Source organism: Ottowia sp. (assembly GCF_046348305.1).
In the GTDB taxonomy this organism is placed as follows: Bacteria; Pseudomonadota; Gammaproteobacteria; order Burkholderiales; family Burkholderiaceae_C; genus Ottowia.
Map to the genome: position 1 here is coordinate 171,336 of NZ_JAXMEM010000008.1, position 55,963 is coordinate 227,298.

The 55,963-nt window shown below is 67.6% G+C and carries 53 protein-coding genes (1 of these 53 running past the window's edge); 31 read left to right on the plus strand and 22 right to left on the minus strand.

Going from position 1 to position 55,963, the window contains the following annotated elements; genetic code table 11:
• Window positions 1-55: 55 nt before the first annotated feature.
• The 4 genes from rbfA (at window position 56) to U1F38_RS11340 (ending at window position 4,277) form a co-directional block, all read left to right on the plus strand.
• Complete coding sequence (gene rbfA, locus U1F38_RS11325; RefSeq protein WP_409987166.1) at window positions 56-430, plus strand: 30S ribosome-binding factor RbfA; 375 nt, start codon at window positions 56-58, stop codon at window positions 428-430.
• Between the two features lie 111 nt (window positions 431-541).
• Window positions 542-1,480: a tRNA pseudouridine(55) synthase TruB gene (truB, locus tag U1F38_RS11330; RefSeq protein ID WP_409987246.1), complete on the plus strand. Its 939-nt coding sequence runs from the start codon at window positions 542-544 to the stop codon at window positions 1,478-1,480.
• A gap of 19 nt (window positions 1,481-1,499) precedes the next feature.
• Complete coding sequence (typA, locus tag U1F38_RS11335) at window positions 1,500-3,332, plus strand: translational GTPase TypA (RefSeq protein WP_409987167.1); 1,833 nt, start codon at window positions 1,500-1,502, stop codon at window positions 3,330-3,332.
• A 60-nt stretch (window positions 3,333-3,392) separates the two neighbouring features.
• Complete coding sequence (locus U1F38_RS11340) at window positions 3,393-4,277, plus strand: DMT family transporter (protein ID WP_409987247.1); 885 nt, start codon at window positions 3,393-3,395, stop codon at window positions 4,275-4,277.
• Between the two features lie 42 nt (window positions 4,278-4,319).
• Here U1F38_RS11340 and U1F38_RS11345 read toward each other — a convergent pair whose 3' ends face one another.
• Both U1F38_RS11345 and smpB read right to left on the minus strand, forming a co-directional pair.
• Window positions 4,320-4,736, minus strand: coding sequence for an ATP-binding protein (locus tag U1F38_RS11345; RefSeq protein WP_409987168.1), 417 nt, complete (start codon window positions 4,734-4,736; stop codon window positions 4,320-4,322).
• A 91-nt stretch (window positions 4,737-4,827) separates the two neighbouring features.
• Window positions 4,828-5,307: an SsrA-binding protein SmpB gene (gene smpB, locus U1F38_RS11350; protein ID WP_409987169.1), complete on the minus strand. Its 480-nt coding sequence runs from the start codon at window positions 5,305-5,307 to the stop codon at window positions 4,828-4,830.
• An 86-nt stretch (window positions 5,308-5,393) separates the two neighbouring features.
• Between smpB and U1F38_RS11355 the strand changes: the two genes are divergently transcribed.
• Window positions 5,394-5,846, plus strand: a complete 453-nt coding sequence (locus U1F38_RS11355; RefSeq protein ID WP_409987170.1) for a type II toxin-antitoxin system RatA family toxin — start codon at window positions 5,394-5,396, stop codon at window positions 5,844-5,846.
• Window positions 5,843-6,169: an RnfH family protein gene (locus tag U1F38_RS11360; RefSeq protein WP_409987171.1), complete on the plus strand. Its 327-nt coding sequence runs from the start codon at window positions 5,843-5,845 to the stop codon at window positions 6,167-6,169. The genes U1F38_RS11355 and U1F38_RS11360 overlap by 4 nt, the downstream gene beginning before the upstream one ends.
• A 33-nt stretch (window positions 6,170-6,202) precedes the next feature.
• On the opposite strand, the gene U1F38_RS11365 is transcribed toward U1F38_RS11360, so the two are convergent.
• The gene (locus U1F38_RS11365; RefSeq protein ID WP_409987172.1) at window positions 6,203-6,703 is read right to left on the minus strand and encodes a DUF4124 domain-containing protein; all 501 of its coding nucleotides are present in this window, start codon (window positions 6,701-6,703) and stop codon (window positions 6,203-6,205) included.
• Window positions 6,704-6,822: 119 nt separating this feature from the next.
• Between U1F38_RS11365 and guaB the strand changes: the two genes are divergently transcribed.
• On the plus strand, window positions 6,823-8,292 hold the full coding sequence (guaB, locus tag U1F38_RS11370) for an IMP dehydrogenase (protein WP_409987173.1): 1,470 nt from the start codon (window positions 6,823-6,825) through the stop codon (window positions 8,290-8,292).
• Window positions 8,292-9,044 carry a DUF1624 domain-containing protein gene (locus tag U1F38_RS11375; protein WP_409987174.1) on the plus strand — a complete coding sequence of 251 codons (753 nt, stop codon included), beginning with the start codon at window positions 8,292-8,294 and terminating at the stop codon, window positions 9,042-9,044. Before guaB ends, U1F38_RS11375 begins: the two co-directional genes overlap by 1 nt.
• A gap of 113 nt (window positions 9,045-9,157) precedes the next feature.
• On the opposite strand, the gene U1F38_RS11380 is transcribed toward U1F38_RS11375, so the two are convergent.
• From U1F38_RS11380 to U1F38_RS11400, 5 genes are all read right to left on the minus strand, one after another.
• Window positions 9,158-9,976, minus strand: a complete 819-nt coding sequence (locus U1F38_RS11380) for a peptidylprolyl isomerase (RefSeq protein ID WP_409987175.1) — start codon at window positions 9,974-9,976, stop codon at window positions 9,158-9,160.
• Window positions 9,977-10,045: 69 nt separating this feature from the next.
• A complete protein-coding gene (locus U1F38_RS11385; protein ID WP_409987176.1) occupies window positions 10,046-10,345 on the minus strand; it encodes a BolA family protein in 300 nt (99 codons plus the stop codon).
• Entirely contained in the window at window positions 10,342-10,896 is a 555-nt protein-coding gene (locus U1F38_RS11390; protein WP_409987177.1) for a septation protein A, read from the minus strand. The genes U1F38_RS11385 and U1F38_RS11390 overlap by 4 nt, the downstream gene beginning before the upstream one ends.
• A 342-nt stretch (window positions 10,897-11,238) precedes the next feature.
• On the minus strand, window positions 11,239-11,646 hold the full coding sequence (gene msrB / locus U1F38_RS11395; RefSeq protein ID WP_409987178.1) for a peptide-methionine (R)-S-oxide reductase MsrB: 408 nt from the start codon (window positions 11,644-11,646) through the stop codon (window positions 11,239-11,241).
• Window positions 11,643-13,103 (minus strand): protein adenylyltransferase SelO, encoded by a 1,461-nt coding sequence (locus U1F38_RS11400; RefSeq protein WP_409987179.1) that lies wholly within the window; start codon window positions 13,101-13,103, stop codon window positions 11,643-11,645. The genes msrB and U1F38_RS11400 overlap by 4 nt, the downstream gene beginning before the upstream one ends.
• Before the next feature lie 142 nt (window positions 13,104-13,245).
• On the opposite strand from U1F38_RS11400, the gene U1F38_RS11405 reads away from it, so the two are divergent.
• The 15 genes from U1F38_RS11405 (at window position 13,246) to U1F38_RS11475 (ending at window position 31,343) form a co-directional block, all read left to right on the plus strand.
• Window positions 13,246-14,883, plus strand: coding sequence for a 3-(methylthio)propionyl-CoA ligase (locus U1F38_RS11405; protein WP_409987180.1), 1,638 nt, complete (start codon window positions 13,246-13,248; stop codon window positions 14,881-14,883).
• Window positions 14,884-14,995: 112 nt separating this feature from the next.
• Window positions 14,996-16,237, plus strand: coding sequence for a branched-chain amino acid ABC transporter substrate-binding protein (locus tag U1F38_RS11410; protein ID WP_409987181.1), 1,242 nt, complete (start codon window positions 14,996-14,998; stop codon window positions 16,235-16,237).
• Between the two features lie 88 nt (window positions 16,238-16,325).
• Entirely contained in the window at window positions 16,326-17,273 is a 948-nt protein-coding gene (locus U1F38_RS11415) for a branched-chain amino acid ABC transporter permease (protein ID WP_409987182.1), read from the plus strand.
• A gap of 1 nt (window position 17,274) precedes the next feature.
• On the plus strand, window positions 17,275-18,567 hold the full coding sequence (locus U1F38_RS11420; protein ID WP_409987183.1) for a branched-chain amino acid ABC transporter permease: 1,293 nt from the start codon (window positions 17,275-17,277) through the stop codon (window positions 18,565-18,567).
• Window positions 18,564-19,334: an ABC transporter ATP-binding protein gene (locus tag U1F38_RS11425; RefSeq protein WP_409987184.1), complete on the plus strand. Its 771-nt coding sequence runs from the start codon at window positions 18,564-18,566 to the stop codon at window positions 19,332-19,334. The genes U1F38_RS11420 and U1F38_RS11425 overlap by 4 nt, the downstream gene beginning before the upstream one ends.
• Complete coding sequence (locus tag U1F38_RS11430; protein WP_409987185.1) at window positions 19,334-20,029, plus strand: ABC transporter ATP-binding protein; 696 nt, start codon at window positions 19,334-19,336, stop codon at window positions 20,027-20,029. The genes U1F38_RS11425 and U1F38_RS11430 overlap by 1 nt, the downstream gene beginning before the upstream one ends.
• Window positions 20,030-20,165: 136 nt before the next feature.
• The gene (locus tag U1F38_RS11435) at window positions 20,166-22,277 is read left to right on the plus strand and encodes a 3-hydroxyacyl-CoA dehydrogenase NAD-binding domain-containing protein (protein ID WP_409987186.1); all 2,112 of its coding nucleotides are present in this window, start codon (window positions 20,166-20,168) and stop codon (window positions 22,275-22,277) included.
• 139 nt (window positions 22,278-22,416) lie between these two features.
• The gene (locus tag U1F38_RS11440) at window positions 22,417-23,592 is read left to right on the plus strand and encodes an acetyl-CoA C-acyltransferase (protein ID WP_409987187.1); all 1,176 of its coding nucleotides are present in this window, start codon (window positions 22,417-22,419) and stop codon (window positions 23,590-23,592) included.
• Window positions 23,593-23,908: 316 nt separating this feature from the next.
• On the plus strand, window positions 23,909-25,741 hold the full coding sequence (locus U1F38_RS11445) for an acyl-CoA dehydrogenase (protein WP_409987188.1): 1,833 nt from the start codon (window positions 23,909-23,911) through the stop codon (window positions 25,739-25,741).
• A 1-nt stretch (window position 25,742) separates the two neighbouring features.
• Window positions 25,743-26,045, plus strand: a complete 303-nt coding sequence (locus U1F38_RS11450; RefSeq protein WP_409987189.1) for a Dabb family protein — start codon at window positions 25,743-25,745, stop codon at window positions 26,043-26,045.
• A 33-nt stretch (window positions 26,046-26,078) separates the two neighbouring features.
• Window positions 26,079-26,873: an SDR family oxidoreductase gene (locus U1F38_RS11455; protein WP_409987190.1), complete on the plus strand. Its 795-nt coding sequence runs from the start codon at window positions 26,079-26,081 to the stop codon at window positions 26,871-26,873.
• 13 nt (window positions 26,874-26,886) lie between these two features.
• Window positions 26,887-27,306: a PaaI family thioesterase gene (locus tag U1F38_RS11460; protein ID WP_409987191.1), complete on the plus strand. Its 420-nt coding sequence runs from the start codon at window positions 26,887-26,889 to the stop codon at window positions 27,304-27,306.
• Between the two features lie 234 nt (window positions 27,307-27,540).
• Window positions 27,541-28,557 carry an NADP-dependent oxidoreductase gene (locus U1F38_RS11465; RefSeq protein WP_409987192.1) on the plus strand — a complete coding sequence of 339 codons (1,017 nt, stop codon included), beginning with the start codon at window positions 27,541-27,543 and terminating at the stop codon, window positions 28,555-28,557.
• Window positions 28,558-28,578: 21 nt separating this feature from the next.
• Window positions 28,579-30,219 carry an isovaleryl-CoA dehydrogenase gene (locus U1F38_RS11470; RefSeq protein ID WP_409987193.1) on the plus strand — a complete coding sequence of 547 codons (1,641 nt, stop codon included), beginning with the start codon at window positions 28,579-28,581 and terminating at the stop codon, window positions 30,217-30,219.
• A gap of 209 nt (window positions 30,220-30,428) precedes the next feature.
• Entirely contained in the window at window positions 30,429-31,343 is a 915-nt protein-coding gene (locus tag U1F38_RS11475; RefSeq protein WP_409987194.1) for an SDR family oxidoreductase, read from the plus strand.
• A gap of 28 nt (window positions 31,344-31,371) precedes the next feature.
• On the opposite strand, the gene U1F38_RS11480 is transcribed toward U1F38_RS11475, so the two are convergent.
• From U1F38_RS11480 to U1F38_RS11495, 4 genes are all read right to left on the minus strand, one after another.
• Entirely contained in the window at window positions 31,372-32,580 is a 1,209-nt protein-coding gene (locus U1F38_RS11480) for a tetratricopeptide repeat protein (RefSeq protein WP_409987195.1), read from the minus strand.
• 78 nt (window positions 32,581-32,658) lie between these two features.
• Window positions 32,659-34,365: a DUF4384 domain-containing protein gene (locus U1F38_RS11485; protein ID WP_409987196.1), complete on the minus strand. Its 1,707-nt coding sequence runs from the start codon at window positions 34,363-34,365 to the stop codon at window positions 32,659-32,661.
• A 132-nt stretch (window positions 34,366-34,497) separates the two neighbouring features.
• Window positions 34,498-34,914: a hypothetical protein gene (locus U1F38_RS11490; RefSeq protein WP_409987197.1), complete on the minus strand. Its 417-nt coding sequence runs from the start codon at window positions 34,912-34,914 to the stop codon at window positions 34,498-34,500.
• Window positions 34,915-35,010: 96 nt separating this feature from the next.
• Window positions 35,011-35,808 carry a hypothetical protein gene (locus U1F38_RS11495; protein WP_409987198.1) on the minus strand — a complete coding sequence of 266 codons (798 nt, stop codon included), beginning with the start codon at window positions 35,806-35,808 and terminating at the stop codon, window positions 35,011-35,013.
• A 574-nt stretch (window positions 35,809-36,382) separates the two neighbouring features.
• Here U1F38_RS11495 and U1F38_RS11500 point away from each other — a divergent pair.
• From U1F38_RS11500 to U1F38_RS11515, 4 genes are all read left to right on the plus strand, one after another.
• Window positions 36,383-37,087, plus strand: coding sequence for a response regulator transcription factor (locus tag U1F38_RS11500; RefSeq protein WP_409987248.1), 705 nt, complete (start codon window positions 36,383-36,385; stop codon window positions 37,085-37,087).
• Window positions 37,088-37,379: 292 nt separating this feature from the next.
• Entirely contained in the window at window positions 37,380-38,630 is a 1,251-nt protein-coding gene (locus tag U1F38_RS11505; protein WP_409987199.1) for a sensor histidine kinase, read from the plus strand.
• 135 nt (window positions 38,631-38,765) lie between these two features.
• Window positions 38,766-41,207, plus strand: a complete 2,442-nt coding sequence (locus U1F38_RS11510) for a Tex family protein (RefSeq protein ID WP_409987200.1) — start codon at window positions 38,766-38,768, stop codon at window positions 41,205-41,207.
• Between the two features lie 292 nt (window positions 41,208-41,499).
• Complete coding sequence (locus tag U1F38_RS11515) at window positions 41,500-41,847, plus strand: hypothetical protein (RefSeq protein ID WP_409987201.1); 348 nt, start codon at window positions 41,500-41,502, stop codon at window positions 41,845-41,847.
• Window positions 41,848-42,114: 267 nt separating this feature from the next.
• Here U1F38_RS11515 and U1F38_RS11520 read toward each other — a convergent pair whose 3' ends face one another.
• The 8 genes from U1F38_RS11520 to U1F38_RS11555 all read right to left on the minus strand — a co-directional run bounded on the left by U1F38_RS11520 (window position 42,115) and on the right by U1F38_RS11555 (window position 48,967).
• A complete protein-coding gene (locus tag U1F38_RS11520; RefSeq protein WP_409987202.1) occupies window positions 42,115-43,089 on the minus strand; it encodes an LD-carboxypeptidase in 975 nt (324 codons plus the stop codon).
• Between the two features lie 68 nt (window positions 43,090-43,157).
• A complete protein-coding gene (gene tadA / locus U1F38_RS11525; protein ID WP_409987203.1) occupies window positions 43,158-44,576 on the minus strand; it encodes a tRNA adenosine(34) deaminase TadA in 1,419 nt (472 codons plus the stop codon).
• Entirely contained in the window at window positions 44,573-44,776 is a 204-nt protein-coding gene (locus U1F38_RS11530; RefSeq protein WP_409987204.1) for a hypothetical protein, read from the minus strand. The genes tadA and U1F38_RS11530 overlap by 4 nt, the downstream gene beginning before the upstream one ends.
• 4 nt (window positions 44,777-44,780) lie before the next feature.
• A complete protein-coding gene (locus tag U1F38_RS11535; RefSeq protein WP_409987205.1) occupies window positions 44,781-45,431 on the minus strand; it encodes an FMN-binding negative transcriptional regulator in 651 nt (216 codons plus the stop codon).
• A gap of 56 nt (window positions 45,432-45,487) precedes the next feature.
• Window positions 45,488-46,330: an isocitrate lyase/phosphoenolpyruvate mutase family protein gene (locus U1F38_RS11540; protein ID WP_409987206.1), complete on the minus strand. Its 843-nt coding sequence runs from the start codon at window positions 46,328-46,330 to the stop codon at window positions 45,488-45,490.
• Window positions 46,327-47,010 (minus strand): thiopurine S-methyltransferase, encoded by a 684-nt coding sequence (locus tag U1F38_RS11545; protein ID WP_409987207.1) that lies wholly within the window; start codon window positions 47,008-47,010, stop codon window positions 46,327-46,329. Before U1F38_RS11545 ends, U1F38_RS11540 begins: the two co-directional genes overlap by 4 nt.
• Window positions 47,011-47,092: 82 nt before the next feature.
• Entirely contained in the window at window positions 47,093-47,734 is a 642-nt protein-coding gene (locus U1F38_RS11550; RefSeq protein ID WP_409987208.1) for an ATP-binding cassette domain-containing protein, read from the minus strand.
• A gap of 279 nt (window positions 47,735-48,013) precedes the next feature.
• Window positions 48,014-48,967, minus strand: coding sequence for a histone deacetylase family protein (locus tag U1F38_RS11555; protein WP_409987209.1), 954 nt, complete (start codon window positions 48,965-48,967; stop codon window positions 48,014-48,016).
• A 53-nt stretch (window positions 48,968-49,020) separates the two neighbouring features.
• Between U1F38_RS11555 and U1F38_RS11560 the strand changes: the two genes are divergently transcribed.
• From U1F38_RS11560 to mltB, 4 genes are all read left to right on the plus strand, one after another.
• The gene (locus U1F38_RS11560) at window positions 49,021-49,941 is read left to right on the plus strand and encodes an AAA family ATPase (RefSeq protein ID WP_409987210.1); all 921 of its coding nucleotides are present in this window, start codon (window positions 49,021-49,023) and stop codon (window positions 49,939-49,941) included.
• Window positions 49,942-50,223: 282 nt separating this feature from the next.
• Window positions 50,224-51,186 carry a DUF58 domain-containing protein gene (locus U1F38_RS11565; RefSeq protein WP_409987249.1) on the plus strand — a complete coding sequence of 321 codons (963 nt, stop codon included), beginning with the start codon at window positions 50,224-50,226 and terminating at the stop codon, window positions 51,184-51,186.
• Complete coding sequence (locus U1F38_RS11570; protein ID WP_409987211.1) at window positions 51,180-53,264, plus strand: transglutaminaseTgpA domain-containing protein; 2,085 nt, start codon at window positions 51,180-51,182, stop codon at window positions 53,262-53,264. The genes U1F38_RS11565 and U1F38_RS11570 overlap by 7 nt, the downstream gene beginning before the upstream one ends.
• An 8-nt stretch (window positions 53,265-53,272) precedes the next feature.
• Window positions 53,273-54,355, plus strand: coding sequence for a lytic murein transglycosylase B (gene mltB / locus U1F38_RS11575; RefSeq protein WP_409987212.1), 1,083 nt, complete (start codon window positions 53,273-53,275; stop codon window positions 54,353-54,355).
• 189 nt (window positions 54,356-54,544) lie between these two features.
• On the opposite strand, the gene U1F38_RS11580 is transcribed toward mltB, so the two are convergent.
• Both U1F38_RS11580 and U1F38_RS11585 read right to left on the minus strand, forming a co-directional pair.
• Window positions 54,545-55,036 carry a flavodoxin family protein gene (locus U1F38_RS11580; RefSeq protein WP_409987213.1) on the minus strand — a complete coding sequence of 164 codons (492 nt, stop codon included), beginning with the start codon at window positions 55,034-55,036 and terminating at the stop codon, window positions 54,545-54,547.
• A protein-coding gene (locus tag U1F38_RS11585; protein WP_409987214.1) for a DNA internalization-related competence protein ComEC/Rec2 crosses the window boundary here: on the minus strand, window positions 55,033-55,963 show its 3' portion. It continues 1,499 nt past the right edge of the window; 931 of the gene's 2,430 nt are visible here — the last part of the coding sequence; its start codon lies off the right edge, out of view; its stop codon occupies window positions 55,033-55,035. Before U1F38_RS11585 ends, U1F38_RS11580 begins: the two co-directional genes overlap by 4 nt.

The following is a 55,963-nucleotide window of genomic DNA, read 5'->3' on the forward strand; positions in this document are numbered from 1 at the left end:
CGGATTTTTTTGCGTCCTTCGCGAATCCTTTGCGTCCTCTGCGTCCTGAATTTTTATGCCCAAGCGCAGCACCATCCCCAATCGCGGCTTCAAGGTCGCCGACCAGATCCAGCGCGATCTGTCGGAGCTGATCGCGCGCGAGCTGAAGGACCCGCGCGTGGGCATGGTCACGATCAACGCGGTCGAGGTCACGCCCGACTACGCCCATGCCAAGGTATTTTTCAGCCTGCTGACCGGCGATGTGCAGCAGACGCAGGAAGCGCTCAACCACGCCGCCGGCCATCTGCGCAACGGCCTGTTCAAGCGCCTGCACATCCACACCGTGCCCACGCTGCACTTCGTGTTTGACCGCACCACCGAGCGCGCCGCCGACATGAACGCGCTGATCGCCAAGGCCGTGGCCTCGCGCTCAAAGGACGCTGACGAGTAAGCCATGAGTACCGCTGGGCCGTCCCAAGGTGCGAAAGCCCCCTTGGGGGGCAGCGGACCACGCGCAGCGGGGGAGCGTGGGGGCGCTCGCCTTCGGGTGCAGCGGCGTCCGGTGCATGGGGTGTTGCTGCTCGACAAGCCGCTGGGCCTGTCCAGCAACCAGGCCTTGCAGAAGGCCAAGTGGCTGCTGCGCGCCGAAAAGGCCGGTCACACCGGCACGCTCGATCCGCTGGCCACGGGCGTTCTGCCGCTGTGCTTTGGCGCGGCCACCAAGTTCAGCGGCCTGCACTTGGACGCCGACAAGACCTACGCCGCCACGCTGCAACTGGGCGTGCGCACGACCACCGGCGACGCCGAGGGCGAGGTGGTCGAGCGCCGCCCCGTGCCCGCTCTGGGCGCCGAAGACCTGGAGCGGGTGCGCCAGCAATTTCTGGGCGCCATCACCCAGGTGCCGCCCATGCACAGCGCGCTCAAGAAGGACGGCCGCGCGCTGTACGACTACGCCCGCGCCGGCATCGAGGTCGAGCGCGCCTCGCGCGAGGTGAGGATCTACAAGCTGAACATGGTCTTGACGCCCGCCGATCAAGCGCCATCAGCTATCAATATCATAGTTACATGCAGCAAGGGCACGTACATCCGCACGCTGGGCGAGGACATCGGCCAGGCCTTGGGCTGCGGCGCACACCTGAGCGCGCTGCGTCGCCTGGCGACCGGTCGGTTCGACGAGAGCCAGTGCATCACGCTGGAGCGGCTGGAGGCCATGGACGAAGGCGCGCGCCTGGCCTGCCTGCTGGCGCCCGACGCCTTGCTGCAAGACCACGAGCCCATCACCCTGGACCGTGAAGAGGCCGGCCGCTTTTTGAGCGGACTGCGCCGGCGCGGTCCCTGGGGCGATGCCGAGCACGTCGCCGTCTACGGCCAGTCGCCGCGCAGCCTGCTGGGCACGGCCCATGTCAAGGCCGGCGAACTGATCCCGACGCGCCTTTTGAGTCCGATTGAAATTCAGCAAATCCTGCAAGCAACGCCGGCCCTCGCGGCCGAGCCTCATTGAAAAGCCAAGCCATCGCACCATGACCCGAGCCATTCGCAACATCGCCATCATCGCCCACGTCGACCACGGCAAGACCACCATGGTCGACCAACTGCTGCGCCAGAGCGGCACCTTTGCCGCGCACGAGAAGGTCGTGGACACGGTGATGGACAACAACGCCATCGAGCGCGAGCGCGGCATTACCATCCTGGCCAAGAACTGCGCCGTCTCCTGGCAGGGCACGCACATCAACATCGTCGATACGCCCGGCCACGCGGACTTCGGCGGCGAGGTGGAGCGCGCGCTGTCGATGGTCGACGGCGTGCTGCTGCTGATCGACGCGCAGGAAGGCCCCATGCCGCAGACGCGCTTCGTCACCAAGAAGGCGCTGGCCCTGGGCCTGAAACCCATCGTGGTGGTCAACAAGGTGGACAAGCCCGGTGCGCGGCCCGACTACGTCATCAACGCCGCGTTCGATCTGTTCGACAAGCTCGGCGCGACCGACGAGCAGCTCGATTTTCCGGTGGTGTATGCCTCGGGCATCAACGGCTGGAGCTCGATGACCGAGGGCGAGCCGGGCGAGCAGTGGGGCCCCGACATGTCGGCGCTGTTCGACACCGTCCTGAAGCACGTGCCGCCGCACGAGGGTGACCCCGACGGCCCGCTGCAATTGCAGGTTTCGGCGCTGGATTTTTCCACCTTCGTCGGGCGCATCGGCGTGGGCCGCATCAACGCCGGCACGATCAAGCCCGGGCAAGAGGTCCTGGTGATGGCCGGGCCTGACGGTGCCAGCTACAAGGCGCGCGTCAACGAAGTGCTGACCTTCGAGGGCCTGAACCGCGTCAAGGTCACGCAGGCCGGCCCCGGCGACATCGTGCTGGTCAACGGCATCGAGAACGTCGGCATTGGCGAGACGCTGACCGACCCGGCCAACCCCCAGCCGCTGCCGATGCTGCAAATCGACGAGCCGACGCTGACGATGAATTTCTGCGTCAACACCAGCCCGCTGGCCGGGCGCGAAGGCAAGTTCGTCACCAGCCGCCAGATCTGGGACCGGCTGCAGCGCGAGCTGCGCTCCAACGTGGCGCTGCGCGTGAAGGAAACCGACGAGGACGGCGTGTTCGAGGTCTCGGGCCGGGGCGAATTGCACCTGACCATCCTGCTGGAGGAGATGCGCCGCGAAGGCTACGAGCTGGCCGTCAGCAAACCGCGCGTGGTGTTCAAGGACATCGACGGCCAGAAGTGCGAGCCGATCGAGCTGGTCACCGCCGACATCGAAGAGGGTCACCAGGGCGGCGTGATGCAGGCGCTGGGCGAGCGCAAGGGCGAGCTGGTCAACATGGAGCCCGATGGCCGCGGGCGCGTGCGGCTGGAATACCGCATTCCGGCGCGCGGGCTGATCGGCTTTGGCAACGAGTTTCTGAACCTGACGCGCGGCACGGGCCTGATCAGCAACCTGTTCGACGGCTACGAATCCTACAAGGGCGAGATCGAAGGGCGCAAGAACGGCGTGCTGATCAGCATGGACGCGGGCGAGATCTTCACCTACGCCCTGGGCAAGCTGGACGACCGCGGCCGCATGTTCGTGCGCGCGGGCGACCCGGTGTACGAGGGCATGATCGTGGGCGTGCACAGCCGCGACAACGATCTGGTGGTCAACGCCACGCGCACCAAGCAGCTCACCAACTTCCGCGTCTCGGGCAAGGAAGACGCGATCAAGATCACGCCGCCGATCGAGCTGACGCTGGAGTACGGCGTGGAGTTCATCGAGGACGACGAGCTGGTCGAGATCACGCCCAAGAGCATCCGCCTGCGCAAGCGCCACTTGAACGAGCACGACCGCAAGCGCGCCAGCCGCGAGGCGGCGGCCTGAGCCGCGGCGGTCTTCGTGACGGCTCTTGCAACCTGGTCCCACACCCGCGCGGTGTGGACGATGGTGCTGGCCACCTTTTTGTGGGGCACGGCCGGCGTCGTCACGCGCCAGATCGAATACGCCCAGGGCTTCGAGACCACGTTCTGGCGCAGCGCCGCTTGCGCGCTGGCGCTGCTGGTCATCCTGCCGGCGTGGCGGGGGCGGGGCGCCTGGGCCCGCGTGGCCTGGGGCGACCGCTCGCTGTGGCTGTCGGGCCTGTGCTGGGCCGTGATGTTCACCGCCTACATGGTGGCGCTCACGCTCACCGGCGTGGCGCGCGTGCTGGTGACCATGGCCTTCGGCCCGTTCCTGACGGCGCTGCTGGCGCGCTGGGTCACCGGGCGGCCGCTGCCGGGGCGCACCTGGGCAGCCATCGCGGTGGCCGGCGTGGGCATGGCCTGGATGTTCGTCGGGCAGATCGGGCAGACCACCGACGCCAGGGCCTGGCTCGGCTCCATCGTGGCCTTGGGCGTGCCGGTGGCCGCTGCCATCAACTGGACGGTGACGCAGCGCAGCCAGGCGCGCGGTGCGGCGCTCGACCTCGTGCCCGCGGTGTTGCTGGGGGCGGTGATTTCCTGCCTGGGCGTGGCGCCGTGGGCCGTGCCGTTTGCCGCCTCGGCGGGTGATCTGGCCTGGCTGGCGGCGCTGGGCGTGGGACAACTGGCCATCCCCTGCGTGCTGGCCGTGCTGTGCGCGCGCGTGCTGCCGGCGGCCGAGGTGTCTTTGCTGGGCCTGCTGGAGATCGTGTTCGGCATCGCCCTGGTGTGGGCCATTGCGGGCGAAGTGCCCCGCCCGGAGGTGCTGCGCGGCGGCGCGCTGGTGCTTGGCGCGCTGCTGGTCAGCGAATGGCTGGGTTGGCGTGGCCGCGCCGCCAGAGCGCGCCGCGTTGGTCAATCCGTGCTCTGAGGAGCACCTGGCGCCGCGGGCCCGCGTTGCCGCCGGCCAGGCCTATCGGGCCACGCGCCAGACGCCGCCCACGCCGTCACCGCTTTTGTCGCCGGGCTTGGCATCCTTGGCGAAGTAGTACAGCGGCATGCCCTTGAAGGCCCATTGGCGCGCGCCGTCGGCGCGGTTGATGATGGTGTACTCGCCCAGCGCCACGGCATTGGGTGCCACGCCCAAGGGCGGCCAGTTGGCCGCGCAGCCGTCCACGCATGCCGACCGGCCGCTGCCCGCCACGTCGCGGGCAAACACATACAGGGTGCGGCCATTGGGGCCGATCAGCGTGCCGTCGGCGGCACGGGTGGGCGTGCTGGCGCTGCTGGCACTGGTGGTGTTGCTGCTTGCAACGCCACTGTCATGACCCATGGAGCCGCAGGCGGCCAGCAGCGCCGAGGCGGACACGGCAACGATCAGTGCTTTCATCGAGATGCTCCTGTGCTGGAATCGACGTGCACAGTTTAGACCGACAGTCTGCATCGCGCCACCGCGTCCGGCCGCGGGGGCCGGCCAGTGTTCACCGGTGATGCTGCTTGAGCGCCCGCTCCACCTCGCGCTTGCCCTCGCGCTCCTTGATGGTGTCGCGCTTGTCGTGCGTGGCCTTGCCCTTGGCCAGCGCGATTTCGCATTTGACGCGCCCGTTTTTCCAGTGCAGGTTGATGGGCACCAGGGTGTAGCCCTTTTGCTCGACCTTGCCGATCAGCCGCTGGATCTCGTCCTTCTTCATCAGCAGCTTCTTGGTGCGCGCCGAATCCGCCCGCACATGCGTGCTGGCCGTGCCCAGCGGGTTGATCTGGCAGCCGATCACGAACAACTCGCCATTGCGGATGACGACGTAGCCGTCGGTCAACTGCGCCTTGCCGGCGCGCAGGGCCTTCACCTCCCAGCCTTCCAGCACCATGCCGGCCTCGAAGCGCTCTTCGAAGAAGTAGTTGAACGCGGCCTTCTTGTTCTGGGCAATGACCGGGTTGGTGGATGCGGGTTTTTTTGTCGCCATCGGGGCAATATGAGGGGCCTGCCGTTGCTTGCAAGCCGCGTCGGCGCGCAGGGGGCGCCTTAAAATCAGGAGCAATCGCGCATTCTATGAAATCCGTGCACAAGTCCGTCCTGATCTGGTACTCGGCCGCCGAGATGTACGCGCTGGTGACCGACGTGGCCCGCTACCCCGAATTTCTGCCCTGGTGCAGCCACGCCCGCGTGCTGGCCGAGACCGAGTCCGGCATGACGGCCGAGGTCGGCATCGCCTTCAAGGGCGTCACGCAGAGCTTTACCACCCGCAACGAGCACACGCTCGACCGCGAGGTGCGCCTGCACCTGGTGGACGGCCCGTTCTCCCGGCTGGAGGGCGACTGGGTCTTCACGCCCGTGGGCGACGATGCGCAGCGCGCCTGCCGTGTGGGGCTCAAGCTGGACTATGGTTTTTCCAACAACCTGCTGGCGGCCGTGGTGGGGCCCGTGTTCGACCGCATTGCGGGCAGCCTGGTGGACGCCTTCGTCAAGCGCGCCGAGCAGGTCTATGGCGGGGAAGTGCGATGACGCCCCGGATGCTGACGGTGCTGCTGGTGCGCGCGCCCGGCCCGCGGCAGATCGAGCAGCGCGAGCTGCGGCTGCCGGCGGGCAGCACGCTGGGCCAGGCGCTGCAGGCGGCGGGCTGGTCGATCGAAGGGGTGGATGAGGTGGGCCTCTGGGGCCGCAAGGCACCGCTGGATCGAACCCTGCACGACGGTGACCGGGTGGAGCTGTATCGCCCGCTGCGGGTCGATCCCAAGCGGGCGCGGCGCGAGCGCTTTGGCCGGCAGGGTGCGCGCACCGCAGGCCTGTTTGCCCGGCGCCGGCCGGGCTCCAAGCCAGGATATTGAAACGCGCGGCGCTGGCGCGGGGCGCTCCGGCGCTTACTTGCAGTTCTCGGCGATGGCCTGGTTGGTGCGCTTCAGTTCGGCGGCGCGCTGCGTGTCGTCCAGGATTTCGCGCTCGCCCTTGTCGTTGACGCGGGCCATGCGCATGCCCGAGTCCAGCGTGGTCTTGGCGCTCTGGGCACGCTTGCAGTTGTCGGCGCGGGCGGCGGCCACGCGGGCTTCCTCGGCTTTTTTCTTGGCCGCTTCGGCGGCCTCGGCCTGCTGTTTCTTTTCTTCCAGGGCCTTGTCCGTCCCGATGGCCGGGGCGCTGGCCGCAGCGGCTTGCGGGGCGGCGGATGCCGGCGCGGCCGCGGCGGCCGCCACCGGCACGCTGGCGCCGCGCGGCTGGGCCAGGATGTTCTTGGCGGGCACCTCGGCCGGCGGCGCGCGGTCGCTGAACACGCGCCGGCCGTCCTTGTCGATCCATTGGTACTGCGCCATGGCCGGAATGCTGGCGGCCAGCAGGGCGCAGACGATGAAAAGGCGTGCAGGTTTCATGAGATACACAGTGTAACGGCCCCATGCCGCCCTTTGGCGCGCAGGTGGCAAATTGAGCGCCGGGTGTGTCGAAATTCGCACGCAAGGGCTTCGGTACAATCCGTTTTTTGGAGCAAACCATGCGCCTTTTAGGCCCCGCGCTGACCTTCGACGATGTGTTGCTGGTGCCAGCGTTCTCCCAGGTCCTGCCCAAGGACACGTCCCTCGCCACCCCGTTTACCCGCCACATCCGCCTCAACCTGCCGCTGGTTTCGGCGGCCATGGACACCGTTACCGAGGCGCGCCTGGCCATCGCGATGGCGCAGGAGGGCGGCATCGGCATCGTCCACAAGAACCTCACCGCGCAGGAGCAGGCGGCCCACGTGGCCAAGGTCAAGCGTTATGAGAGCGGGGTGTTGCGCGACCCGGTGGTGATCACGCCCGAGCACACGGTGCTGCAGGTGATGCAGCTGTCGGACGAGTTGGGAATCAGCGGCTTTCCGGTGATCGAGCATGGGCGCGTGGTGGGCATCGTCACCGGGCGCGACCTGCGCTTCGAGACGCGCTATGACGTGCCGGTGCGCCAGATCATGACGCCGCGCGAGCGCCTGATCACCGTGCCCGAAGGCACCAGCCACGCCGAGGCCAAGGCGATGCTGAACAAGCACAAGCTGGAGCGCCTGCTGATCATCGACCGGGAAGATCGCCTGAAGGGCCTGATCACCGTCAAGGACATCACCAAGCAGACCACCTTTCCCAACGCCGCGCGCGACGACCATGGCCGCCTGCGCGTGGGCGCGGCCGTGGGCGTGGGCGCCGGCACCGAGGAGCGCGTGGATGCACTGGTCAAGGCCGGCGTCGATGCGCTGGTGGTGGACACCGCGCACGGCCACAGCCAGGGCGTGATCGAGCGCGTGCGCTGGGTCAAGCAAAATTATCCGCAGGTGCAGGTCATCGGCGGCAACATCGCCACCGCGGCGGCGGCGCGCGCGCTGGTCGAGGCGGGGGCCGATGGCGTCAAGGTGGGCATCGGCCCGGGCAGCATCTGCACCACGCGCATCGTCGCCGGCGTGGGCGTGCCGCAGATCACGGCCATCCACAACGTCGCCGAGGCGCTGGAGGGCACCGGCGTGCCGCTGATCGCCGACGGCGGCGTGCGCTACTCGGGCGACATCGCCAAGGCCATTGCGGCCGGCGCGCACAGCGTGATGATGGGCGGCATGTTTGCCGGCACCGAGGAGGCGCCGGGCGAGATCGTGCTCTATCAGGGCCGCAGCTACAAAAGCTACCGCGGCATGGGCAGCATCGGCGCCATGCAGCAGGGCAGCGCCGACCGCTATTTCCAGGAGAGCGCCACTGGCAACCCCAACGCCGACAAGCTGGTGCCCGAGGGCATCGAAGGCCGCGTGCCCTACAAGGGCAGCGTGGTCAGCATCCTGTTCCAGCAGGCCGGCGGCCTGCGCGCGGCCATGGGCTACTGCGGCTGCGCCACGGTGGAGGACTTGCGCGCCAAGGCCGAGTTCGTGCAGATCACGGCGGCGGGCATCCGCGAGTCGCACGTGCATGACGTGCAGATCACCAAGGAAGCGCCGAACTACCGCGCGGATTGATGCCCAGCGGCGCGCGCCACGACCGCCTGGACGCGCTGCGCGGGCTGGCGCTGGTGTGGATGACGGTCTATCACTTCTGCTTTGACCTGAACCACTTTGGTCTGATCCGCCAGAACTTCTACGAAGACCCGCGATGGACGCTGCAGCGCACGGCCATCGTCAGCCTGTTCCTGTTCACCGCGGGCTTTGGCCAGGTGCTGGCGGTGCAGGCCGGGCAGGGCTGGCCGCGGTTTTGGCGGCGCTGGGGGCAGGTGGCGGGCTGCGCCGTGCTGGTGTCGCTGGGCTCGTGGTGGATGTTTCCGGGCAGCTGGATCAGCTTTGGCGTGCTGCATGGCCTGGCGGTGATGTTGCTGCTGGCGCGCGCCGGCCTGGTGCGGCGATGGCTGCAGGGTTGGGTGCCGTGGGTCGTGGGCCTGGCGCTGATCGCCGCGGCGCCGCTGCTGGACGCGTGGCTGGCCGCGCACGCCGCGACGCCGCTGGCCGCCGCGCTGGACAGCCGCTGGCTCAACGGCCTGGGCGTGGTCACGCACAAACCCGTCACCGAGGACTATGTGCCCCTGCTGCCCTGGCTGGGCGTGTTGCTGCTGGGTGTGGCCGCCGGGCAGACGCTGCCGCGCGCCGCAGTGGCGCGGCCGGTGGGGCGACTGGGGCATGGCCTGGCTGCGCTGGGGCGCTGGAGCCTCAGCTACTACATGCTGCACCAGCTGGTGCTGATCGGCGCACTGATGGCGTGGATGCGCTGGCTGCGTTGACGACCAAAACAAGGTCGCAGCGCGCTTTCCGCCTGCGCAGAGCGCTCACAAAAAAATAGCGACCGGGGCTCGGGGCCGTCCGGTCGCCTGCGGTGCGAACGAAGCCGCGCGGCTTATTCGACCTTGGCCTTGTCGCGCAGCTCCTGCTGGTACTTGGCCAGTTGCTGCTGCTCCATCTGCTGCTTGAGCTGGGCCTTGACGGCGTCGAAGGGCGGCGGCTCGGGAGCCTTGGCGTCGCGCGTGTCTTCGAGCTGGATCACGTGGTAGCCGAACTGGGTCTTGACCGGGGTGTCGGTGGTCTGGCCCTTCTTGAGCTTTTCCAGCGCCTGGCCGAACTCGGGCACGTAGGTGCCGGGGGCGGCCCAGCCCAGCTCGCCGCCTTGCGCGCCCGAGCCCGTGTCCTTGGACTGCTTCTTGGCGATGTCCTCGAACTTGGCGCCCTTCTTGAGCTGGGCGATGATGGACTTGGCCTCGTCTTCCTTGTCGACCAGGATGTGGCGCGCCTTGTACTCCTTGCCGCCGGCGGCCGGCGCCTGCGCGGCGATCAGCTTGTCGTACTCGGCCTTGGCCTGCTCGTCGGTGATGGGGTGGGTCTTGGCGTAGTTGGCGAACAGCTCGCCGATCAGCACGCTTTGGCGCGCCAGCTCCATCTTGGACTGGAAGTCGGGCGTGCCTTGCAGGCCTTGTTTTTCCGCTTCCTGCATGAAGACTTCGCGCGCGATGACTTCGTCGCGCAACTGCTTTTGCACCTCGGGCGGCACGGGCTGGCCGGTGCGTGCGGCCTGGGCCTTGATTTGCGTCTCCAGCGCGTCCAGGCGCGCCTTGGGCACCGGTTTGCCGTTGACGATGGCGACGTTTTGCGCCGCGGCCGGCAACGCCAGGGCGCCGGCCAGCAGGGCGGCCGAGCAGGCGGCCAGAAGCTGTTTGTTCATGGTTGGACTGAGGTTGAAAATGCCCCGGAGGGGCGAGAACGGAAGACGGTGGTGTGCAGGCGCCAGGGCTCAGGCCCGCGCTTCGATGGCCAGGGCATGCACCCCTTGCCGCGCGATGAAGTCGTGCAGGGCATCATACACAAGCCGGTGCTGAGCCACGCGCGTGAGGCCGGCAAAGGCGGGCGCCGCGATGCGCACCCGAAAATGCGTGCCAAAACCCGTGCCGTTGGCGCCGGCGTGGCCTTCGTGCTGCCAGCTTTCGTCCAGCACTTCGAGGGCGCTGGGGGCAAAGCGCTGTTGCAGGCAGGCGGCCATCTGCTCGGCCAGCGGGGTGGCGGCTTCAGGGGCCTGGGGCAGGGCGGGGCTCATTCGTGCGCTCCGGGGCTGGCCGCGGGCGGCTCGGTGATGTGGCGCGCCACGTAAAAGCCCTGGGCGACGATGAAAGCCAGCGGGAACACGTAGCCCCACAGCTTGAACTCGGCCCAGGCGTCGGTGGAGAAGTACGCCGCCACATAGCCGTTGAGGGCCGCCATGAACAGGCAGTACGCGACCCAGGCGATGGTCAGGCGGTGCCAGGCGAAGTCGGGCAGGGCAATTTGCGCGCCCAGCATGGCCTTCAAAAAGTTCTTGCCATAGCCCCACAGCGCCACGGCCAGCGCCAGCGCCATGGCGGCGTACAGCACGGTGGGCTTCCACTTGATGAAGCGTTCGTCCTGCAGCACCAGGGTGAGCGCCCCGAAGATCAGGATCAGGCTCAGCGTGGCCTTGTGCATGGTGCTGAGCTTCTTGTCGATCGCGTAGATGACGGCCATTTGCACGGCCGTGGCGCCCATCAGCACGGCCGTGCCGGCATAGATGCCCCACAGCTTGTAGGCGCCGAAGAACAGCAGAAGCGGAATGAAGTCGAGCAGCAGTTTCATGTGGGGGGGTGGATACGCGAAACAGCCGGACGCAGAGGGCGCAAAGGGTTCGCAGAAGGCGCAAAAAATACCGAACAAAAACTACTGAATTAATAGCTTTCAGCGCTTGATGGGGAAGCGCTTGGTCCTGATTTTACTGATCTCCACGCACACCCGGTTATATCCGGTGGCGCTGCTGCCTTCACCCCAACCCGCAAGCGGGAGAGGGAGCGGCGGGCATCTCAGGCCCTTGCATGACCCAATGCCCCAAACAAAATTTGGTATTTTTTTGCGTCCTTTGCGAATCCTTTGCGTCCTCTGCGTCCGGCTGTTCGGCTGTTCGGCTGTTGGGTTGTTCGGCCGTCACTCAGGCTCGAAGTCCAGCGAAGCCGAGTTCATGCAGTAGCGCAGGCCGGTCGGCTCGGGGCCGTCCTCGAACACATGGCCCAGATGGGCGCCGCAGTTGGCGCACACGGTCTCCACGCGGACCATGCCGTGGCTCAGGTCGCGCTTTTCGGTGATCGCGCCGGGGATGGCCTGCGAGAAGCTGGGCCAGCCGCAGCCGGCGTCGAACTTGGTGCCGGACTCGAACAGCTTGGTGCCGCAGCAGATGCAGTGGTAGCTGCCGTCCTCCCAGTGGCGCTCGTATTTGCCGCTGAACGGGCGCTCGGTGGCGGCGTGGCGGGTCACTTCAAACGCGCCGGGCTCGGCGCCCTTGGCGGCCAGCAGGTCGCGCCACTGGGCGTCGGTTTTCTGGACAGGATGGGTCATGAGGAGCAACTGATCTGGATGTGGGCGGCCCAGTCGGGCGCGATGCCGGCCCATTCGGGGTGGGCCGCGGGTTCATCATATGGATGCTCGAGGGCCGCTTGCAGTTCCGCCAGCGGGCCGAAGTTCTTGCGCCTGGCCTGCTCGATGGCCTGCTCGGCCAGGTGCTTGCGCAGCACGATGGCGGGGTTGGTCTTGAGCATCAAATCGGGGCTGTGCGCTTGCGGGTTGTGCGCAAGCAGCTCCTGAAAACGCAGCAACCAGGCGTCGCAGGCGGCGCGGTCGATGAACAGGTCGCGCAGTGGCTCGCCCGACCTGCCCGCGGCCTGGCGCGCCAGGCGCCGCCAGGCGACGGTGTAGTCGGTGCGCTCGCCAGCCAGCAGGGCGAGCCAGTCGTCGGCCAGGGCGCTGACCTCGGGCGTGGCGCGGGCAAAGCCCAGTTTGGTGGCCAGGCGCTCGGCCAGGGCCTGGGTGTAGGTGTCGGCAAAGCGATCCAGCGCGGCCACGGCCTGCTCGCGGTCTTCGATCAGCGGCAGCAGCGCCTGGGCCAGCGCGCACAGGTTCCAGTGGGCGATGGCGGGCTGCTGGTCGAAGGCGTAGCGCCCGCCGCTGTCGGAGTGGTTGCAGATGTGGCCAGGGTCGAACCCGTCCATGAACTGAAACGGCCCGTAGTCCAGCGTCAGCCCCAGGATGCTCATGTTGTCGGTGTTCATCACCCCGTGCATGAAGCCCACCGCCTGCCATTGCGCGACGAGGCGCGCCGTGCGCTCGGTGACGGCTTGCAGCAGTGCGGCGGCGGGCTTGGGGGCACTTTGGCAGTCGGGGTAGAAGCGCCGGATCACGAAGTCGGTCAGCGCCTGCAGGGCGTCTTGCTGCCCGCGGTAGCTGAAGTGCTCGAAGTGGCCGAAGCGGATGAAGCTGGGCGCCACGCGCGTGACCACGGCGGCGGTTTCCAGCGTCTCGCGGCGCACCGGCAGGTCGGAGCCGGTCACGCACAGCGCGCGGGTGGTGGGGATGTCCAGCGCGTGCATGGCTTCGCTCACCAGAAACTCGCGGATGGATGAGCGCAGCACCGCGCGGCCGTCGGCCATGCGCGAGTAGGGCGTGAGCCCGCTGCCCTTGAGCTGCACCTCCAGCCCGCCGGCGGTGTCGCCCAGCAGCAGCGCGCGCCCGTCACCCAGCTGGCCGGCCCACACGCCGAACTGGTGGCCGCTGTAGACGCTGGCCAGCGGCGCGCTGCCCGGCAGCAGGGTGTTGCCGCTGAAGGCCTGCAGGGCATCGTCCGAGGCGAACCAGTCGGGTTCCAGCTCCAGATCGCGTGCCAGCGCCGGGCTGCGGCCCACCCAGTAGGGGGCGGGCAGCGGCGCCGGCGCAAGCGCGCTGAAAAAATGCGGCCCCAAGCCGGCAAAGGCACTGCGCACGAGGTGCAGGGGCTTTGCTGCAACGGCGGATTCGGTCATGGGCCCATTGTCGGGCAGTTGCCATGACTGCACACCCTACCGGGTAAACCCCAGTTTTGTCGAGGACGTTTTTGCGCAGCGGACGCCTGCGCCGGCAGTAGGATTCGGACTTCTTTTTTCTTCCATGACACGAGGAGTACCCATGCTGGGCCTGATGCAGAACCAACCGCTGTTGATTTCCATGCTGCTCGATTTTGCCGAGCGCCACCACGGCGACGCCGAAATCGTCTCGCGCCGGGTGGAGGGCGACATCCATCGCTATACCTACAAGGACCTGGCTGCGCGCGCCAAGCAGGTCGCCAACGCACTGGACGCGCTGGGCCTGCAGGACGGCGACCGCGTGGCCTCGCTGGCCTGGAACGGCTATCGCCACATGGAGCTGTACTTTGGCGTGCCCGGCTCGGGCCGCGTGCTGCATACGCTCAACCCGCGCCTGCACCCCGATCAGATGGTATGGATCATCAACCATGCCGAAGACAAGGTGGTGTGCTTCGACATGACGTTCCTGCCGCTGGTGCAGGCCACGCACGCCAAGTGCCCCACCGTCAAGACCTGGGTGGCGCTGTGCGATGCCGACAAGCTGCCGGCCGACAGCGGCATCCCGGGCCTGCAGAGCTACGAGGCGTGGATCGGCGCGCAAAAAGCCGACTATGCGTGGCCGCAGTTCGACGAGAACACCGCCTCCGCCATGTGCTACACCAGCGGTACCACGGGCAACCCCAAGGGCGCGCTCTACAGCAACCGCTCGGTCGTGCTGCATGCCTACGGCGGCGCGCTGCCCGACGCCATGGGCATTTCAGCGCGTGACTCGATCCTTCCGGTGGTGCCGATGTTCCACGTCAACGCCTGGGGTCTGCCGTACGTTGCCGCGCTCACCGGCGCCAAGGTGGTCTACCCGGGCCCGGCCATGGACGGCAAGTCGATCTATGAGCTGATGGAAGCCGAGAAGGTGAGCTTTGCCGCCGGTGTGCCCACCATCTGGCAAATGCTGCTGACGCACATGCAGTCCAACGGCCTGAAATTCTCCAGCCTGAACCGCACCGTCATTGGCGGCTCGGCCTGCCCGCCGGCCATGATCGACACCTTCCGCGATGAGTTCGGGGTGGATGTGCTGCACGCCTGGGGCATGACCGAAACCAGCCCGCTGGGGACGGTCGGCACGCTGAAGAACAAGCACCTGAAATTGCCCAAAGAGCAGCAACTGGCCATTCGGCTCAAGCAAGGCCGGGCGATCTTCGGCGTGGACATGAAGATCGTGGGCGACGACGGCAAGGATCAGCCCTGGGACGGCAAGGCCTATGGCGACCTGCTGGTGCGCGGCCCCTGGATCATGGACACCTACTTCAAGGGCCAATGCCCGCTCATCAAGGACGAGCAGGGCCGCGGCTGGTTCCCCACCGGCGACGTGGCCACCATCGACGCCGACGGCTTCATGCAGATCACCGACCGCAGCAAGGACGTGATCAAGTCCGGCGGCGAATGGATCAGCTCGATCGACATCGAGAACGTTGCCATGGCGCACCCGGCCGTGGCGATGGCCGCGTGCATCGGCATGCCGCACCCCAAGTGGGACGAGCGGCCCATCGTCGCGGTGGTCAAGAAGCCCGGCGCCGAGGTGACGCGCGAAGAACTGATCAAGTTCTACGACGGCAAGATCGCCAAGTGGCAGATCCCGGACGACGTGGTCTTCGTCGAGGCCATCCCGCTGGGCGCCACCGGCAAGATGCTCAAGACCAAGCTGCGCGAAGAACTCAAGGGCTACAAGCTGCCCGGCCTGTGAGTCACGGCGCGGGCTGTCGCCTGCGCGATAAGACTAGGGCAAACCCCCTGCTGCGGCGCGTCACAAAGCCGGTACGCTGCGGCGCATCATTGAACCCAAAGGAGATCCCTGCATGCGAACGACCTTCAAACTTGTAGCTGCTTGCGCAAGCCTGGCGCTGGCTGGTGGTGCTTTTGCCCAGAAGGGCGAGACCGTCAAGATCGCCATGATCGAAGGCCTGTCCGGCCCCATGGGCAACGTGGGCACCAACCAGTTCAAGAGCTGGCAGTACGTGGCCTCGCAACTGAACGCCACCGAGAACCCGGCCGGGGTCAAGTTCGAGATCGTGCCCATGGACAGCAAGAGCTCGCCGCAGGAGGCGCTCAACCTGCTGAAGTCGGCCGTGGACCAGGGCATCCACTACGTCACGCAGGGCAATGGCTCCAACGTGGCCATCCCGCTGGCCGAGGCCGTGGGCAAGAGCAACGAGCGCAACCCCGGCAAGGAAGTCATCTACATCAACTACGCCGCGGTCGATCCGGCCTCGACCAACGAAAAGTGCAACTACTGGCACTTCCGCTTCGACGCCGACACCACCATGAAGATGGCCGCGCTGACCAGCTTCATGAAGGACCAGAAGGACATCCACAACGTCTATTTGCTCAACCAGAACTACTCGCACGGCCACCAGGTCAGCAAGTACTTCAAGGAAGGCATCCAGCGCAACCGCCCCGACGTGAAGATCGTCGGCGATGATTTCGTGGCGCTGGGTCAGGTCAAGGATTTCGCGCCCTACGTGGCCAAGATCAAGGCCGCCGGCGCCGACACTCTGGTGACCGGAAACTGGGGTCAGGATTTCACGCTGCTGGTCAAGGCCATGAACGACGCCGGCCTGCACATCCCCATCTACGCCTACTACGCGGGTGTCTCGGGCACGCCAACGGCGCTCGCCCAGGGCAAGGACCAGGAGGTCTACCAGATCGCCTACAACCACTCCAACTACACGGGGCGCATGGGCGAGTTGATGAAGGGCTTCAAGGCCAAGAACAACGACGACTTCTACACCTTCTCGGTCTACAACGCGCTGACCGCGCTGTCCGACGCCATGGCCAAGGCCAAGTCCACCGACCCGGTGAAGGTGGCGGCGGCGCTGGAAGGCCTGCGCTTCAAGGGCTTCAACGGCGAGGACGCGCAGATGCGCTCCACCGACCACCAGCTGCAGCTGGGCATGTGGATCTCCAAGTGGCAGAAGGTGGACGCCAAGAACAGCTACAGCCTGGAGAACACCGGCTACACCTTTGCCCCGGTCAAGTACCTGGAGCCCTTCGTGGCCAGCACGCCGACCACCTGCCAGATGAAGCGCCCGGGCAAGTAAGTACGGGTCAAGCCATCACGCCGGCGGACGACGCGGGTCGCCGACCGGCGTTCGTCTTGAGTGGGTCTGCAATACCGAGGAAGCCCGGATGGAGTTTTTCACCATATCACTGCTCAACGGCCTGAGCTACGGCCTGCTGCTGTTCATGCTCAGCTCGGGCCTGACGCTGATCTTCAGCATGATGGGCGTGCTCAACTTCGCGCACGCCAGCTTCTACATGCTGGGCGCATATCTGGCCTATCTCATCTCCGGCGTCGTCGGTTACTGGCCGGCGCTCATCGTCGCGCCCATCGCGGTGGGCCTGCTGGGCGCCTTGTTCGAGCAGGTCTGTCTGCGCCGGGTGCACAAGTTCGGCCACGTGCCCGAGCTGCTCGTCACCTTCGGCCTTTCCTACTTGGTGCTCGAGGTCGTGCAGCTCATCTGGGGCCGCGCCGTCGTGCCCTACGGCCTGCCCGAGCAACTGCAAGGGCCCTTGTTTTCCATCTACGGCACGCAGTTTCCCAAGTCACGCGCCTTCATCATGCTGGTGGCCGTGCTCATGCTGCTGTCCATCTGGCTGGTGCTCACGCGCACGCGCATCGGCTACATCATCCAGGCCGCGCTCACGCACCCCGACACCGTGGAGGCGCTGGGCCACAACGTGCCGCGCGTGTTCATGCTGGTGTTCGGCGGCGGCGCCGCGCTGGCCGGCCTGGCCGGCGTGGTGGCCGGCAACACCTACGTCACCGAGCCGGCCATGGCCTACGCCGTCGGGCCCATCATCTTCGTGGTGGTGGTGGTGGGCGGCATGGGCTCGCTGGCCGGCGCGTTTCTGGCCTCGCTTTTGATCGGCGTGATCCAGACCTTTGCCGTGGCCATCGACCGCTCGCTGGGCGATCTGCTGGCCGGCATGGGCATGCAAGTGACGGCCAGCGGCGGCCTGGAGCAGGTGCTGCGCCTGACGGTGGCGCAGGTGGCGCCGATCCTGCCGTACCTGTTCATGGTCTTGATCCTGATCTTCCGGCCCAAGGGCCTCCTGGGTACGCGGGAGACATGAGATGAACGCCGTTGCCAAACCCTCGATGCCCACGGCGCGCCTCGTCACCTGGGGCGGTTTTGCCGCGCTGCTGGTGGTGGCGCCGTTGCTGCTGTCCAGCAGTCTGGCGCTCAACATCCTTTCGCAGATCGGCTACCTGATCATCATCTGCCTGTCCTACAACATGAAGCTGGGGCAGGGCGGCATGCTCAGTTTCGGCCATGCCGTCTATACGGGCCTGGGCAGTTTCGCGGCGGTCATCGCCATCAACTACTTCAGCAACCACAACATCGGTCTGCCGCTGGTGGTCGTGCCGCTGGTCGGTGGCCTGGTGGGCGCGCTGGTGGCGGTGCCGCTGGGCTACGTGTCCACCAAGAAGGCGGGCACCACCTTCGCCATGATCTCGCTGGGCATCGGCGAGCTGGTGGTGGCCATCGCCATGATGCTGCCCGACGTGTTCGGCGGCGACGGCGGCATCTCCATCAACCGCACCTATGGCCAGCCGCTGCTGGGCGTCACGTTCGGCCCGCAGATTCAGGTGTACTACCTGATCGCCGTGTACTGCTTCGTGTGCACCGCGCTGATGTTCGCCTTCACCGGCACGCCGCTGGGGCGCATGCTCAACGCCGTGCGCGACAACCCCGAGCGCGTGGCCTTCATCGGCTTCAACACCCAGCTGGTGCGCTGGTATTCGTTCATCATCTCGGGCTTTTTTGCCGGCATCGGCGGGGCACTGGCAGCCATCAACTTCGAGATCTTCAATGCCGCCGATGCGCTCAGCGGCCTGAAGTCCGGCGCCTACCTGCTGTTCACCTTCCTGGGCGGGGTCACCTTCTTTTTCGGCCCCATCATCGGCGCCATTCTGATGGTGCTGGCCTCGGTGCTGTTGTCCGAGCTCACCTCGGCCTGGCTGCTGTATCTGGGCTTTGTCTTTCTGATCATGGTGATGTATGCGCCCGGCGGCGTGGCCAGCCTGATCATGGTCAACGTGCGCATGGCGCACTTCGGCAAGCTGCGGCGCCTGTGGGGGCTGTACGGCGGGCTGCTGGTGACGGGCGTGGTGATGATGCTGGGCGTGGCGGCGCTGATCGAGATGATCTACCACCGCCAGCTCAACGCCGGGGCCGGGCCGGTGGTGCAGTACCTGGGGGTGCCGCTGGATACCGGCGCCGTGACGCCCTGGCTGGGCGCTGCCGCACTGGCCGTCGTGGGCTGGGCGTTGATGGAAGGCGTGCGCCGGCGCTTTGCCCGCGCCTGGAGCACCGCCCAGGAAGAAATCGAATCCGAGATTCAGGCGCGGGGGGCCCTGCAATGACATACGCCATTGAACTGAAGGACCTGCGCAAGAGTTTCGGCAAGACCGAAATCATCCGCGGCGCCAACCTGGCGGTGCAGCCGGGCGAGCGCGTGGCGGTGATCGGCCCCAACGGCGCGGGCAAGTCCACGCTGTTCAACCTGATCAGCGGGCGCCTGACGCCCACCAGCGGCGAGGTGTGGCTGAACGGCCAGCGCATCGATGGCAAGAAGCCCTACGAGATCAACCGCCTGGGCCTGGCGCGCAGCTTTCAGATCACCAACGTGTTTCCCAAGCTGAGCGTGTTCGAGAATTTGCGCTGCGGCGCGCTGTGGAGCCTGGGCCACCGCTACACCTTTTTGCGCTTTCTCTCCAGCCTCACGGACGCCAACGAGCGCGCCGAAACCCTGCTGCGCCAGGTGGGCCTGGCGGGCAAGCGCGACGTACTGGCCATCAACCTGACCTACGCCGAGCAGCGCGCGCTGGAAATCGGCGTGACGATTGCCGGCGGCGCCAGCGTGATCCTGCTGGACGAGCCCACGGCCGGCATGAGCACCACCGAGACGACGCACTTCATCAACCTGATCCGCGAGGTGACCGAGGGCAAGACCCTGCTGACGGTGGAACACGACATGGGCGTGGTGTTCGGCCTGGCCGACAAGATTGCAGTGGTGGTGTATGGCGAGGTGATTGCGTTTGACACCCCCGAGCGCGTGCGCGCCGATGCGCGCGTGCAGGAGGCCTATCTGGGCTCGCCCGTGGCCGATGCGCAGGGAGGGATGCACTGATGCTGAAAATCCGCGACCTGCATGCCTTCTACGGCAAGAGCCACGTGCTGCACGGCGTGCACTTCGACGTGCAGCCCGGCGAGATCGTCGCGCTGCTGGGGCGCAACGGCTCGGGCCGCTCGACCACCGCCAAGGCCATCATGGGCCTGGTGGACTGGCAAGGCGGCATCGACTGGAAGGGCCAGAGCCTGGCGGGCAAGAAGACCTTCGAGATCGCCCACCTGGGCGTGGGCTACGTGCCCGAAAGCCGCGACATCTTCCCGAGCCTGACGGTGCACCAGAACCTGCTGCTGGGCCAGAAGGGCGCCGGCAAGGGCAGCCGCTGGAGCTTTGACGACATGTATGCCATGTTCCCGCGCCTGAAGGAGCGCCAGCACACACCCGCCGGCGTGATGTCGGGCGGCGAGCAGCAGATGCTGACGCTGTGCCGCACGCTGATGGGCGACCCCGACCTCATCATCATCGACGAACCCACCGAAGGCCTGGCGCCCAAGATCGTCGAGCTGGTGGGCGAATACCTGCAAAAGCTCAAGGCCCGCGGCATTTCGGTGCTGCTGATCGAGCAGAAGCTGACCATCGCCATGCACATCTCCGACCGGGCGCTGGTGATGGGCCACGGCGCCATCGTGTTCGACGGCACGCCCGACGGCCTGCGCGCCGACGCGGCCGTGCGCAAGGAATGGCTGGAAGTCTGAGCAGGCGCCTGCGTCTCACCAGCGACAGCCTGGGCCTTCCGCGCGCAGCCAAACTCACTAAACTGAGTGATTGGCGGCTGCCTGCCGTGCGCTGGCTGTCCGCGCTTGTTTTCAACTTCCCCTTCCAGGAGTGCCCATGACGGCCCAATACCAGGTCCAAGGCGACGTCGCCATCATTTCCCTGAACAACCCGCCCGTCAACGGCTTGGGCTACGACACGCGCATCGGCATCACCAACGGGCTGGAGCAGGCCAATGCCGATGCCGCCGTCAAGGCCATCGTGCTGACGGGCGCGGGCAAGGCCTTTTCGGGCGGCGCCGACATCCGCGAGTTCAACTCGCCCAAGGCCATGCAGGAGCCGACGTTGCTGTCGGTGATCCTGGCGCTGGAGAACTCGGCCAAGCCCGTCGTGGCCGCCGTGCACAGCGTGGCCATGGGCGGCGGGCTGGAACTGGCGCTGGGCTGCCACTACCGCATCGCCGCGCCGGGCGCCAAGATCGCGCTGCCCGAGGTCAAGCTGGGCCTGATCCCCGGCGCCGGCGGCACGGTGCGCCTGCCGCGCGTGCTGGGCGCCGAGATGGCGCTGAACCTGATCGTCAAGGGCGACCCGGTCAACAGCGAGGTGCTGGCCGGCCTGCCGGGCCAGAAGTTGTTCGACAAGCTCGCCGCGTCGCCCGAATCGCTGCTGCAGGAGGCGGTGGCCCTGGCCAAGGAGGTCGCGGCCAAGCACGCCGACGGCTCGGCCCTGCCGCTGGTGCGCAAGCTGCCGTGCAAGCACCCGCAGGGTGATGCCTATTTTCAGTTTGCGCGCAACATGGTGGCGGGCATGTCGCGCAATTTCCCGGCACCGGTCAAGTGCGTGGACGCGGTCGAAAACGCCACCAAATACAAGTTCGACGACGCACTGGCCAAGGAGCGCGAGATCTTCCTCGCCCTGATGCAGACGCCCGAGTGCAAGGCGCTGCGCCACGTGTTTGCCGCCGAGCGCGCGGCCAGCAAGATCCCCGACGTGGGCCCCGAGGTGCAGCCGCGCGAGATCAAGAAAGTGGCTGTCATCGGCGCCGGCACCATGGGTGGCGGCATCACGATGAACTTCCTCAATGCCGGCATTCCGGTCACCATGCTGGAGATGAAGCAGGAAGCGCTGAACCGCGGCGTCGAGGTGATGAGCAAGAACTACGAGGCGCAGGTCAAGAAGGGCAAGCTCAAGCAGGACAAGTATGAGCAGCGCATGGCCCTGCTCAAGACCACGCTGAGCTATGACGACCTGAAAGAAGCCGACCTCATCATCGAAGCCGTGTTCGAGGAGCTGGGTGTCAAGGAGCAGGTGTTCAAGAAGCTGGACGAAGTCGCCAAACCCGGCGCGATCCTGGCCAGCAACACCTCCACGCTGGACGTGGACAAGATCGCCGCCTTCACGAAGCGGCCGCAGGACGTGGTGGGCATGCACTTCTTCAGCCCTGCCAACGTGATGAAGCTGCTCGAAGTCGTGCGCGGCGCCAAGACCGCCAAGGACGTGCTGGCCACGGTGATGCAGATCGCCAGGAAGATCAAGAAAACCGCGGTGGTCTCGGGCGTGTGCGACGGCTTCATCGGCAACCGCATGATCGAGCAATACAGCCGCCAGGCGGGCTTTCTGATCGAGGAGGGCGCAACGCCCGCGCAGGTGGACAAGGCCATCGAGAAGTTCGGCTTTGCCATGGGCCCCTTCCGCATGGGCGACCTGGCGGGCAACGACATCGGCTGGGCCATCCGCAAGCGCCGCTACGTCGAAAAGCCGGACATGAAGTACAGCAAGACGGCCGATCTTCTGTGCGAGCTGGGCCGCTTCGGCCAGAAGACCGGCGCCGGCTGGTACGACTACCAACCCGGCAAGCGCGACGCCATCCCCAGCAAGCTGGTGGAGGACATGGTGGCCAAGCACCGCCAGGATCTGGGCATCACGCCGCGCACCATCAGCGACCAAGAGATCGTGCAGCGCTTGGTGTATTCGCTGGTCAACGAGGGCGCGCGCATCCTGGAGGACGGCATCGCCAGCAAGGCCAGCGACATCGACATGGTGTACCTGACGGGCTACGGCTTTCCGTTGTGGCGCGGCGGCCCCATGCAGTACGCCAGCCAGGTGGGCCTGTTCAACGTGGCTGAAAGCATGAAGCGCTTTGCCCGCAACCCGCTGGACGACGCTCAGTTCTGGCAACCGGCCGCGCTGATCACCAAGCTGGCCGCTGAAGGCAAGACCTTCGGCTGAAGATGCCCGGTATTCCTCCCTCTCCCTGCAGGGAGAGGGCAGGGGTGAGGGCCGCAGTGCCCCCTTCGCAAATTCAAATCATTTCGGCCTCTGGCGACCACCCATCCAGCGCCGGCAGCTATCAAACCAGGAGTAATCCATGACATCCGCCCTCATCGTCTCCACCGCCCGCACCCCGCTTGCCAAGAGCTGGAAAGGCGCCTTCAACATGACCCACGGCGCCACCCTGGGCGGCCACGCGGTACAGCACGCCATCCAGCGCGCGGGCATCGAGGCCGCCGCGGTGGACGACGTCATCATGGGTTGCGCCAACCCCGAAGGCGCCACCGGCATGAACATCGCGCGCCAGATCGCGCTGATGGCCGGCTGCCCCGTCACCACCTCGGGCACCACCGTCAACCGCTTTTGCTCTTCGGGCCTGCAAACCATCGCGCTGGCCTCGCAGCGCGTGATCGCCGGCGAGGCCGATGTGTTCGTCGCCGGTGGCGTCGAGAGCATCTCCTGCGTGCAGCAGGAGATGAACAAGCACATGATTTTCGACCCGGCCCTGCAGGCCAAGAAGCCCGAGATCTACTGGAGCATGCTGCAGACCGCCGAACAGGTGGCCCAGCGCTACAAGATCGGCCGCGACGCCATGGACGAATACGGCGCCGCCAGCCAGCAAAAGGCCTGCGCGGCGCAGGCGGCCGGCCTGCTGGATGCCGAGATCGCCCCCATCACCGTCACCATGGGCGTGGCCGACAAGCAGCTCGGCCTGATCACCAGGCAGGTCACCTGCGCCAAGGACGAAGGCACGCGCGAAGGCACCACCAAGGAAGGCATCAGCGGCATCAAGCCCGCGCTGCCCGGTGGCCTGATCAGCGCCGGCAACGCCAGCCAGTTCTCCGACGGCGCCGGCGCCTGCGTGGTCGTCAGCGAGCAATACGCCAGCCAGAAGAACCTGAAGCCCCTGGGGCGCTTCCTGGGCTTTGCCGTCGCCGGCTGCGAGCCCGACGAGATGGGCATCGGCCCCGTGTTTGCCGTGCCCAAGGTGCTGGCCAAGCTGGGCCTGAAGGTGTCCGACATCGACCTGTGGGAGCTGAACGAAGCCTTTGCCGTGCAGGTGCTGTACTGCCGCGACAAGCTGGGCATTCCGGCCGACAAGCTCAACGTCAACGGCGGCGCCATTGCGCTGGGCCACCCCTATGGCGTGAGCGGCCAGCGCCTGACGGGCCACGCCCTGATCGAAGGCAAGCGCCGCGGTGCCAAGAAGGTGTGCGTCACCATGTGCATCGGCGGCGGCATGGGTGCTGCTGGCGTGTTCGAGGTGCTGTAGGGCGCGCCTGCTCGACTTGGCGGGATCCTCAGTCTGACCGACCGACGAGCCCGGTGGATGGGGGCCTCGCAGGCCGGGTTGGCAAAGCGCAACCCGGCGCGTGCGCGGCGCACGGCGCTGCCCTGTCGCCATGCAGCACCCCCGACCCGGGAGCGCCGGCATCCTGCCGGCACGGGGCGCAACACCAACCCCAAGAAGCCGGCAAGATGCCGGCGCTCCCAAGCCCCGCGCACGCCGGTTCGCGGTTCGCCGTGGTCATGGAACCCGTCACCAAAACGACAAGAGCGCGCGTGCTGACCCACCCATAATCGCCCGCATGGCATCGCTTCGCAACACCCTTGACTTTCTGCTGTACGACTGGCTGGATGCCCGCGCCCTGACCGAGCGCCCGCGCTTTGCGGATCACTCGCGCGAGACCTTCGACGCGGTGCTGGACACCTGCGAGCGCATCGCGCGCGAGAAGTACGCGCCCTTCAATCGTTTGGTCGATACGGAAGAGCCGCGCACCGAAGTGGCCGCCGATGGCAGCTTGCGCGTGGTGCTGCCCCGCGCCACGCACGAGGCACGCCAGGCGTATGCCGAAAGCGGCATGCTGACGGCCGCGCAAGATGCCGAGCACGGCGGCATGCAGTTGCCTTATGTGGTGGAGGCGGCAGCCAATGCGTTTTTTGGCAAGGCATCGATCAGCATCGGGGCCAACCTGCTCACGGTGGGCAACGCCAACCTGCTGATGGCGCATGGCACGCCGCTGCAACAGCGGGTGTTCGCGGCCAACGAGTTCAACGGCCGCTGGGCCGGCACCATGTGCCTGAGTGAGCCGCAGGCGGGCTCCAGCCTGAGCGACGTGGCCACGCGCGCCGTTCTGGAGGATGCGCACGACCCGCTGGGTGCGCGCTATCGCCTGACGGGCAACAAGATGTGGATCTCCAGCGGCGAGCACGAGATGACCGAGAACATCGTGCACCTGGTGCTGGCCAAGATTCCGGGCGCCGATGGCAAGCTGGTGGCGGGGGTCAAGGGCATCTCGCTGTTCATCGTGCCCAAGAAGCTGGTGAACGTCCAGGGGCAGCTGACCGGCGTGCGCAATGACGTCGCCTTGGCCGGCCTCAACCACAAGCTGGGCTGGCGCGGCACCACCAACACGCTGCTGAATTTTGGCGAAGGCAAGTTCCCGGTCGACGGCAAGGCCGGTGCGGTGGGCTACTTGGTGGGTCAGCCGGGCGAGGGCCTGCGCTGCATGTTCCACATGATGAACGAGGCGCGCATCGCCATCGGCATGGCGGCCACCATGCTGGGGCAAGCGGGCTATGAGGCATCACTCGAATACGCCAGGACGCGCACGCAAGGCCGCCCGATCGGATCGGCTGGAAAGGACGCGTCGCAGCCGCCCGTGCGCCTGATCGAGCACGCCGACATCCGCCGCATGCTGCTGGCGCAAAAGGCCACGTGCGAAGGCGCACTGGCGCTGCTGCTGTACTGCGCGCGGCTGGTGGACGAACAGCACACGGGCGATGCGCAACAGGCCGACGAAGCACGCCTGCTGCTGGAGGTGCTGACGCCCATCGCCAAGAGCTGGCCCAGCGAGAACTGCCTGGAGGCCAACAGCCTGGCCATCCAGATTCACGGCGGCTACGGCTACACGCGCGACTTCCCGGTCGAGCAGTACTGGCGCGACAACCGCCTGAACATGATCCACGAGGGCACGCACGGCATCCAGGCCATGGACTTGCTGGGCCGCAAGGTGCGCATGGAGGGTGGGCGCGGCCTGGCGCTGCTGGCCGCGCGCGTGCAGGCCACGATCGAAAAGGCGCAGGCCCATGAGGCCCTGCACCACGACGCCGCTGCGCTGGCCAGTGCGCTGGAGCGCATCGGCCAGGTCACGCACGCGGCCTGGGCCGGTGGCGACGCCAGCGAGGCGCTGGCCAATGCCGTACCCTATATGCAGGCCTTCGGCCACGTGGTCATCGCGTGGATGTGGCTGGAGCTGGCCTTGGCGGAAAATGCTACCAAATCAGAAGCTGCCGGCGCAGGCTTGATGGGCGCCAAGAGCTATTTTTATCACTATGAATTGCCCAGGATCGACGCCTGGTTGCGCGTGGTGGAAAGCCGCGACATGACCTGCGCCCAACTGCCCGAGGAGGCTTTTTGACATGCTCAAGCACATCGTGATGTGGAAGTTTGCGGACCAGGCCGAAGGCCAGGACAAGGCCGCCAACCTGACCCAGGCGAAGGCGTTGCTGGACGGCTGCGCCAATCTGGTGCCGGGCATGGGCCAGCTCGAAGTGGCGATCGCCGCACCCGGTCTCGAATGCACCTACGACCTGGTGCTGTACAGCGAATTTGCCGACCGCGCCGCACTCGACGCCTACCAGGTGCACCCCACGCACGCTCCGGTGAAGACCTTTCTGCGCTCGGTGGTCGCCGCCCGCCAGTGCATGGACTACGAAACCTGATCGCCCCCACCACGACAACCCTCAGGACACGCCATGACCCGCACCGTTCAACAACTGTTCGACCTCAAGGGCAAGAGCGCCCTCATCACCGGCGGCTCGCGCGGACTGGGCCTGCAGATGGCGCACGCGCTGGGCGAGGCCGGCGCGCGCATCATGCTCAGCTCGCGCAAGGCTGACGACCTGGAGCAGGCCGCCGCCGAGCTGCAGGCCGCCGGCATCGACGCGCGCTGGATCGCCGCCGACTGCGCCAGGGAAGAAGACACGCGCCGCCTGGCCGACGAGACCCTGCAGCGCATGGGCGCCATCGACATCCTGGTCAACAACGCCGGCGCCAGCTGGGGCGCGCCGGCCGAAGAACACCCGGTGGCCGCCTGGGACAAGGTGATGAACCTGAACGTGCGCGGCTACTTCATCCTGAGCCAGCAGGTTGCCAACGGCTGGATGATTCCGCAAAAGCGCGGGCGCATCATCAACATTGCTTCGATCGCGGGCTTGAACGGCAACCCGATCGACATGAAGACCATCGCCTACAACACCTCCAAGACCGCGGTCATCGGCTTTACCCGCACGCTGGCGGCCGAGTGGGGGCGCTTTGGCATCACCGTCAATGCCATCTGCCCGGGCTTTTTCCGCACCAAGATGGCCTCGGGCCTGATCGACCAGCTGGGCGAGGGCAAGATGGCCGCCGCCGCGCCGCTGGGCCGCCTGGGCGACGACGAGGACTTGAAGGGCATCACCCTGCTGTACGCCAGCGACGCCGGCAAGCACGTCACCGGCCAGTGGCTGGCGGTCGATGGCGGCGTCAGCGTTGTCCTTGGAGCCGCTTGATGGAGCAGACGACATGAGCGTGGGTTTTCACGTCGCCATTCCCTTTGTCGATCTGCTGGGCTTCACGCTCGAGCGCTTCGAGGGCGGCGAATCCACGCTGCACTTCGCGCCCCGGCCCGAGCACTGCAATTCCTTCGGCGTGGCGCACGGCGGCGCGCTGATGACCTTTCTGGACGTCATCATGGCCACCGCCGCGCGCAGCGTGCAGCCCGAATCGGGCGTGGTCACCATCGAGATGAAAACCAGCTTCATGCGGCCCGCGCCGGTCGCCCCCGGCGCCGCCCTGGTCGGCCGCGGGCGCCTGCTGCACCGCACGCGCAGCATGGCCTTTGTCGAAGGTTCGGTGTTTGCCCCCAACGGCGAGCTGTGCTCCCAATCCATCGGCACCTTCAAATACGTGGCTGCGCGCGCCAACCACATATCGACGGATTGAAGGTGGTGGCCGCCGAAAACAGCCGGACGCAGAGGACGCAAAGATTGCGCAGAGGACGCAAAAGAATTCAAAGTTTCAAATAAATTTCTTGGTAGCCCATGCAGGACAAGCGCAACGTGCTATTGATTTGATAATTTGTTCGGTATTTTTTGCGTCCTTTGCGAATCCTTCGCGTCCTCTGCGTCCGGCTGTTTTGGTTTCTTCACACCCCCCCATCCAACACAGGACCCCACCATGCCCACCAACCGCCAAATTCTGCTCGACAACCGCCCCCAGGGCGAAGCCACGCTGGCCAACTTCAAACTGGTCAGCACTGAAACGCCCGCGCTGCAAGACGGCCAGGTGCTGGTGCGCCACCACTACCTGAGCCTGGACCCGTACATGCGCGGGCGCATGAACGACAGCAAGAGCTACGCCGCCTGCCAGCCGCTGGGCGAGGTGTTCCAGGGCGGCACGGTGGGCGAGGTGGTGGAAAGCCGCCATCCCAAATTCGCCGTGGGCGACAAGGTGGTGGGCTTTGGCGGCTGGCAGGAGTACAGCGTGGTCAACGCCAGCCAGAGCGGCACGCTCAAGAAGGTCGACACCACCCACGTGCCGCTCTCGCACTACCTGGGCGCCGTCGGCATGCCGGGTGTGACGGCCTGGTATGGGCTGAACAAGATCATCGCGCCCAAGGCGGGCGAGACGCTGACGATCACCGCCGCCTCGGGCGCCGTGGGCAGCGCCTTTGGCGCGCTGGCCAAGGCGCGGGGTTGCCGCGTGGTGGGCATTGCCGGCGGGCCGGACAAGTGCAGCTACGTCACGGACGAGCTGGGCTTCGATGCCTGCATCGACTACCGCCAGCACCCCGACGTCAAGAGCATGAGCGCGGCGCTGAAGGCCGCGTGCCCCAAGGGCATCGACGGCCATTTCGAGAACGTGGGTGGCTACATCCTTGACGCCGTGCTGCTGCGCACCAATGCCTTTGCCCGCATCGCCCTGTGCGGCATGATCGCCGGCTACGACGGCCAGCCGCTGCCCATGCAGAACCCCGCGCTGCTGCTCGTCAACCGCATCAAGCTGGAGGGCTTCATCGTCAGCGAGCACATGGAGGTCTGGCCCGAGGCCCTGGCCGAATTGGGCCAGTTGGTGGGCAGTGGCAAGCTGCGCCCGCGCGAAACCATCGCCCAGGGCATCGAATCGGCGCCACAAGCTTTCCTGGGTTTGCTTAAGGGCAAGAATTTCGGAAAACAATTGGTCAAAATGATCTGATCCGCCGCAAGGAGAGCAGACATGGCCCAAGCCACGCACGAAGTGTTCAACCAGCCACTGCCGCTGGCCGACGTCAACCTGTTCGACATCAACCAGCCGCTGCAGGACGCCGTCCGCTTCAACGCGCCCGAACTGGACACGGGCGCCTTGCGCCAGTTGGGTGGCGTGGCCGGCTCGGCCGAGATGCAAAACCACGCGCGCCTGGCCAATGTGCACACGCCCGAGCTGCGCACGTTCGACCCCTATGGCCACCGCATCGACGAGATGGAGTTTCATCCCAGCTACCACACGCTGATGGGCGCTGCCACGGGCGCGGGTCTGCATGGCACCCCCTGGGCTGGAGAAGGGGCCCATCCCCACGTCCTGCGCGCCGCCAGCTTCATGCTGTTCACCGAGCTCGAGCCCTCCATCCTGTGCCCGATCTCGATGACCTACGCCGTCACCCCGGCGCTGCAGGAGAACGCCGCCGTGTATGCCGACTGGGGCCCCCGGCTGACCAGCCGCGCGTACGACCCGCGGCTGGTGCTCTACAAGGACAAGCCCGGCGTGACCATGGGCATGGGCATGACCGAAAAGCAGGGCGGCTCGGACGTGCGCGCCAACACCACGCAGGCCGCGCCCGATGGGCGCGACGACTGGGGCGAACGCTACCGCATCACCGGCCACAAGTGGTTTTTTTCGGCGCCGATGTGCGATGCGTTTTTGGTGCTGGCGCAGGCGGCCGGCGGGCTCACGTGCTTCTTTCTGCCGCGCGTGTTGCCCGACGGCAGCCGCAACGGCCTGCGCATCCAGCGCCTGAAGGACAAGCTGGGCAACAAGGCTAACGCCAGCTCCGAGGTCGAATTCGACAACGCCATCGCCTGGCGCGTGGGCGACGAGGGCCGCGGCGTGCCGCAAATCCTGGAGATGGGCACCCACACACGGCTGGACTGCTCGCTGGGCACCAGCGCGCTGATGCGCCAGTCCCTTGCCATCGCGATCAACCACACGCGCCAGCGCAAGGCCTTTGGCAAGTTTCTGATCGAGCAGCCGCTGATGAAGAACGTGCTGGCCGACCTGGCACTGGAGAGCGAGGCCGCCACCGCGCTGGCGTTGCGCCTGGCGCGCGCGTTTGAGCGCCAGGGCGACGCGCACGAGCGCCTGATCGCGCGCGTGCTCACGCCCGTGGCCAAGTTCTGGATCTGCAAGCGCGGCAGCCACTTCAGCGAAGAGGCCATGGAGTGCATGGGCGGCAACGGCTATGTGGAGGAGGGCGGCTGGGGCATCCAGGCGCGCATCTACCGCGAGATGCCCGTCAACTCGATCTGGGAAGGTGCCGGCAACATCATGGCCATCGACCTGCTGCGCGCCCTGCGCAAGGGCGACGTGGCCGGCGCCCTGCAGGCCGAGCTGGCCCCCGCACGCGGCGCGCACGCCGCGCTCGACCGCATGATCGACCTACTGCCCACCCGCATCGAGGCCCTGGCCAACGAGACCGAGGCGCGCCGCCTGGCGCAGGACGTGGCGCTGGCGCTGCAGGGCGCGCTGCTGGCGCAAACCGCGCCGGCGGCGGTGACGGATGCCTTCTGCGCCTCGCGCCTGGGCGGCGACTGGGGCCAGGCCTTTGGCACTCTGTCGGCCCGTGCCGACATGGACGCCATCATTGCGCGCGCGATGCCATGAATACCGGACGCAGAGGACGCAAAGGATTCGCAAAGGACGCAAAAGGAATACAAAAATTGGATTAAATTCAGCCGTAGCCCGCACGCAGTCGGCGTGACAAGCTATATTTTTAATAGTAATTTAATTGGTATTTTTTGCGTCCTTTGCGTCTTTTTTGCGTCCTCTGCGTCCGGCTGTTCAAGCCTTCCATTCCCTAGAAAGAACACCCCATGATTCAAGACTTCCAAGGCAAGACCGCCGTCCTGACCGGCGCCGGTTCGGGTTTCGGGCTGGAGTGCGCGCGCATCGGCGCGGCGCGCGGCATGAACCTGGTGCTGGTCGACGTGCAGCAGGATGCCCTCGACAAGGCCGCGGCCGAGATGACGGCTGCCGGCGTGCAGGTGATGGCGCGCAAGGTGGATGTGTCCGACGCCGCGCAAATGGAAGCGCTGGCCGCCGCTGTCAAGCAGCGCTTTGGCGCGCCGCACTTCGTCTTCAACAACGCCGGCGTGGGTGCGGGCGGCCTGGTGTGGGAGAACTCCGTCGCCGACTGGAACTGGGTGCTGGGTGTGGACCTGTGGGGCGTGATCCACGGCGTGCGCCTGTTCGTGCCCATGATGCTGGAGGCCGCCGCGCAAGATCCGACCTGGCGCGGCCACGTCACCAACACCGCCAGCATGGCCGGGTTGCTGACGCCGCCCAACATGGGCATCTACAACGCCGCCAAGGCGGCCGTGGTCAGCCTGACCGAAACCATGTACCAGGACCTGCGCCTGGTCACCGACCAGATCGGCGCCAGCCTGCTGTGCCCATATTTCGTGCCCACCGGCATCACCCACAGCGAGCGCAACCGCCCGGCCGATGGCGCGGCCAGCCAGGCGCTGACCAAAAGCCAGCAGATCGGCCAGGCCATGACCGAGAAGGCCGTCACCAGCGGCAAGATCACTGCCGCCGAAGTCGCGCAAAAAGTCTTCAAGGCCATCAGCGCCGACCAGTTCTACGTCTTCAGCCACGAAAGCCCCAAGGCGCTGGGCAACATCACCCACCGCATGCAGAACATCGTGGCGATGAAGAACCCGGCCGATCCGTTCTTGGAGACACCCGAGATCGGGGCCCGGTTGCGCCAGCAGTTGCGCGGCGGCTGACGAGTCGGCAAGCGCGCCGCGGCGCCGTTCAACGGCCTACGGCCTGCACCCGATCCTGCCATTCATCGGGCATCAGATCGAACAGCGGGGTCGGCGCGCGATACAGCATGGTGGTATTGGCGCGCACGCCCACGGTGGGGATGATGGTGGCGGTGTTGGCATATGCCAGTTGTTGCATCCAGCCCAGGTTGACCGTGCCCTCGGGTGTCGGGCGCGAATAGATCAGCTCCAGCATCTTGCGCGCTTCGGCATTGCCCTTGTCCGCCGCCATGCGATACAGGCGGATGGCTTCCGCATAGTTGGCCGGGCGGCCATCGCCGCGGTGATAGGCCCGGGCGGCGGCCAGCAGGTCGTCGGCGCTGGCCTGCGCCGTGAGCGGCGAGTTCAGCACCGCGTTCGTGTTGCTGCGGGCTTCGAGCAACTGGGCGTTGGCTTTGGCTGCACGCGAGCGCTTGGCCAGGCTGTTGAAGGTGCGCAGCGCCTCATCGACGCGGTTGTTTGCGACGTCGTTGAGCGCCAACTCCAGTTTGGCCTGCACATCGCCTTCCGCCGCGGCGCGCTCCAGCAGGCGTTGTTGGGGCAGCGACTGTTCCAGTGGCTGCGTCATGGCTCGGGTGGTATTGCGCACCGGCGCCACCTGCAGCGGTGTCTGCCGGCTGGTCAACACCCACTCGAGGTAGTCGGCGCGCGCTGGATGCGTGGCGCGTAACCGGGCGATGGCGCGGCGCGCGGCGTCGGGGTCGGGCGCGCCGACGCAGCCGTCCATCGCGCACCAGGCCAGGCCGGCTTGGGCCCAGGGTTCGCGGCCAAAGGCGGCCGCCTGCTTGAACCAGTTCTCGGCGGTCGCGCCATTGCTGGGCACCCCGGCGCCGTGCAGGTAAATCAGGCCCAGCAGCCAGGCAGCCCGCGCCGAAGCAGGGGTGCTGCCGGGGGGGCGGCCGCGTTCGGCCTGTTGTTGCAGTGCGCGCAGGTCCTGCTGCAGCTTGCGGCCTTCGGCCGATTCGGAGTCGACCAAGCGGCCGGGGGTGAGCGGGGCGATCTTGATGTTCGGGGGAGGTTCCATCCGGGTTTCGATGCGATTGGAACCCGGCGGCCCGATTTCGATGTGCGGCGCCTCCTGCGCCCGTGCCTTGGCGGTGACCACGCCGCTGCCGAGCACCAGCGCGAACGCCAGCACCACCACGGTCCAGGTGCCGGGCCTCCCGACCCGTGCGGCGATCATTGCAATTGCTGGCATGCTTGCTCCTCGGCAGTCAAGGTTGCGGCGCGTCCACCATCGTAATGGCCCTGTCGCGCCTGGCCAGGCGCCTGCTCCCTATTTGCGCGCGGTGCCGCCGTTGCTGTTGCCGTTGCCGTTGCTTGCCGGCACGACTTTCCACTGGATGGTCTGCGCGACAAACTCGCTGGTGCCGAGCGCGTTGCCGAAGGCCCGCTGCAAGTCGTCGGCACTGCGGACGTTCGCAATCGTGGTCAGGGCCGGGCCCTGCACGAGCTGCGGCAGGCGCGTGCTGGCGTCGTCACGGGTGGCCAGGCAAGTCACCCCTTCCGTGCCCGGCTTGCCCGCGTCAAGGATGAACGCGGGGTTGGGCGCCATCCAGTCCGGCATGCGCACCGCCTGGTCGGCGCTGACCTGCGCGTCCGGGCTCATGGCGTTGGGCAGCAGGCGCATGGTGCCGCCGTCCGAGCCGGTGAAATAGCAGTACAGGTACGAATTGCGCGACACGACCGCCGACAGGAACACCTGCTCACCCTGTTTGAACGGCGCCCGTTCGTTGGCCGGTTGCGGGTTCTCGATCTGCAGGTTGATGGCCCAGGGCGCCGGCAGCCCCCAATCGGCGGGCTTGGCCGACCCATCGCCCGCGCTGGCCACGACGGCGCCCGACGACGTCCAGCCGATGCGGGTGAGCGCCCCGTTTTCATCCAGGGCCACGAAGTTGCGCAGGGCGCGCTCGTACGTTGCGAAGTCGGGCCGGCCCGTCACCACCAGGCCCTTGTCGGCCTGGAACTGCGCCAGGGCGCGGCGCAGCAGCGGGTGATTGAGGGGCAAGCTGGTGCCGGCGGGCGGCAGATAGCCTTGGTGCACCAGCGAGTTCTGGATCAGGCCGGATTGGCCGTTGGGACCGCTGGCGTCGAACCACTCGCGCATTTGGCGCTGAAACGCCGGGTTGGTCTGCTCCAGCATCAGGCATTGCCAGTAGGGCACGCGGGCCCACTTGCCCACCAGCTCGATCATGGCCAGGTCCACCAGCGTGCGCATGGCGCCCCCCGCGCCTTGCGCATAGTTGCGCCCGACGTTGAAGCGCACGCCATACGAGCCGATTCGGCCGGCCAGGTCAAGCCCTTCGCCCGCGCCACCGATCACCACCTCGTTGGCCGAGTCCAGTCCGGGGATGAAGGTGCGGGTGCGAAAGTCGCCCAGGTGCGCTTCCAGCGCCACCACGGTGGACGATTTGCTGCGGCTGTAGCCGGTGTCGAGCCGGTTGGCCGAGGTGCCGGCCGAGACCTGGTTGCCCAGCACGTTCTGGTCGACGTAGGTGATCGCGCCGTTGACGTACAGGGCCGGGCGCTGCAACTGCATCTGGTTGTTGTTGAGCAGGATGGTGGTCAGGTTCTGCACCGTGTCCTGGCGGGCAATGTCCACCTCGAAGTCCACGTAGCGGAAGGCGTTGCTGACGTGCGACATCTGCGACAGGGCGGTCACCACCATGGACTTGACGGCCACCGGGACCTTGCCCGAATAGTCCGGAAACTGCGCGCTGGTGATCAGCGTGGTGGGCACCTCGGCCGCGCGCAGCAGGTGGTCCATGCAGACCAGCGATTCGGAAAAACTGGAGATGGAGCGCACCGGGCGCACCACCGGGCGGTCGGTGGTGGGCGCCTCGGCGTGATAGTCGGCATCACGCATCGGGTCCAGCGTGCCGCAGCCGGCAAGCACTGCCAGCGACAGGGCCAGCAGACCGAACTGGGTCTTTTTCACCAGGCGCACACGGGGGCGCGAATCGCGGTCAAGGAACTGGCTCATGGCATCCTCCCGTTGTTTGCACGTGCCCGACGCTCTGGCACGGTGGCGGCGTGGGCTGATTGCGCCAGGGCCACCGCTCGAAAAAAAAGTGCCGACATGCGCACAAGGTGCAAGCGGCACTGAAAAGCGTAGCTAGTTGCAGATGTTGACCAAGTCGCCGCGCAGAACCACGATCTGATCCTGACTGTTCATCGTCAGGCCGTTGGCGCCGGCCGGCGCGGTCACGCTGCCGACCGACTGCGTGCAAGTGGTCTGCAGGCCGTTGGTCTTGACTGACTGCACCACGTCGCGATCGGTCTTGACGTTGGTGTCATAGCTTGAATAGGCCTTGGCCGTGTAGCGTGCCACCTTGGCGGAGAGGTTGTCCGGCAAAGTCTGGTCGTAGTGAATGTCGCCCGAAGGGGCTACCCGCGCGGTCGGCACCTGCAGGTAGGTCACCGGCTTGGAAATGGTCACCGTGTCCATGCCCGGCGCCGTTTGCGCGATCGAACCCGCAGCCAGCAGCGCCAGCGCGGCTCCGGCGGTCAGATGAAGCAGTGGTTTCGACATGGCCAAGTCTCCAAACAAGGATGAAAACAGTGCCAGGCCCGTGATCACGCAACCTGGCACCCGAGCGGGCGTTGCCGCCCGCTCACGCACACGAAATCATGGGTTGCCAGCCACCCTGTACTGGCCGCAGGCCACGCCCACGCACACGGTGGGAGGCGGATCGCACGAATCGTTGGAAGCAATGTTCTGCACCGCATGCGCCGCCCGGCCCTTGGCCAGGTTGGCGATGACCGCGCCGTTGGTGACCCAGGTGGTCTGGGTTGACGCTCCAGCGATCGAGACATTGCCGTAGTTGGACGACAGGTTCTGCACCGCCTGGGTTTGCGGGCCGTCGGCCTTGTTCTTCACCATGGAGCCGCCGCTCACGCCCACGGTCTGCTTGCTGGTGCCATCGATGTCGATGTTGCCCATGTTGCTGGCCAGGTTCTGGTAGGCCAAGGCGGCGTCGTTGCAGTTGTTGCCGTTGCAGCCCTGGCTGCCGTTGGCCTCGTTCTTGACCGTCGAGCCGCTCACGTTGGCGGTCTGCTCGGAAGTGCCCGCGATCCACTTGGGCGGAAAGAGCTGAATCTTTCCATCGACGCTCACGCTACCTACGTTGGATGCCAGGTTCTGCATGGCCACGTCACCGGCGTGCTTGGCCTTGTTGGTGACGTCTGAGTTTTCCAAGTTCGAGATCTGGGTGGATGAACCGTGGATGGTGACGTTGCCCTTGTTCGAGCCAATGTTCTGGTTGGCGAACGAGTAGGACGTGGCGTCGTTGGTGACGTTGCCGCCACTGACCGAAACCGTCTGGTTGGAGGTTCCGGTGATGCTGATGCCACTGGACGGCGCCGGTGTGGCCGCCATGGCGGCGGTGGAAATTGCGCTGAGCGCAAAAAGTGCAAGCGATTTCATGGTGAAGTCCTCCAAAGGTACTGCCTGGCACGGGGTCCACTCACCCGGCTGATGGCAGCCAGTCGAGCGGGACTTTGACTTGGCCGTTGCGGTTGTGCTGTGGATGCCGCCCCGCTGGTGACCTTGTCGGGCTCCAGTCTCGTTGCCGCGCCGGGCCCTGCCAATCGCCTCGAATGGATACACCGCAGGGCGTAGCCCGAACGCGCGGCACACAAGTCCTGGCGCGCTTCACGCCGCCCGGCGGCAAGGCTCGGTTGCTTCAAAAGTCAGAGCAATACCCACAAAAATTTTGGGTAGTTACGAAATGTATGTATTGCAATTGCAAGAAAATAATTTGAGAATAATCATGCTTTTCGTTGCACACTGGCCACGCATTCGTAAACAAGTGCGCGGACATGTAAGTCAAGTCTGACGAGTACCGTGCCTCGCCACACCGTTTTCGGGCTGTTTCAGGAGCGGTGAGTTACAGGTGTCACAACCTGCGGGTTTGAGGGAGATGAACATGAATACCGTGATGGATTGGTCCGGCGCGGCGTCGCTGGGCGGGGCGGTCGGGGCGGTCACAGGCCCGACCATGACTTGGCCGCCGTTCTTGCGCGGCCAGCCCGAGCGGCCGGCCCGGGTGCTGCTGGCCGACGACGACCCGCACATGTGCCGGGTGATTGCGCAGGAGCTGCTGGCCGACGCCCGCATCCACCTGGTGGCGCAGGCCCATTCGCTGCGCGAGGGGCGGCGCCTGCTGGGGCAGCACGACATCGACGTGATGCTGGTGGACCTGAACCTGGGCGACGGCACGGGCTTTGATTTGATCGAGCACATGAAAAACGTGCACCCCGTGGCCGAGGCGGTCGTCGTCTCGGCGATGGAAGACGAGGAGCACGCCATCCGAGCCTTTGAGCTGGGTGCATCGGGCTATCTGGTGAAGGGCTCGTGGTTCGGCAATTTCGCGCAGGCGGTGCTGCAGGTGATCAATGGCGGCGCCACCATCACGCCCAATCTGGCGCGGCGGCTGTTGCGCCGTCTGGGTGGTCGTGCCGACGGGCTGGCCGGCACCCCCGCGGCGGGCCGCCATGCCGGCCATGGCGAGCAGCTGTCCGAGCGCGAGCGCGAAATCCTGCGTCTGGTGGCCAGTGGCTTCACCAGCGGCGAGATCGCCAAGCGCCTGTCGATCAGCGCGCAGACCGTGAACACGCACATCAAGAACGTCTATCGCAAGCTGCAGGTGCGCACGCGCGCCCAGGCCGTCACGCTGGCTTCGCAGCACGGCCTGCTGTATTGAACCTAGAAACGGCAGTTGACCGCTTGCAACCTTCAGGAGAGCCGCATGAATATTGACGTTGACTGCTTCGTTGTCGTTCACCCGTTGGGTGACAGCGCTACACACTCACCAGCGCCGCGCTCGCCGCGCCATGCGGCGTTGCTCCTCCTTGCGGGCGGTAGCCCGCTGCGTCGTCGCGCCTTGCCTGGCACGCCGATCACGGTACTGGTGAGCGCGTCCAACTGCCGTTTCTAGGTTGAATGGGCCGGAAGGCGAGGGCGCCCGAAGCGCAGTTCGATCAGGAAAGGACGCCATGAACAGCGCAATGCTGTTGCCTTGGGTGGCTTTGCTGACGCCGCTGACCGTGATCGCCTGGACGCTGGGCAGTCAGCGCGCGCACCGCCGCTGGCTCGACCGGTGGTTCGGCGCAACCTTGCTGTCCTTTGCGGCACTGGCCTTGCTGGACTTGTTGTCCCGGCATGGCGCGCTGGACCCGGCGACCTTGACGGTTGCCACCCATGTCGCCTATCAGCTCATGACGCTGGGGGTGATCTCGTTCCTGCTGCTCGCAGTGCATGGTTTTCGGCCATTGCAGCTGTGGGTGGTGGGCGTCCAGGCGGTGCTCGGGCTGGCTTTGGCGGCGCCCCTGGTACCCATGACGAATCAGCCTTCGGCCTGGGTCATTGTCAATGTGTCATGCGCTGTTGTGCTGTTGCTCACGCTGGTGCATGCCCTGCTGACGCGGCGCGCAGGCGCGCCTGGCTGGATGGTGCTGATGGCGGCGCTGGCGAGCCTGGACGTGATGCTGGACGACTTTGATGATGCGGCCGGTGGTGTCATTGCCGCGTCCTGGTCGCAGGTGCTGTTGACCCTGATTTTGCTGGCGCTGTGGCTGGCGTGCACGCGCAGCCTGGGCAAGCGGGTGCCACGCGATCGAGGCGCGCCCGCGGCGCTGGACCGCCAGCGTCTGGCACAGGACCTGCACGATGGCGTGGGCTCGCACCTGACTTCGATCATCTCGGCGCTGGATGCGGGATCGGCGAGGGAGCGATCGACCGCCGCGCAGCTGCAGGAGTGCCTGGTCGAGCTCAAGCTGCTGGTGGACGGCATGACGACCGATGCCTCGCTGCTGAGCCTGATGGCCAGCCTGCGCTACCGCATCGAGCCCCTGTTGCAAACCGCGCGCATTCGCATGCACTGGAGCGTGGCCGACGAGGCGCTGCTGGACAGCGTGCGAGGCGACGCCGCGCGGCATGTGCTGAACCTGACCCAGGAGGCGCTGGCCAACGTGCTGCGGCACTCGGGCGCGGACCGCGTCGAGATCACCTGCTGCATGCACAAAGGCGAGCAGGCCCTGCTGCTGGAGGTTACCGACAACGGCGTGGGCTTGCGCGAGGGCTCGGCAGCCGGCCTGGCCGCGCGCCAGTTGGGCAAGGGCCTGCGCGGCATGCAAGCTCGGGCGCACCAATTGGGCGGGCAGTTGATGATCGAGTCCGCGCCGCAGCGAGGCACCCGCGTGCGGGCGTTGGTGCCCTTGAGCTGCCTGCAAACCGAAGAAGCCTGAGCGCCCCCGGGCCAGTCCATCGCGCTGCACTGCACTCGTGCGCCCACGGAGAGCGTTTGCCTGACGGAGATATGGCAAACTCGCCCGTTTTTTGCACGCCCCCAAGGCCGCGCTTTCGGGGGTTTCGGTTATTCCATGCAGTCCATTTCTTCCCAGATCGCGTCCGAGCTGAAGGTGCGCGAAGCGCAGGTGCAGGCAGCCGTCGACCTGCTGGACGGCGGCGCCACCGTCCCCTTCATTTCCCGCTACCGCAAGGAGGCCACGGGCGGCCTGGACGACGTGCAGATGCGCGAGCTCGAGGCGCGCCTGTCCTATTTGCGTGAGCTGCACGAGCGGCGCGCGGCCGTGCTCAAGAGCATTGAGGAGCAGGGCAAGCTCACGCCGCTGCTGCGCGCCGCCATCGACGCCGCGCCCACCAAGCAGGAGCTGGAAGACCTGTACCTGCCATACAAGCCCAAGCGCCGCACCAAGGGCCAGATCGCGCGCGAATTCGGCATCGAGCCGCTGGCCGACCGCCTGTTTGCCAACCCGGCGCTCGACCCGCAGGAGGAGGGCAAGGCCTTTGTGCGGGCCGAGAAAGGCGAGGGCGGCGAGGACTTCACCACGCTGACGGCCGTGCTCGACGGTGTGCGCGACATCCTGAGCGAGCGCTGGGCCGAGGATGCCACCCTGGTGCAAAGCCTGCGCGCCTGGCTGTGGACCGAGGGCCTGCTGCAAAGCAAGCTGGCCGCCGGCAAGAACGAAAACGATGCCGAGGTCGCCAAGTTTCGCGACTACTTCGACTATGACGAGCCGATCGGGCGGGTGCCATCGCACCGGGCGCTGGCGGTGTTTCGCGGGCGGCAACTGGAGGTGCTGGACGCCAAGCTGGTGCTGCCCGTCGCGCCGGCGCCGAGCCCGTCGACGCCGCAGCGAAGGGCTGCTCCCGAGCAAGGCGCGGCCCCCTTGGGGAGCAGCGGACCACGCGAAACGGGGGAGCGTGGGGGCATTGGTCTGGCCGAAGGCCGCATCGCCCTGCACCTGGGCTGGTCGCACCAGGGCCGCCCGGCGGATGACTTGCTGCGCAAGTGCGTCAGCTGGACCTGGCGCGTCAAGCTGAGCTTGTCCACCGAGCGCGACTTGTTTGCCCGCCTGCGCGAACAGGCCGAGGCGGTGGCCATCAAGGTGTTTGCCGACAACCTGCGCGATTTGCTGCTGGCCGCGCCCGCCGGCCCGCGCGTGGTGATGGGGCTGGACCCCGGCATTCGCACCGGCGTGAAGGTGGCCGTGGTGGACGCCACCGGCAAGCTGGTTGACACCGCCACCGTCTATCCGCACGAGCCGCGCAAGGACTGGGAAGGCAGCTTGCACACGCTGATGAAGCTGGTGCTCAAGCACGGCGTGCAGCTCATCGCCATCGGCAACGGCACCGCCAGCCGCGAGACCGACAAGCTGGCTGGCGATCTCATCAAATCAGTGCAAAAGCAGGCTCTGGCGTCCGGTGGACAAGCGCAGGCAGCTATGCAAAAGATAGTTGTCAGCGAGGCCGGCGCCTCCGTCTACTCGGCCAGCGAATACGCCAGCGCCGAGCTGCCCGACGTGGACGTGAGCCTGCGCGGCGCCGCCAGCATTGCGCGGCGCCTGCAAGACCCGCTGGCCGAGCTGGTCAAGATCGATCCCAAGAGCATCGGCGTGGGCCAGTACCAGCACGACGTCAACCAGGGTGAATTGGCGCGCACGCTGGACGCGGTGGTGGAAGACTGCGTCAACGGCGTGGGGGTGGACTTGAACACCGCCAGCGCACCCTTGCTGACGCGCGTGTCGGGCCTGTCGGCCACCGCCGCCAGGGCCGTGGTGCGCTGGCGCGAAACCCACGGCGCCTTTGCCAATCGCCAGCAGCTGTTGCAAGTCAGCGGCCTGGGGCCCAAGACCTTCGAGCAGTGCGCGGGCTTTTTGCGCATCCGCGGCGGCGACAACCCGCTGGACATGACCGGCGTGCATCCCGAGACCTATCCGGTGGTCGAGCAGATCATCGTCGCCGCCGGCAAGCCGGTGGACCAGCTGATGGGCCGTGCCGAGCTGCTGCGCGGCCTGCGTGCCGAGCAATTGGCCACGCCGGGCTTTGGCGCCGTAACGGTCAAGGACATCCTGGCCGAGCTGGAAAAGCCCGGGCGCGACCCGCGCGGCGACTTTCAGGTGGCGCGCTTCAACGAGGGCGTGGACGGCATCGGCGACCTGCGCGAAGGCATGTTGCTGGAGGGCACCGTGAGCAACGTGGCCCAGTTCGGCGCCTTCGTCGATCTGGGCGTGCACCAGGACGGCCTGGTGCACGTCAGCCAACTGGCCAACCGATTCGTGAACGACGCACGCGAGGTCGTCAAGACCGGCCAGATCGTCAAGGTGAAGGTGCTGGAGGTGGACGTGCCGCGCGGGCGCATCAGCCTGAGCATGAAGCTGGATGCCGCCGCCGGCCGCCGCGAGCCACCCGGCAACCGTTTTGAAGCCGCCGGGCGCGGCCAGCGACCCGTGCGTGACAGCGCAGCGCCACAGAGCACGGCGATGGCGTCGGCATTCGAAAAGCTCAAGGCATTGCGTTGAGGAACCGCTGAAGAAATTCCCCCGCGGCGGGTGCCGGCGCCCGGGGCGATGCACGGCCATCGGACTGGGTGTTGCGACCCGGTGCTATCCTGCTGGCCCGTGTTGGGGGTTGAATATTACTTCATACGATGTGTATTATGTTAATAATCAAATGTGTGATGAATACCACGGTTTGCGATAGTTCTGAGATCAAGTGCCGAAGTTTGACCCCAACCCATTGCCAAGCATACGCAACGAACTATCATCTGACGTAACCAAACGAATCAATCGTCCAGACGAGATTGCTTCTGCCATGCGATGGATTTCTTCTCAAACGTTCGCGACGCTGTATGAGCGCCTGGTCAGCCGCAGCCGCAAGCCCGATGCGGGTGAAGTGGCGCATCGGCTCGAGGACATCCGCAGTGCAATGCTTTCGCTGCTGGGCGACGAAGGCGCCGCGCGTTACCCGCAACTGGCGCGGCGCATCGAGTTCTGCGTGGACGAAATGGCCTTGTGGTACGCCCGCTCGGAGCTGATGGCCGCGCTGGCAGACCTGTATGACGAAGAAACGGCGCACCGGCGGCTGACGCACCAGTCAGCCATGTTCAGGGGCCTGCTGCCCAAGAGCATGATGGCCCGGCCCAGCGCCATCCGCGGCTGAACATTTTTCCCTCTCTGGGCGCCGCGCTTCAGCCTAAATCCGGCAGTTGGACACACCCGTCAGTGCCGTGATCGGCGTGCCAGGCAAGGCGTGAGGACGCAGCGCACTCCTGTGCGCAAGAACGAACAACGCCGCATGGTGCGCCGAGCATGGTGCTGGCGGGTGTGTAGCGCTGTCACCTTTCAGGTGAGCTGCGTCGAAGGCGAAAAACCCAATATTCACAACAATTTTCTAAGGGTTGCAAGCGGTCAACTGCCGGATTTAGGTTCAGTGCAGGTGCCCCCACAGCAGCAGCGCTTCGCGCCCTTCCACCAGCAAGTCCACGTGCGCGCCCACCGGCAGCAGCACTTTGGTGGGCGTGTGGCCGAATGGCAGGCCGGTCAGCACGGGGACCTTCAGTTGCGCCCGCAGGTGGTCGATGACCTTGGCCAGCGTGTAGCCGCGGTCGTGCGGACCCAGGCGGTAGTCGCTGAAGTCGCCCAGCACGATGGCCTTCTGGCGTGCCAGCACGCCGGCGTGCAGCAGTTGCAGCAGCATGCGCTCGATGCGATAGGGGTGCTCGCCCACCTCCTCCAAGAACAGCACGCCGCCCTTGATGTCGGGCCACCAGGGCGTGGCCAGTAGTGACGTGACCATGCACAGGTTGCCGCCCCACAGCGGCGCATGCCCCGCCAAGCTGCCCTGGCGGGGCCCGAGCGCGGCGACGTCAGGTGCGCGCAAGCGCCAACCGGTGCCCTCGCCGACGCCGCTCACCAGGTCGTCGAAGCAGGCCAGCATGATCTCGTCGGGGCCACCGCTTCCCGTCGCGCCGCCATGGCCCTCCGACGCGTCCGTCACATCGGCGGCACCAAAGCCTTCGCACAAGGCGGGGCCGGCCCAGGTGACTGCCCCCGGGGTGCGCGCCAACAAACCCAGTTGCAGCACCGTGAAGTCACTGAAGCCGACCCAGCGCGTGCCGCGCTCAACCGACCGGGCCAGGTCGCGCCACGGCATGTGGGGCAACAGGCGCGTCAGGCCGTAGCCCCCGCGCGAAATCAGGGTGACGTCGGCCCTGCTGGCCGCAGCGCGGCCGATGGCGGCCAGGCGCGTGGCGTCGTCCCCGGCAAAGCGTTGCCAGCTGCTCAAGGCATCGAGATCGATTTCGACCTCGTGCCCGAGGGCCTGGAGCTGTTTGATGCCGCGGCGAAAAGCGGCTCGGTCGCGCACGGCGCCCGCGGGCGAATAGACGTAGATGTGGGCCATGGATGGCAAATTTTCTTGATGAAATCGGCCGCCAGCGCATGCAGGAAAAGCGCAGGCAGCTATCAAAATTATAACTCTGCGTGTTGGTGGTCACGCCGTTCGGCCTGCGTGAAATACGCCAGCGCATCCTGGGCAATGGCGCTGCCGTGCTCGGGGACGAAGTGGCCGGCCTGCGGCAACACCACCGGCGGCGGGCAACCGCGAATGTCCTGTTGCAGGTGATGCATGACGGCCTGGCCGAGCACCGGGTCGGCCGCGCCGATCACCATCCGGCTGCGGCCTTGCCACCGATGGCGCCAGAAGTCGCGCGCCGCGCGCGAAATCGCGGCGCCCTCCTCGCCGGCATGCTCGGGCACCATCGCGGGGAAGGCACGTGTGGCGGCTCGATGGCCGGCGTCCGGAAACGGCGCAGCGTAGGCTGCGCATTCGGCAGCGCTCATTTGCGGGTTGCCGCGCCGCAGCAGGCGGGCGATGTCATAGGCGGGTTTTTGGGCGCACATCTCGCGCCAGGCCACAAAGCCGGCCGGCAGCGGCGCATCGCCGGTGGCCAGCAGCGTGTTCATCACCAGCAAACCCTGATAGCGCGCCGGATCGGCCATGGGCAGCGTCAGGCCCAGCAGGCCGCCCCAGTCCTGCACCACCAGCACGATGCGCTGCAAGTCCAGCCGCTGCACCAGCTCCAGCAGAACCTGGCGGTGCCACACAAAGCTGTGGGCGCTTTCCTTCTTGGGTTTGTCGCTTTTGCCAAAACCGATCAGGTCGGGCGCAACGACGCGATGGCCGGCCGCCGTGAAGGCGGGAATCATGTGGCGGTACAGAAAGCTCCAGCTGGGGTTGCCGTGCAGGCACAGCCAGGTCAGCGCCGCATCGGGCGGGCCCTCGTCCAGATGGTGCAGGCGCAGTCCGGAGAGCGCCGGCAGGTCGCTGACGTAGTGCGGTGCCCAAGGGTAGCCTGGCAGGTCGGCAAAAGCGGCGTCGGGCGTGCGCAGGGCGTCTTCGCGCAAGGGGCTGGCGTTGCCGCGCCGCGGCTCGAAAAACCCGCGCAGCAGGCGGGCGCCCTCCTCGGCCAGCACGCCGCCATCCACACGGGTCTGGTGGTTGATGCGCGGGTCGCCCAGCACGTTCAGCACCGAGCCGGCGGCGCCGGTGCGCGGGTCTGCGGCGCCGAACACCACCCGCGCCAGCCGCGCATGCAGCATGGCGCCGGCGCACATGGCGCAGGGCTCGAGCGTGACGTACAGCGTGCAACCGTCCAGCCGGTAGTTGCCCAGCGCCTGCGCGGCGGCGCGCAGCGCAACGATCTCGGCGTGGGCCGTGGGGTCGTGCGTGCCGATGGGCGCGTTGCGCCCGCGCGCGACGACATGGCCGTCCTTGACCACGACGGCGCCCACCGGCACCTCGCCGGCTGCGGCGGCCGCGCGTGCCTCCTCCAGGGCCAGGCGCATGGCCGCTTCGTCGCTGTCCACGCGCTGCACGGGCTCGGTCATCGAGCGTCGTCCGGGACGTCGCGCGGGGCTTGCAGCGCAGCGTCGAGCGCTTGCTTGTATTGCTGCTGGATCTGCCGACTCTGCTCCGTCACGGGGGTGGACGCACCGGCCGCCGGGCCGCGGGCGCTCAGGGACTGGCGCGCCGAAACCATGGCGATGGCCAGGGCCAGCAGCAGACCAAGCAGGCCGATCCAGCGCATGGGATCAGGCCTCGCCCGGCCGGCTGTCGGCGTCGGCCAGGCCCAGATCGACCATCCAGCGCGCCAGTGCCTGTTCGTCGGCCGTGCCCGCCGCATAGCGCGCATGCAGGGCGGCGTGCGATTCGGGGCGGTGGCGGTTGAGCTTGACCGCGCATTGCCAGCTTTGCACGTCAAGCTCGAACGCCACGATGCCGGCCAGCATGCGCTGCTGAAAACCCTCGTCCAGGCCACGCCACTGCGCCGCATAGGCCGGCTCGTGCTGGCCGATCAGGACCTTGAGCAGGCGATCCTTGCCCGCCGCGTCGTCTGAGGCGATCAGGCGCGCCTGCACCCGGCAGTGAACGGCCACGTAGTTCCAGCTGGGTACGCGCTCGCGATCGGGGTACACCACGGGCGACAAATAGGCGTTGGGGCCGAGGAACGTGACCAGCGCCTGCGGGCGCGCCTGCAGGTGGCGCCACTGCGGGTTGGCGCGCGCCATGTGCGCCAGCAGGGTCCAGCCGCCCTGCTCGCTCACTTGCAGGTGCATGGGCAGGTGGCTGACCTCGGGCAATCCGGTGTCGTCGGTCGTGACCAGGCTGGCCAGCGGCTGCTCGCGCACGATGCGCGCGGCCCATTGGGCGTCCTGGCAGGCATGCGCGGGGGGCAGGTACATGGGGCGGGCTTTCGCGGTCGGTGGGGCGATCGTACCGCGCCCGCGCAAGCCGGGGATCAGGCGTGGACGGCAAACAGGCGTTGCATGTCAGGGTAGTTGAAGGGCGCGCTCAGCCCGTCCCAGCGGCCGTGGGCCTGCACGGCCCGTGCGGCGTCGCGCACGCTGGAATAGGCCAGCGTGGCCAGTCGCGTGGCGGTGCTGACGCGCGCCACGCCCAGGCGGGCAAGCTCCGCCAGATCCGGCAGCCCGGGGCGGGCGCCGACGTTGATGGGCGCGTCAATGGCGCTGGCCAAGGCGCGAATGCTGGCCGGGTCGGTCACGCCGATGGGGTAGATGCAGTCGGCCCCGGCCGCCAGATAGGCGTGGGCACGGCGTACGGCCTCGTCGATGCGCTGCGCCTCCGAGGCATCGCCAGGCAGCATCCACAGGTCGATGCGCGCGTTGATGACGATGGGCACGCCCGCCTGCCGGGCGGCATCGCGCGCTGCGGCAATACGCAGCGCGGCGTCGCCTGGCGTGCGCAGGCGCTGGTGGTTGATGCCGTCCTCGATGTTGATGCCCGCCGCCCCGGCGTCGATCACCGCGCGCACGCTGCCTTGCACCGCCTGCGGCGTGGCGCCGTAGCCGGCTTCGAAGTCCACGCTGAGCGGCACCGGGGTGACGCGCACCATGCGCCGCACCACCGCCAGCACCTCGGCCAGGGGCAGCGCTTCGCCATCGGCATAGCCGAGCGACCACGCCACGCCGCCGCTGGTGGTGGCCACGGCGGCAAAACCCAGTTCGGCAAACAGGCGCGCGCTGCCCGCGTCCCAGGCGTTGGGCAAAAGCAGGACGCGGCGGCGGTCATGCAGGGCGCGAAAATGTTCGGCGCGCGCGGCGGCGGAGGTATCGTGGTTCATGCTTGATGGCTTCTGATTGAATGCGCTGCGCGCTCGAGCCGAAACACCACGGTCGAGAGCGCCGTCAATCCGCGCGCCGCAAAGTGGGGTTCCTGCGCCAGGATGTCGCGGCACTCCAGCCGCTGCACCTGCCACGCCGGTGCGTAGCGTTGCACCACCTCCGACTCGGCCACCGAAAAAGGCGGCCCGGGCATCTGCTGCTGCGGGTACTCCAGCGTGAGCAGCAGACCGCGGCAACCCGCGGGCAGCCGGGCCTGCAGCTCGCCGGCATAGCGCGCGCGCAACTCGGGCGGCAAGGCAATCAGGGCCGCGCGGTCGTACACGCCGACGCAATCGGCCAACACCGCTTCGTCCAGGCCAAAGGCATCGCCGCAGATCAGCTCGATCGGGCCCGCCACGTGATGCGTGCCGTAGCGCGAGGCATGCACCGCCGGCGTCAGGTGATGCTCGGCAAAAAACTGCTCGACGGCCAGCGGCGACAGCTCCACCCCCAGCACGCGATGGCCCTGCTCGGCCAGCCAGAGCATGTCGAGCGACTTGCCGGCCAGCGGCACGAACACGCGCCCGCCCGGGGCCACGCCAAGGGCCGGCCAGTGCTTTTGCAACAGCGGCAGCACGCGCGCCTGATGAAAGCCGGTTTGCCCTTCGCGCCAGCGTTGCAGCCAGAAATCGTGTTCCATCGACGCCTCGAACCCGCCGCCAAAACCGAAAACCAGTATAGCGACGCGCGCCCGAGGCCGCAGCGCGCTTCAGGCGCGGGCCTCACGGCAGCCGCAGCACCTGTGCCCAGGGCACGCCCGGCATCGGTTCGTGGTGCGCCACGACGATGACGCGCCCCGCCTTGGCGCTGCGCGCCGCCTCATCCGCCAATGCCGCGCGCAGGTAGCGGATCGAGGCCCAATCGAGCGCCGCCTCGGGCTCGTCGATCAGCGTGAGCGGCGCGCCGCTGGCCAACGCCGCCGCCAGCAGCACCTTGCGCCTGCTGCCGGCAGACAGGCGAAACATCTCCTTGTGCAGGTGCTCGGTCAAGCCCAGGCCCTGCCCGTGGGCCTGCCAGTCGGCGGCACTCCATCGGGGGTGGCGCGCCGCCAGATCCTGCGCCCAGTGGGCGGGCGAAACCTCGGGCCAGGGCGCGCGCGGATCGCGCCAAAACAGGGCATCCTTGTACTGCGCAGGGGGCCAGGCACGGTTGTCCGCGTCGTTCCATCGGACGGTGCCGGCGTCGGCTGCGGTCTCGCCCGCCAGCACGCGCAGCAGGCCGGTCTTGAGATCGCCTTCTTCATCGACGATGAGCGACAGGCCGGCTGGACAAATCGCGCTCCAGCCGCTCAAGCGCGCGGCAGCACCCGCGCCAAGGCTGAGCGCGGTCACGTGCAGGGACGGTCGGCGGGTGTCCGGGTTCATGGCGTGCGTCGTGCGGGCCGAACACCGGGCCAGCGAAACCGAGGCCGGCGGTCGCATGGCCGGCAGGTTGCGGCATCAGGGATCATTGCGCCGCGCATCCATCGGGTTGAAATTCTTGTGCCGATTGCCGGCAGCCGGTCAACGCGATCTTGCGCCATCGACAGCAGCATGGAGGTCTGCAGCCGGTTGCCATCCAGGCCGCGCGGAACAGCCCGTGGGGGGGATGTTCAGAAAACGAAAACCTCGAGGTCCGATCGATATGGCTTGATTGGCACCCCATCACACATCCGCCAGCACCCGCACATGCGCCTCCACGCTGCGCGCCAGCGCGTGCAGGTTGTAGCCGCCCTCCAGGCAACTGACGATGCGGCCCTTGGCAAAGCGCTTGGCGATGCCCTTGATGCGGTCGGTGATCCAGGTGTAGTCGCTCTCGGTCAGGCCCAGCTGGCCCATGTCGTCGTCGCGGTGGGCGTCGAAGCCGGCGCTGATCAGGATCAGCTCGGGCTTGTGCTGCTCCAGGCGCGACACCCACATCATCTCGACCAGCTCGCGGATGTCCATGCCGCGGGTGTAGGCGGGCACGGGGCAGTTGACCAGGTTGGCGTCGTGAAAGCGCGCGCCGCCGGGCGGGTAGAACGGGTCCTGGTAGAAGCTCACCATCAGGATGCGCTCGTCGCCATGCACGATGTCTTCGGTGCCGTTGCCGTGGTGCACGTCGAAGTCGACGATGGCCACGCGCTTGAGGCCATAGCGCTCGCAGGCGTATTTGGCGGCAATGGCCACGTTGCTGAAAAAGCAAAAACCCATGGCCTGGTCGCGCGTGGCGTGGTGGCCGGGCGGGCGGGTGGCGCAAAAGGCGTTTTCCAGCTCGCCGCCCAGCACCGCGTCCACCGCGTCAATGGCGGCGCCGGCCGACAGCAGCGCGGCGCGCCAGGTGTGGGTGTTCATCGAGGTGTCCGGATCGATCGAAAACGCGTCCGGCCCGCCAGCGGCCACCTCCTCGGCCAGGATTTCGCTCAGGCCGCGCAGCGCGGCCACGTGGCGGCGGCCATGGGCCAGCAGCAGCTCGCCCATGGTGGCGGGCGAGGGCTCGCGCCGCTCCAGCGCGTCGGCCACGCCGGTGATCAGCAGGCGGTCTTCGATGGCGTCGATGCGCGCCGGGCACTCGGGGTGGCCGGCGCCCATGTCATGCAATCGGCAGTCCGGATGAACGAAATAGCCGGTGCGTCCCAATTCTTGTCTCCTCGATGCCCGAAATCAGCCCGATTTTCCGTTAACGTCCACCCATGGATGCAACAAAAAAGATCAAAGCTGTTCTGGATCAGCTTAACACGGTGATGGTGGGCAAAAGCGCCCAGGTGGAGGCCAGCGTGGCCTGCCTGCTGGCGGGCGGCCACCTGCTGATCGAGGACGTGCCGGGCGTGGGCAAGACCACGCTGGCGCACGCGCTGGCGCGCACCTTCGGGCTGGCGTTCTCGCGTGTGCAGTTCACGGCCGACCTGATGCCCAGCGACCTGCTGGGCGTGTCGGTGTACGAGCGTGGCAGCGAATCCTTCGTGTTTCACCCCGGCCCGGTATTTGCCCAGGTGCTGCTGGCCGACGAGATCAACCGCGCCAGCCCCAAGACGCAAAGCGCGCTGCTGGAGGCGATGGAGGAAAAGCAGGTGACGGTGGAAGGCGCCACGCGCGCCCTGCCCCAACCCTTCTTTGTCATTGCCACGCAAAACCCGCACGACCAGCTGGGCACCTACGCGCTGCCCGAGTCGCAGCTGGACCGCTTTCTGATGCGCATCTCGCTGGGCTACCCCGAGCGCCGCGCCGAGCGCGAGCTGCTGGCCAGCGAGGGCCGGCGCGAGTACGCCGACGCCTTGCCGGCCGTGCTGTCCGCCCTGGAGCTGGCCGCGCTGCAGCAGGCCGTGGGGCGCGTGCACGTGGCCGATCCGCTGCTGGACTACGTGCAGGACCTGATCGCCGCCACGCGCTCGGGCCGCTGGTTCGTGCAGGGCCTGTCGCCGCGCGCCGGCATCGCGCTGCTGCGCGTGGCGCGCGCCCAGGCACTGATCGCCGGGCGCGACTACGTGGCCCCCGACGACGTGCAGGCCGTGCTGCCCGCCTGCACCGCGCACCGCCTGGTACCGGTGGGCAACGCCGGGCGCGGCGCCGTCGAGCAGGTGCGGGCAATGATCGAGGCGGTGCCGCTGGCATGAGGCCGGCTGAACAGCCAAACAGCCGGACGCAGAGGACGCAAAAACCACGCAAAGGACGCAAAAGAATTCATCGAGGGGCGGGTATACCTTGACAGGTATTGCGCACCACGAGAGTTCGGTGCGTTTCAGAGCCCCTTTTGAAATGTATTTTTTGCGCCCTTTGCGAATCCTTTGCGTCCTCTGCGTCCGGTATTTCAGAAAAACATCAAAACAATAGCTACTCACGCTTTCCCCGTGCGCGCCAACGCCCTATCTGATTCAGAAATCACCCAAGCCCCCGCCCTGCCCTGGTGGGCCTGGCGCGCGCGCCTGCGCCAGCGCTGGGCGCTCTGGTGGCAGGGGCGGCTGCCGCGCACCGACACGCTGCTGCTGACCCAGCGCAACGTCTACATCCTGCCCACTCGCGCGGGCTGGATGCTGGGCGTGACGCTGGCGGTGCTGCTGATCGGATCGATCAACTACCAGCTCAACCTGGGCTACGCCCTCACCTTTCTGCTGGCGGGCTGCGCCGCGGCCGGCATGGTGGTGGGGCACGGCACGCTGCGCGGACTGGCGTTGCAGATGGCGCCGCCGGAGCCAGTGTTTGCCGGGCAGCTGGCGCGCCTTGGGGTCACGCTGATCAACAACCGGCGCACGCCGCGCTGGGCCATTGGCGTGGCGCTGCAGGGCACGCGCCAATGGGCCTGGGCCGATGTGGCGGCGGGTGGCCAGACGACGGTCGAAGTGGCCTTTGCGCCGCCCCGCCGCGGCCAGCACGCGGTGCCCACGCTGGTGGCCGAGACGCGCTTTCCGCTGGGCTCGTTTCGCGTGTGGGCGCCCTGGCAGCCGGCGGCGCGCGTACTGGTCTACCCCGCGCCCGAGCCCCAGCCGCCCGCCCTGCCCGCCGGCGAGCCCGCCCCCGGCAGCGGCCACGCCGGCGGCGCGCGCGCCAGCGGCGAGTTCGACGGCGTGCGCGGCTACCAGCGCGGCGACCCGCTGAAGCTGGTGGTCTGGAAGAAGTACGCCCGCTCGGGCGAACTGGTCAGCCGCGACACCCAGCAGGTGCAGCGCCAGGCGCTGTGGCTGGACTACGCCCGCGCCGGCCCGCTGGCGCCCGAGGCGCGCCTGTCGCGCCTGACGGCCTGGGTGCTGGCCGCCGACGCGCAGGGCCTGGACTGGGGCCTGCGCCTGCCCGGCATCGAGATTGCCGTGGACGGCGGCCCCGCGCACCGCCTGCGCTGCCTGGAGGCGCTGGCCACATGCTGAACGCCACGCCACAAACCACCGCGTCGCACACCCGCTGGCTGTCGCGCCTGCAGCAGTTGCCGCGCGAGACGCGCGACACGCTGTTCCTGCTGGCGCTGGTGGGCTGGATCGTGCTGCCGCAGGTGCCCCACCTGCCCGCGTGGTGCTCGGCCCTGGTGGCGGTGGTGCTGCTGTGGCGCGGCACACTGGCGCTCACCGGCCGGCCGCTGCCGCATCGCGCCTGGCTGATCGTGCTGCTCGTCGCCGCCACCGCCGCCACCCGCGTCACCCACGGCGCGCTGCTGGGGCAGGACGCGGGCGTCACCCTGGTGGTGTCGCTGCTGGCACTCAAGACGCTGGAGCTGCGCGCGCGGCGCGATGCGCTGGTGATCTTCTTTCTGGGCTTCTTCACCCTGCTGACGGGTTTTTTCCACTCGCAGTCGCTGGCCAGCGCGGCCGTCATGCTGGTGGGCGTGTGGGGTCTGCTGACGGCGCTGATCAACGCGCACCGCCCGGTCGGCCAACCCCCCCTGCGCGAGTCGGCCGCGCTGGCGCTGCGCATGGCGCTGGCCGGTGCGCCCGTGATGATTGCCCTGTTCGTGTTCTTTCCGCGCTTTGCGCCGCTGTGGGGCATGCCCACGGGCGAGCTGCGCGGGCGCAGCGGCCTGTCATCCACCATGACGGTGGGCAACGTGGCCAAGCTGGCGCTGGACGACGGCATTGCGCTGCGCGTGCGCTGGGACGGCGCGCCGCCGCCGCAGCGCGAGCTGTACTTTCGCGGCCCGGTGCTCAGCCACTTCGACGGCCAGCAATGGACGGCGCGCGGCGGCGGCGACGGCTTTGAGGCGGCGCTGGGCCCGCCGCCCCGGGACTTGCAGGTCAGCGGCGCGCCCATCGGCTACGAGCTGACGCTGGAGCCCAGCGCCAGCCCCTGGCTGCTGACGCTGGACGCCGCGCCGCAAGCGCCCGAGCTGCCCCCCGGCTGGCGCGCGCGCCAGACACCCGACCTGCAATGGATGGCCAACCGCCCCGTCACCGCCCTGCTGCGCTATCGCGCCCAGAGCTGGCCCCAGTTCAGCTACGGCCAGACCGGCTGGGACGGGCGCCTGCCGCGCCAGCTGGGCGCCGAGCTGCAACTGCCCGCCGGCTTTAATCCCCGCACCGTGGCGCTGGCGCGCGAGCTGCGCGCCGCCGCGCCCGGCAACAGCCCGCAGGCCATCGTGCAGGCCGCCCTGCAGCGCCTGCGCAGCGGCGGCTACAGCTACACGCTGGAGCCCGGCATTGCCGCGCGCGACAGCGCCGACGACTTCTGGTTCGACGCCAAGGCCGGCTTTTGCGAGCACATCGCCTCGGCCTTCGTGGTGCTGCTGCGCGCCGCCGGCGTGCCCGCGCGCATCGTCACCGGCTTTCAGGGCGGCGAGATCAATGGGCTGGACGGCTACTGGGTGGTGCGCAACGCCGACGCCCACGCCTGGACCGAGGTCTGGCTGGCCGGGCGCGGCTGGGTGCGGGTGGACCCCACCGGCGCCGTCATGCCCGGCCGCGTCGGCCAGACGCAGCGCCTGCGCCCGCCGCCGGGCCTGGTGGCCGGCGCCATCGGCACGCTCAACCCCGACCTGCTGCGGCAGTTGCGCGCCGGCTGGGACGCCGTCAACAACCGCTGGAACCAATGGGTGCTGAACTACACGCAGGGCCGCCAGCTCGACCTGCTGCGCGGCCTGGGCTTTGAGCAGCCCAGCTGGGAAGACCTGGGCAAGGTGCTGGCCGGCCTGCTGACGGCCGCGGCCCTGGTCGGCGCAGCCTGGGCGCGCTGGGAGCGCACGCAGCACGACCCCTGGCTGCGCCTGCTGGATGCGGCACGCCGGCGCCTGCGCGCGGCCGGCATCGAGGCGGCCGACAGCACGCCGCCGCGCGAGCTGGCGCATTTGGTCGAGCACGCCCCCTGGGCCGCCGAGCTGCGCGCGCCGCTGTCGCGCTGGCTGCTGGCGCTGGAGCGCCAGCGCTACGCCGCGCCCGGTGCACGCGGCTCGTCTGCGGCGCCCTCGCTTGCTACACTGCGGCGAGCCTTTCGCCAGCTGCGCTGGCCCCGCCCGTCCTGAAGTCCGCCATGCCATTCCCTGGGCCCGCCCGCACCCTGTCTCGCCGTTCGGTCACTACGTTATTGATAGCTGCCGGCGCTTCATGGACAAGCGCCGAGGCCAAAAAACGCTCCAAATCCGCCGACGCTGCCGAACCCAGCCCCTACCTGCTGCGCGACGACGCCATGCGCTGGGCCGACGAGGTGGCCGAGCGCCGCGGGCTGGACGTGCAATGGACACGCCAGGCCGTCGGCCAGGCCGTGTTCCTGCGCCAGGTGCCGCGCCTGATGCTGCCGCCCGCGCGCGGCACGGCCAAGAACTGGCGCATCTACCGCAGCCGCTTCATCGACGCCACGCGCATCGGCGCCGGCGTGCGCTTCTGGCAGCGCAACCGCGACACGCTGGCGCGGGCACAGGCCGAGTACGGCGTGCCGCCCGAAATCATCGTCGGCATCATCGGCGTGGAAACCATCTACGGCCAGAACATGGGGAGCTTTCGCGTCATCGACGCGCTGGCCACGCTCACCTTCGACTTTCCGCCCGAGCACCCGCGCGCCGCCGAGCGCCAAGCCTACTTCAACGGCGAGCTCGAGCAGTTCCTGAGCCTGTGCGCGCGCACCGACATGGCCCCCACGCAGCCCCTGGGCAGCTACGCCGGCGCCATGGGTATGCCGCAGTTCATGCCCTCCAGCTGGGTCAAGTACGCGGTCGATTTCGACGGCGACGGCCAGATCGACCTGTGGCAAAGCGAGGCCGACGCCATCGGCTCGGTGGCCAACTACTTCAAGGGCTACGGCTGGCAGCCGGGCATGCCCACCCACTACCCCGTGCGCCTGGCGCCCGAGGCCGACATGAGCACCCTGCTGGCGCCCGACATCCTGCCCAGCTTCACGCCCCAGCGCTTCATGGACCTGGGCGCCGTACTGGGCGCCGACGCCCAGGCCAACGCCGGCCCCCTGGCCCTGATCGAGCTGCAAAACGGCGGCGCCGAACCCAGCTACGTCGCCGGCACGCAGAATTTCTACGTCATCACCCGCTACAACTGGAGCAGCTACTACGCCATGGCGGTGATCGAGCTGGGGCAGGCGGTGGCGATGGCGATGGGGCGGTAGCAGCCCGAACAGCCGGACGCAGAGGACGCAAAAATTACGCAAAGAACGCAAAAGAATCCGTGATGGGTCGCCCTACGTTGGCAGCGCATATCGCCCACGAAAACTCAACGACCCAAGAACCAATTTTGGATGTCTTTTTTGCGTCCTTTGCGAACCCTTTGCGTCCTCTGCGTCCGGTATTGAAGGCGCTCAAAACACCCCCGCCGCCAGGCCCGCCGCCAACCCGGCCCCCAATTCCGCGCAGCGCGCCAGGTCATCGGCCTCGATCACCTTGGGCGCCAGGATGCGCTCGGGTGTCTGCGCGTGGGTGCAAACAATCAGGCCGGGCGCGATGGCCTTCAGGCGCCAGCCGGTAGCGATGCGCTCGAGCTGGCGCAGCGCATTGCTGCCGTCGCTGCCGGCGCAGATCATGACGGCATAGGGCCGGCCGTTGGCCTGGCCCAGCACCGGGTAGTAGCAGCGGTCGAAGAAGTCCTTCATCAGGCCTGCCAGCGACGCCAGGTTCTCGGGCGCGGCAAACAGGTAGCCGTCGGCGGCCAGCACGTCGGCGGGGCCGGCATCCACGGCGCGCAGCAGGCGCACGGTCACGCCCTCTTCGCCCTGCGCCGCGCGCGCGGCGGCCTCGGCCATCTGCCGCGTGCCGCCGGTCAGGCTGTGATAGACGATGAGCAGCGTTTTCATGGCAATTGATGATGCCAATAGCGCGCGGCGATGTCACGCTCGCATTGCAGCGCCTCGGGCGCCGCGCTGCGCCAGTGCATGGCGCCGCAGGCCGGCGACGCGATGACGCGCACGCCGCGCTCGGCATAGCGCGCCAGCACCGGCGCCGCCGGGTGGCCAAAGGCATTGCGGTAGCCGGCCTGCACCAGCGCCAGGCGCGGCTGCACGGCGTCCAGCCAGGCAGCGGATGAGGACGTGCGGCTGCCGTGGTGGGGCACCAGCAGCACGTCGCTGTGCAGCGGCGCGCCGCCGGCCACCAGGGCCTGCTCCTGCGGCGCCTCGATGTCGCCCGTGAGCAGCACCGAGGCCTGTGCCGTGCCGACCCGGATCACGCAGCTCATGGCGTTGCTGCGCCGGGCCGCGGCGGCCTGCTCGGCGTCGGGGTAGAGCACGTCGAAGCGCACGCCGTCCCACTGCCAGCCGCTGCCGGCCAGGCAGGGCTCGCCGGCGGGCAGCCCCTCCAGCGTGCGGCCGGCCTCGATCGACGTGGTCAGCGCCGCGCGCGGGTACTGCGCCAGCACGGCCGCGGCGCCGCCGGTGTGGTCGGTGTCGCGGTGACTCAGCACCAGCCGGTCCACGCGCTCGCCCAGGGCGCGCAGCAGCGGCACCAGCACCCGCTGGCCGGCGTCGCTGTCGGCCGAGTAGCGCGGGCCGGCGTCGTACAGCAGCGTGTGGCTGGCGGTGCGCACCAGCACGGCGCTGCCCTGCCCCACGTCGGCGGCCAGCAGCTCGAACGTGCCGGGCGCTGGGCGCGCCGGCTGCCACAGCACGAAGGGCAAGACCAGCGGCAGGCCGGCCAGGCGCAGCGGCCAGGGCCAGCGCATGGCCGCCAGCGCGCCGCCCGCCACGGCCAACGCGCCCAGCGCCAGGGGTGCGGCCGGCAGGCTC

Coding starts and splice junctions, on each gene's coding strand:
- U1F38_RS11455 (WP_409987190.1), top strand. CDS start 26,079: ATGACCCGCACCGTTCAACAACTGTTCGACCTCAAGGGCAAGAGCGCC.
- U1F38_RS11550 (WP_409987208.1), bottom strand. CDS start 47,734: ATGAACCCGGACACCCGCCGACCGTCCCTGCACGTGACCGCGCTCAGC.
- U1F38_RS11560 (WP_409987210.1), top strand. CDS start 49,021: ATGGATGCAACAAAAAAGATCAAAGCTGTTCTGGATCAGCTTAACACG.
- U1F38_RS11440 (WP_409987187.1), top strand. CDS start 22,417: ATGACATCCGCCCTCATCGTCTCCACCGCCCGCACCCCGCTTGCCAAG.
- U1F38_RS11420 (WP_409987183.1), top strand. CDS start 17,275: ATGAACGCCGTTGCCAAACCCTCGATGCCCACGGCGCGCCTCGTCACC.
- U1F38_RS11380 (WP_409987175.1), bottom strand. CDS start 9,976: ATGAACAAACAGCTTCTGGCCGCCTGCTCGGCCGCCCTGCTGGCCGGC.
- U1F38_RS11480 (WP_409987195.1), bottom strand. CDS start 32,580: ATGCCAGCAATTGCAATGATCGCCGCACGGGTCGGGAGGCCCGGCACC.
- U1F38_RS11580 (WP_409987213.1), bottom strand. CDS start 55,036: ATGAAAACGCTGCTCATCGTCTATCACAGCCTGACCGGCGGCACGCGG.
- U1F38_RS11505 (WP_409987199.1), top strand. CDS start 37,380: ATGAACAGCGCAATGCTGTTGCCTTGGGTGGCTTTGCTGACGCCGCTG.
- U1F38_RS11540 (WP_409987206.1), bottom strand. CDS start 46,330: ATGAACCACGATACCTCCGCCGCCGCGCGCGCCGAACATTTTCGCGCC.
- U1F38_RS11530 (WP_409987204.1), bottom strand. CDS start 44,776: ATGCGCTGGATCGGCCTGCTTGGTCTGCTGCTGGCCCTGGCCATCGCC.
- U1F38_RS11485 (WP_409987196.1), bottom strand. CDS start 34,365: ATGAGCCAGTTCCTTGACCGCGATTCGCGCCCCCGTGTGCGCCTGGTG.
- U1F38_RS11490 (WP_409987197.1), bottom strand. CDS start 34,914: ATGTCGAAACCACTGCTTCATCTGACCGCCGGAGCCGCGCTGGCGCTG.
- U1F38_RS11465 (WP_409987192.1), top strand. CDS start 27,541: ATGCCCACCAACCGCCAAATTCTGCTCGACAACCGCCCCCAGGGCGAA.
- U1F38_RS11340 (WP_409987247.1), top strand. CDS start 3,393: ATGGTGCTGGCCACCTTTTTGTGGGGCACGGCCGGCGTCGTCACGCGC.
- U1F38_RS11470 (WP_409987193.1), top strand. CDS start 28,579: ATGGCCCAAGCCACGCACGAAGTGTTCAACCAGCCACTGCCGCTGGCC.
- U1F38_RS11365 (WP_409987172.1), bottom strand. CDS start 6,703: ATGAAACCTGCACGCCTTTTCATCGTCTGCGCCCTGCTGGCCGCCAGC.
- typA (WP_409987167.1), top strand. CDS start 1,500: ATGACCCGAGCCATTCGCAACATCGCCATCATCGCCCACGTCGACCAC.
- U1F38_RS11345 (WP_409987168.1), bottom strand. CDS start 4,736: ATGAAAGCACTGATCGTTGCCGTGTCCGCCTCGGCGCTGCTGGCCGCC.
- U1F38_RS11385 (WP_409987176.1), bottom strand. CDS start 10,345: ATGAGCCCCGCCCTGCCCCAGGCCCCTGAAGCCGCCACCCCGCTGGCC.
- msrB (WP_409987178.1), bottom strand. CDS start 11,646: ATGACCCATCCTGTCCAGAAAACCGACGCCCAGTGGCGCGACCTGCTG.
- U1F38_RS11390 (WP_409987177.1), bottom strand. CDS start 10,896: ATGAAACTGCTGCTCGACTTCATTCCGCTTCTGCTGTTCTTCGGCGCC.
- U1F38_RS11355 (WP_409987170.1), top strand. CDS start 5,394: ATGAAATCCGTGCACAAGTCCGTCCTGATCTGGTACTCGGCCGCCGAG.
- U1F38_RS11535 (WP_409987205.1), bottom strand. CDS start 45,431: ATGTACCTGCCCCCCGCGCATGCCTGCCAGGACGCCCAATGGGCCGCG.
- U1F38_RS11570 (WP_409987211.1), top strand. CDS start 51,180: ATGCTGAACGCCACGCCACAAACCACCGCGTCGCACACCCGCTGGCTG.
- U1F38_RS11500 (WP_409987248.1), top strand. CDS start 36,383: ATGACTTGGCCGCCGTTCTTGCGCGGCCAGCCCGAGCGGCCGGCCCGG.
- U1F38_RS11360 (WP_409987171.1), top strand. CDS start 5,843: ATGACGCCCCGGATGCTGACGGTGCTGCTGGTGCGCGCGCCCGGCCCG.
- U1F38_RS11475 (WP_409987194.1), top strand. CDS start 30,429: ATGATTCAAGACTTCCAAGGCAAGACCGCCGTCCTGACCGGCGCCGGT.
- tadA (WP_409987203.1), bottom strand. CDS start 44,576: ATGACCGAGCCCGTGCAGCGCGTGGACAGCGACGAAGCGGCCATGCGC.
- smpB (WP_409987169.1), bottom strand. CDS start 5,307: ATGGCGACAAAAAAACCCGCATCCACCAACCCGGTCATTGCCCAGAAC.
- U1F38_RS11400 (WP_409987179.1), bottom strand. CDS start 13,103: ATGACCGAATCCGCCGTTGCAGCAAAGCCCCTGCACCTCGTGCGCAGT.
- guaB (WP_409987173.1), top strand. CDS start 6,823: ATGCGCCTTTTAGGCCCCGCGCTGACCTTCGACGATGTGTTGCTGGTG.
- U1F38_RS11460 (WP_409987191.1), top strand. CDS start 26,887: ATGAGCGTGGGTTTTCACGTCGCCATTCCCTTTGTCGATCTGCTGGGC.
- U1F38_RS11425 (WP_409987184.1), top strand. CDS start 18,564: ATGACATACGCCATTGAACTGAAGGACCTGCGCAAGAGTTTCGGCAAG.
- U1F38_RS11435 (WP_409987186.1), top strand. CDS start 20,166: ATGACGGCCCAATACCAGGTCCAAGGCGACGTCGCCATCATTTCCCTG.
- U1F38_RS11515 (WP_409987201.1), top strand. CDS start 41,500: ATGCGATGGATTTCTTCTCAAACGTTCGCGACGCTGTATGAGCGCCTG.
- U1F38_RS11405 (WP_409987180.1), top strand. CDS start 13,246: ATGCTGGGCCTGATGCAGAACCAACCGCTGTTGATTTCCATGCTGCTC.
- U1F38_RS11510 (WP_409987200.1), top strand. CDS start 38,766: ATGCAGTCCATTTCTTCCCAGATCGCGTCCGAGCTGAAGGTGCGCGAA.
- U1F38_RS11375 (WP_409987174.1), top strand. CDS start 8,292: ATGCCCAGCGGCGCGCGCCACGACCGCCTGGACGCGCTGCGCGGGCTG.
- U1F38_RS11545 (WP_409987207.1), bottom strand. CDS start 47,010: ATGGAACACGATTTCTGGCTGCAACGCTGGCGCGAAGGGCAAACCGGC.
- U1F38_RS11450 (WP_409987189.1), top strand. CDS start 25,743: ATGCTCAAGCACATCGTGATGTGGAAGTTTGCGGACCAGGCCGAAGGC.
- U1F38_RS11520 (WP_409987202.1), bottom strand. CDS start 43,089: ATGGCCCACATCTACGTCTATTCGCCCGCGGGCGCCGTGCGCGACCGA.
- U1F38_RS11445 (WP_409987188.1), top strand. CDS start 23,909: ATGGCATCGCTTCGCAACACCCTTGACTTTCTGCTGTACGACTGGCTG.
- U1F38_RS11410 (WP_409987181.1), top strand. CDS start 14,996: ATGCGAACGACCTTCAAACTTGTAGCTGCTTGCGCAAGCCTGGCGCTG.
- U1F38_RS11430 (WP_409987185.1), top strand. CDS start 19,334: ATGCTGAAAATCCGCGACCTGCATGCCTTCTACGGCAAGAGCCACGTG.
- U1F38_RS11495 (WP_409987198.1), bottom strand. CDS start 35,808: ATGAAATCGCTTGCACTTTTTGCGCTCAGCGCAATTTCCACCGCCGCC.
- U1F38_RS11415 (WP_409987182.1), top strand. CDS start 16,326: ATGGAGTTTTTCACCATATCACTGCTCAACGGCCTGAGCTACGGCCTG.
- mltB (WP_409987212.1), top strand. CDS start 53,273: ATGCCATTCCCTGGGCCCGCCCGCACCCTGTCTCGCCGTTCGGTCACT.
- rbfA (WP_409987166.1), top strand. CDS start 56: ATGCCCAAGCGCAGCACCATCCCCAATCGCGGCTTCAAGGTCGCCGAC.